The sequence below is a fragment of the Shewanella sp. 10N.286.51.B7 genome (assembly GCF_002873615.1).
In the GTDB taxonomy this organism is placed as follows: Bacteria; Pseudomonadota; Gammaproteobacteria; order Enterobacterales; family Shewanellaceae; genus Shewanella; species Shewanella electrodiphila.
On sequence record NZ_MCUF01000048.1, the window covers coordinates 1 to 57,271 of the forward strand.

Consider the following 57,271-nt stretch of genomic DNA (forward strand, 5'->3'; position numbering starts at 1 on the left):
AGCAGGTAAGCAGGTAAGCAATAAAATTAAGAGTCATTAAAAAAGCACTACAAATTTACGCTATAACTCTTCATATATTTGTAACGCTTTCTGTAAATCATCATAAAAGGTTAATTTCCCATCATGTAAGATAATTGCACTGTCACAAAACTCTTTTATTTCTTTCATATCGTGGCTAACCATTATGACATTGGCAGCCTTACTTCTTGCAAGCAATGACGCTTTGGCTTTTTTTCTAAATTTTTGATCACCAACTGATGTCGCTTCATCAATAAGATAAATATCAAAATCAATTGATATGCAACAACCAAAAGCTAACCTTGAGCGCATCCCACTAGAATAACTTTTTACTGGTAAATCATATTTTACACCTAAAGCTGCGAATTTCTTTACCTTCTCTTCATACTCAGATAAATCGGACACACCATTAACACGGCCAATAAAACGCGTATTCTCACGGCCAGTCATTTCTTTATGAATACCTGTCGCCAAAGCAACTGGCCAAGATAACTTTTGGTCCGTAATGACTGAGCCGGAATTGGGATATTCGCTTCCGGCTAACATTCTAAATAAAGTTGATTTACCTGCACCGTTAGAGCCTAATAAAGCAATGTTATGGCCACTAGGAATCGTAAAATCAATATTTTTAAAAATGTATTGATTGCCCAACTCTGACGGATAGTATTTAGTCAAATTATGTAATTTTATCATTTCTATTTAATATCTTAACTGCAGTGTTGTTTAACGTTAAATTGTATTAATCAAATCTAGGTAATGCCTGGACACTTTTAAATGACAAAATTGTTCCTCAGCTTTAGCTCTACCTAACCTGCCCATTTCAAGTCTATTATGATGACCCATGTCAATGATTTCTATCATTGCATTTGCCAGCTCTTCAATGCCTTTTGGTGGCACCAAATATCCATTAACACCATCATCTACAGTATCTCTACAACCTACATTATTTGTGGTAATAATTGGTTTCCCCATTGAGCAAGCTTCAATTAAGCATTGAGGTAAACCTTCACGATAAAAAGATGGTAAAACAACACAATCTTGCTCTTTTACAATCGAATAAACATCATCTGTTTCACCAAGATAATCAACAACAGAGTTTTTATCTATTTCTGACAATGCTTCATGAGATATTCTTTGAGGATTTTGTTCATCAACAAACCCAAGTAAAGAAAACTGTAATTTAACCTTATCAATCGCGTTTGTATCACGTTTAATTAAAAACGTTGCAACTTGCTCAGCAGCTTCTACAAACTGTAACACACCTTTTGTTTTAAGCATTCTAGCAACGAGAATGAACCTGACACATTGATCATCTTTGGATTGATGCAACGGAAATGATTTCAAATCTAAACCGATTCCGTAAACACGTGAACTATTCAATTTATTTACTAAGCCATTTGAGAGATAGATATCCCAATCTTCCATGTTTTGAAATACGACATGATGTGCTAGCGGTTGAGTTAATTTGAGTAACATTTTGCCAAGTGAAGACTTGATCCCTTTCTCGGTAAAAATTGATCCCAAACCAGCGACACTGTTAATGACCTTAACACCTTGGAGTCTTGATACTAATGTTGAGTATATGTTCATCTTAGGTGTGAAATTTAGCACTACATCCGGGTTTATTTTTTTAATGCAACTGTATAGTCCTGTAAATGTTTTGAGCTCAGAAACGACATTGGCACCGGCACGGTCAATTTCAATTTCATGATATATGCAGCCTAATTTTTCTATTTTTATTGAAAATTTGTCTAACGGTGCGATCACATAAACTTTGTGTCCAGCTTTCAAGAACTCTATAATACTGGCTTTAAAGAAATTATAAACAAACCATGAGGTATTAGAGGTTATTATGATTTTTTTCATTATTATTCTGTAACTTATATGGGTGAGGCACACTTTGTCTTTTTTTAAAAATAGTAAAATTAGATTAATTTTTCAGATATTTAGATACCTAATTTTACTACCAATAAATCTACTTTGTTCTATTATCCCTGTATCGCGCAATGTATGGGTATTTGGGCATATACATGGTTATACAGACAATTCAAAATATGTTTTTAAGTACGTTCAGCAGCATTATTCTGAAATTAATGCTATTTGGATCGTTCAAAATAAAACAATAAATGTGGATACTTTGTATAAGGACAAATTTTACTATAAATATAGTTTGAAAGGTATATTTTACACCCTGGTAGCCAAAAAGTTTGTTTACGCAACCGGTTCATCAGACATTTCTCCGTTAGTGCCTTCATTTGGCAGAGATAAATATCAACTTTGGCATGGTTGGCCAATTAAAAAGCTTGGATTACTCTCACCTGAAACATTTCCTTCCTCTATGCCTATTATAAAAAGTGTTATAGCCAAGTTATTAATCACCCGATTTGACCAATATAAGTATGTGTTCAGTCACGATAAAGCAACTGAATTAATTCTTTCTCAATCATTTTCGCTCCCTTCTCACAAAGTAGTTAACACTGGCTGGCCTAGATTCGACAAAGCTAGACCAGGACATAGTATTAGAAATAAACCAGCGTCAATCGTTACAATACTATATGCACCTACTTGGCATACTGATAACAGTACAGTTATTAACCTAAAAAAACTCAGTAGTGAAGCATTTCAAGAGTTTCTTTCAAAGAATAACTACCAATTACTCGTGAAACTGCATCCCCTAGAAAAAAATATAAATATCATTGAAACTGATAATTTTATGTTGGTGGCAAAGGAAGATACTGTAGAACAACATTTGTTATCATCAGATATTTTTATAAGTGACTTTTCCAGCCTACTTGTTGACGCTTCAATTGATAAAGAAGTATATCTTTTTGGACATAACTTAAAGAGCTATATTGATAGTAGAGGAATTAATAAGCAGTACTTAAACACATATCATGATTTTTTTAACGATGAAGTGAATGATCTCATCCAATCTATCACAGACAAACAAACTGTTGATTTTTTTGTCAGCTTGAAAAAAAACACTTGCAAATCAATCATTGAAAAAATAAAAACAGATTAAACGTAAAAGGTTTAATAATTCGTCATAATTCTGTGTTCAATTTCTGCAACAGCAAGATTTGCATCGTTATTAAAATGATATCTGTTATATAGTTTATTATATTGTTTAGAATCATTTAATTCAGTATAGCTCGACAAATAGCTTAATGTTTCAATGAAATTATTGTGCACTTTAGATGGAATAGAAATTTCAAAATCATTAATAAATCCATGATTTTCTTTGTAATCATCTAGATCAGGGCAATAAAAAACAATTGGTTTTCTCTTTAATAAATAATCGACCCAAATACTTGAATAGTCGGTGATTAATGAATCAGTATATCTCAATAAAATATTCTGATTTTTTATGCTACTAACATCGACTATATGAGGGTGTTTAAAAAATGAATCATCACTACATGATGAGAACTTATGATACCTCACTAGTAGCAAAATGTTTTGACTTATCAAGTATTGATGTAAATAACTGATTTCTTCTTTGGTTAAATTTAATGGATCATTAAATTGATGGCTATCGCCTCTATATGTAGGAGCCCACAACAAAGTTTTTTCAAATCCCTGAATAATGTTCCTTATTTGAGTATTGTCATCGTATAGGTCGATCTTTTTTAATTCAGTTTCGTTACAAGTCGTATAAATATTACGTGGCAAACCTGAAGCTAATAGCTTGTCATCACTAACATTAAAACACTTCTGCATTTGAACTGAATCAAAATCTGAGTTCGATAATATTAGATCTGTAACGTTTGATTGATAATCAAGAAAGTCTTTTGAAAATCGTTCTTTAAGTAAACATCGAATATTTTTAATCGGGCTACCATGCCAGACATTTATACAGTAATGATTACCCTTGGTTAGGCCCATTGGCAAACTATGATCAAAAATTATAACTTTAGAACGATAAATGTTATAAAAGCACTTTAAACTTCTTAAAGGCTTAGAGCTGGATACATGATTTCCATCAACCACAATTACTTCAAATCTATCTTTATACTTTGTATAAAGTATTTGTTGATTGGGATCCCAACAAGTCCTTGCAGTGATAAAAAAACAAACTCGAGACTTTTTAGGAAGGCAAACGTCAAATAAATTTAATACCTTCCTCAAAAATGATTTATACATTAACTAAACTTACTAATTATTTCATTTTTTCTTTCTGTCGTCGAGACACCTTCAGTTCTTGGCAGATATACGACTTCACAATACTCTTTCAAGAAGTCAAACTTACCTTCCCAATCGTCTCCTATTACAAAAACATCAATGTTATTCTCAACAACATCTTTTATTTTTTGATCCCAATTTGTTTCTGCAATAACTTCGTCGACATATTTAATGCTGCCAACAATTTCTGCTCTTTCATAATATGGTTGTGCACAGACTTTACTTTTTGATTCAAGGTTGAACTCATCTGTAGAGATTGCAACAGTTAAGTGGTTACCCAAGGCTTTAGAGCGACGTAATAGGTTTAAATGACCAATGTGAAATAGATCAAAAGTGCCATATGTTAAAATTTTCATTTAAAATCCTAGAGTTTGGTAAGTTATTTTAGTTTATTTTTTGTTGTTTTTAATGAATTTATTTCTTTCTTCAACTCTAACAGCTGAACATAATCTATTACCCATTCAATTTGGTTATCTAATATCAACCTATAAAGTTTTATATATTCAGAACTACATTGTTTATTGATTAGCTCAATATTAACTTTTACATAATCTTTGATTAAATCAAATGCATTTATTGAAGTTTCATCATTTAACACTATTTCTCTTATATGTCTAACGAGTCTGTGTTGAAAGTTTAATCTTACCTCATTTCGAGTAAATAAGTATTTACCTCTTTCAGTTTGAGAGATTCTGTATGTCTCATCCATTTGTATAAATCGGCTTTTCAAATTATATTCACTCAGCCTTTCTTGAGTGATTGATTTGCTGACACCACTTCGCCTACGGTAATAGTAAACTTCATTTTTTATAAAAGTGGAAATTTTGTCAGTTAACAAAGCAACTTGGTAAGAGAAAATAAAGTCTTCTGAACTTATTCCTTCTTTAAAAGTGAGTTCATTATCAATTAAGAATTGGGTTCGATACAGTTTAGAATGTACAGCAATAACATTTAACAACACTGGGTATTCATAAACATTACAATTTGTAATTTCATGACTGAATACTTTTGAATCTAACTCAAGGTTTGGTTCGTACACATCATCTATAATCCAGCCTCTTCTACCAATGACAAGATCACTATCAGACTCTTTAATTCGCAGATATAGATCACTCAAAGCTGTTGGTGTCAGTACATCATCGGAATCTACAAAGCAGATGAATTCACCTTTCGCTAGTTTTAGGCCTACATTTCTGGCAGCACTTGCACCAGAGTTAGCTTGATGTATAAGTTTTAAATCAAACTCGCTACAATGCATTTCCACGATTTCGACAGAGTTATCAGTAGAACCGTCATTTACAATTATCAACTCAAAATCTTTTTCTGTTTGTGATTTAATCGAGTCAATACAATTCAGAATATATTCTGAAGCATTGTACATAGGCATAATTATACTGATTTTCATAACTGCTCCAAGATAATAAATCTTTACTCATTACTCAGCTGTTAACTGACCATTCAGCTCAATTAGTTTTGTTGTCATTTCTTCTGTAGCCGTACCAATATTACTAAGGTAATAATTTTTGATAATTTGACGAGTACCACTTAATAGATCGCCATTAACTTGATCTAAAATTAGCTGTTCGATATTTTGATAGTCTTCATCTTTCAACAAGTAACCACCTTCAACAAATTTTGGTATACCTGAATTAAAAAAATCAGTCGCTAAGAATGGTTTATCAAAAGAAAGATAATCAATAGCAACAGAAGTATTATCAAATATAGCAATATCGACTAAATTAAAGAAAGATTCAGTGCTCTCTTGTGTATCATAAAGCGCATTTTCATCTTCGTTTATCATTTGAATAATTTTTAGATGAGCTTGCTTCTCCATTTCACATGTTGTTCCAACAGCAGGGTGAGGCTTGTAAATTAGTTGATAACGTTCATCATTCAAAAGACGTTCAGCTATTGTCTCACCATACTTAGCAATTGAGGAATAGTTCATAGATTCATGAGTAGCAGCCCAGGTTGGTGCGTACATGACTTTTATGCGTTCCTCTTCAAGTATAGTAGTTGAATCTTCAATGTATTCAATCTGAGGTCTTCCAATTTCTACGAAGTTATCCTCTGGACAACGAATTAAATTATTCTTATACCTATCTGTTCCAGCTTTACCTGCTGTAAACACAAAATCATAAGCTTTAGCTTGATTTGAGTACATGCACGACTTCTCACTTTCACCGTGGTTAATGTGAATATGATAAGCTTTATTATAAATTAGCGATTGAAAGTTTTTGTAGCCATTGTTCACGTACAAAACTGATTTAATGTTTTTCTTTTCATAAAAAGCGATTAAATCATCTATTGTGTGTATGTACCTGATATCTAGTGGTGTTTTTTCAGACAGTAAAAGTTCATACACTTTGTAACTTCTTACTAATATAGTAAAATTGATACTCTCATTAATCACTTTAACAGTCGGTAACCATTGTTTTAATTGATAAATTTTTTCAACACCATCTGAAAAATAAATAACTGAATCAATGTTTTCTTTTGAAAACATATTCATTGAAATTCTTGTAATCAAACTGTATTGAGGCGCATAACTTACTTTTTTTCTTGAAACCTTCCTTGAAGAGTTCCTTCTAGCTACAGTTTTTACTTTACCGCGATTAAAAACCTTATAATAAACTTTTTTAGTTATCTCAAATAAACCAACAGCTCTCAGAATTCTTTTAAACATTTACTTTACTCTTTACTCTTTACTTTAACTCGTTAAAGGTAGACAACACTATTCTACCAATGCCATATAATAAAAATAATATTACACTTAGCAGAGCAATATTATACATCACCTTAGGGTATTGATTATCTTCAGGTTCAGTTGGACTCTCAATTTGTATCAGGTATTTTAGTTGTCTATATGCTTCTACTCTAGATTTTTCCATTGAGATTGTAGATGAAGCAAAGCCTTTTATTGCTAGCTCAAGTTCAATTTTTAAATCAGAAAACTTTGCTAAAACTTGGCTAACCGATAAGTCCCCAGCATCTGTATTATTTTGCTGAGTAAGTCGATCTTTTTCAAATCGAAGCTGTTCTTGGTAAGCCTTGATTTGATTTTCAATATTAATGATTTGAGGAGCTACGTCGCTCATAACCCCTTTTAAAGTAGTTAACTCAGTATTTTTAGATGCTATTTGAGCTTCAATCCCATACACTATCTGAGCTAATGCTTTACCTTCTTCTTCAGGGTTCAAGAGGTTATATTTTTGCTGAAATGATAACAATTCTGTTTGCGCTGTGATCAACCTTGTTTCAACTGAAAGATGTTCCTGTTTGATGAAGGCCAGTTGAGCATCTGCCAATTGGTGTCCAATATCATTGATATACCACTCAGCTTTATTACCAATCTCTGTAGCTAATAACGTTGCAAACTCAGAATTAAACCCTTGTGCCTTTACAGTAATAATTGCGGATTTTTCGTCTATAGAAACTTCAACCATTGATTTATAGTATTGAGAAAAATCTTCTTTAGATTGCCAACTAAACAATCTACTAAATACATCCGCCTCATTACTTTCAAAGTGCTCTCTTAATGATATCTTTTCATCTAGATAACTAAGCATGTCATTAGAATTGATGAATGACTGCACTATTTGAGTATCACTATTGGTAGAAGTTGCCCCTAAGCCTGTTAGTAATGCCATACTTGGATCTAAAGTTGACATGCCATCTGGCTGTTGAACTATCAATTGCATTTGACTTTCAAATCTTGGACTGGCCCAAGTAATTTGATAAAAAGAATAAACTAATATTGGAAGTAGAACGAATAGTCCGAGTGGAGTAATTATATGTTTTAAATAGCTATTACTGGCCATCTTCATTTTTATACTTGACACTTTGTCATTAAAAACTGAAAAAGATGACTTAACCGAAACCTTTTTTGATTCAGATGTATCTATTTTATTTTCTTCAGCATTATTCACTTTGAATATGTCTCTTCATTATTATGATAATTCATGGTTTCTACTTAACGACTAATTGCTTGCTTCCAGCTTAAGGTGTAGCAGCATAAGGAAAAAAACGTCAATGTAATCGTTACTAGAAATAAATAAAGCTCACTGACACCTAATGCATTGTAACCTGGATATGCTGCAAATCTCGATAACTCAATTGCATGTAAAATAGGATTCCATTGAAAAAAAATCCATATTTTTTCAGGTAAATCTTGAAGACTAAAAAATACGCCTGAAATAAAAAATAACGGACGCTGCAATAACGTTCTGATTTTATCTGTTTCAGGAATAAAAGCCCTAACTAAGGCAAAAAGCATCCCTATACTAGTCGCTAACAGCCAGATACATATCAAATAAGCTAAAATTCTGAGAGGATCATAAATTAGAATCTCAATTTTAAAAAGGTACATGATAATTGCTAAGACACCGATAACAGCAACTTTATTAATCAATTCAAATAATGCAACTGCAATAACTGATGCTATAGGCTGAACCTGCCTAAAAGTAAAAAGCTGTTTATTTTTCTTTATACTGCCTGAGGTTGAAGTCAATGTAGTTAAAAATAACTGAATGCATATCATCCCATATAGCATGAATACGAAGGTTGGAAGTGTATGAGTATCTCCACCGTCGATACTTCCACGGATATAGGATAATACAAAAATAAACGAAACTGGCTGAGCAACAGCCCAGCTGACCCCTAATTTATCGCTAAACTTACTTTTTATTTCACGTAAAAAAATCGCAAATATAACATCAGTCCATACGTTTAATAATGTTCGCTGTTTAACAAATGCCATAATTACTCAACAAATTCTAAATGTAGATTATTCAAAACCGTAAATGCTAATTTATCGCGTTTGCAGCTACAGCAATTTGATATATTATTTGCGTAACATCTTTCACTGATTGCATAATTTTGGCATCAACCTTAGGTAATACCAAGATTTGATCACCCGCCTGAAGATTTGTACTAGCATTCATTTCAATCATGCCATTTTGTCTGATAACCATAATTTGTTCATAGTCAGCTCTTTCAGAAAAACCACCGGCCCAGGCTATGTAATCAGTTAAAACGGCTTCATCATTAAACACTACAGCTTGTGGCATAATAACTTCACCACCAATATGAATTAAATCGGTTTTTGATGGGATGAATACAATATCCCCCGTCTCCAGTAAAACATTTGCTACTTTGTTTGAATCAGAAACAATAACCTTACCTAAAGGTTGAACAAGTCTTGCTCGCTTAGTGAATTCAAGTACCATTCGTGCTTCTTCTGCACGAATTCGAGCTTCTCCATCTGATGATGCAGGAGCAGTAAAAACACTTCTCTCTAACCGGTTTAGTGAGTCATCAATCATTTGTTTTTGTTTTAATGCAACACTTTGTCGTTGTATGTATACATTATGAAAATTAGTTTGATCCTCTTCTACTGGGATATTCGCTAATAAATCGTGTAATCTCGTATTTTTTTTCACAGCAAAATATGAAGGGCCTAAATAGCTTCCAGACACTTGTATATCGATAACCTGTGCTCTCAGGTCATCATTAAAGAACAACTTATCACCATCACTTAGCGTAAAGTTTTCAAATTCTTTAAAAGACATATAACGGGAAAATGGGCCAGTGCTACGATCGCCAATGACACCTACGTGACTTACTTTGGCTAATGGCCTTGCGTAACCAATTACTTCATTTCCAGAAGCTAATTCTTCTTTCAATTCAAATTTAAATGGATACCTTACGCTTCCTGCAACAACGACAGAGGCTCTTTGCTTTGAAACTAAGATGACATCTCTATCTTTAAAATTAAACGATGGCAAGAAACCTTTCACCATGAATTCATATAAATCAATTTCATGTATTAACTTATTGTTCCTGAGTACTTTTACATCTCTATAACTGCCTCGTTGCGAATCAATTCCACCTGCACGCTTTAAAAAGTACAGAAGGCTATCTGATGCTAAACCTGCATACTGTCCAGGCCTGACGACATTACCGGTAATAAAAATACTTACTGGTGTTGATGTTAATAAGTTAACGTATATTTGAACTGAATCTTTATAGGTAGTCCTGATTCTATTGGTAACAACCTCATTTAAGTTACTAGCCTTGACGTCTTTTACCGTCACGGGACCAATGTTTGATATAAAAATATTACCTTGAGAATCAACAGTTAAAACTTCTGAAATAGAAACTGCACCCCAAAGTTTAATCGATATTTTATCTCCTGGTGCGACTAAATAGTCTTCATTCAATCCATCTAAGCGTTCAGTTTCATAACCGCCAGCAAATAAATTTGCGCCAAAAGGAGGCGGCAAATCAACCTCTCCTACAGGAAGTAATGTTGAAACATCACTTTCTCCAGGCAACAGAAGACCCTGTCTTGATTGTTGTTGGTAGCTACCAAGATTATTGGTGTTATTATTAACTGACTGAGATTGAAGAGATTCAAATGTGTTCGCCGTCTGTCCAGTTAGAGTTTCATTATTTGTCAATGTAGACTCAGCAGCGAAACTAGCTGAAACATTAAACAATAATATCAAAATAACTAATCTCGCACATGACAAATTATTCATTTTTTCAATTACCTAGATTAATTTCATTCTTGTTATCGATTACATTAGACATTAAATACCATGCTTCAGAGGAGTTAGATTTACAAATAATTCGTTCAAATTTATCATCATTAGTATTCGTTACCTCTGAAGTAAAAACTTTTCTGCACTCAAGTCCTAATGCTGAAAAATATTTATTTCCAAATGTAATTTTAATATCATTGAATTCGTACAGCTCATTGTTTTTTCGATTTGAAAGTTGTTCCCAAAGAGCTTCTGGTACCAAGTCTGATGATTCTAGTACTTGATCATTCTTAATCATACTTCGGGATGCTTCGACTCTAGGTGGTGGTGAAGAGCACGCTGTGAGCATTGCAATTAATAAAAATATAACTGGTAAAGATTTCATATATTATTCTTAATATTTTCAGTAGTTTATATAGTGTTGGTAATCACAGGGTAACTCAAGTTAAATACTGGTAGTATTCAATCATTTTCTAAAAAACTTAATAATAGTCCAGACATTTTGTAGTGCGAAACTATAACAAAGGAAAACAACAACAAATCCCAGAAACATGACCCATTCCGGTGTATTATATACTTCAGCCAAACAACCAACTACTGCAAAAGTTGCAGCAATAGAAGAAACAAGTATTAAAGTTTGCTCTCTTGAAAAACCTGCTCTCTCAAAAATGTGATGTAGATGTTCTCTATCAGCTTTAAATGGAGACATTCCTTTATTTACTCTTCTGTACATTATTGCAGCCATATCCATCAATGGAATTGCAAAAATATATAAAGCTGTCACTGGCCTAAAAGCAGGGTCCGAAGCATCAGTACCTATAACCATTAGCCATACTATGGTCAAACCGATGAACATGTTTCCTGCGTCACCCATGAAAACTTTCGTAAAAGAAGTATGTGAGCTTAAATTGAAAATTAAATATGCAATTAAAGCAGGAATAAACAGAACAGGTAATAACACCCATTCACTGTCAGCCCTATGAAGTAAAAATGCAATACTACTAAAAGCAATCAGGCTAACCGAGCCAGCAAGCCCATCAATACCGTCCATCATGTTGACAGCATTAATTCCTGCTATAATTGCCACAATTGTAAAAGAAGCGCCTAAAAAGCCTAACTCTATATTTGTTAATCCGACGATACTTCCTAAATATGTAAAATGCTGTTCTGTCCCAAAAATCATTAAAGAAGCAATAATCACCTGAGCAATCAAACGTACTTTCACACTTAAATCATATCGATCATCTAAACTGCCAACAAAAAGAACCATCGCAGCCGCTACCAAGTAAATATTTAATTCCTGACTATGACTAAAGAAAATCATTGAAGCTGTAAGAATTGAAATATATATCCCAATTCCACCCACGAGTGGAATTTCTCCCACGTGCAGTTTTCTACCACCGTTAGGTAAGTCCACTAATCCCGCTCTAATAGCAATTGGTCTAGTAAGAAAAATAGTAATTAATGAAAGAACAAAACTAATTAACAGCGGGAGTAAATAATCCATTATTTATTCTCCATAATTCAAAGTTGTAATCATTTGGCAACATACTCATGTTAAATTTTGGTAAAGAGTTAGCTATAATTTTGCTACCGCCCTTAGATTCGGTCCCTAAAGTATCTAACGTGCTTAATGTTTAGTTAGTAGTTTGAGCTAAATCTCTTTTTATTATAACTAGTTTGGTATAATGAAAAATTTAGACTGTGTAAAAAGAACAGTAAAAATTTAAATCATATTCAAATGTCGAATTCAAGAAGCACAAATGTGTTTTTACTAATTAAAATACAATAACTTAAGCTTCAATAATATGAAATGGCGAATACTAACTCTCGAATTACTATAGCTAATATCTCACATACTGAGTGGACTAAATCCTTCAGTGGACATTAGGATTCAAATCATAAAACGAGTGATACTCTTCACATCTGTCTCAACTCTCTTTTGCTGCCCCATAATGTTAAACAATACAAAACAGCGTTTTTCTGCATTTTTTTCTTCGAAAATAGCTTCTAAATCAACGAAAGGACCTTCGGTAAATTTAACTTTATCTCCGCTTTGCAATCCTTTAACAATTTCAGGCTTATGCTGCTGAACTCGATTTTTTATTCCTTGTATGATCCTGTCATCAATTGGAGTCATATCTTCACGACAACCAATTATTCTTGAAGCACCGCGAGTTGAATGAATGCGGCTAACACTCACTTCTGTAGGGTCAAAATAAATGAATAAATAACAAGGGAATAGCGGAACTTCAACTAGCTTTGTTTTTCCTTGAGATGTTTTCTCTTCTTGAATGATAGGTAAGTAGCTTTCAATCTGTTGCATGGCTAAATTTTGTTGTGCTCGTAATTCGTTACGAGGCTTACAATATAACAGATACCATGATTTCATCTTTAGCTACTCTTTTATAATCCAATGGTGACTTCCTTTATCACCAGACTCGTGATTTTAGCAAAGGTGAAAGTGTAAAGAAATGGCTTTTAGCGTTTATGCTTATCAATTGATGAGATTTAATACACAAAATATCTCTAATGCTCTTTGCATCATAAAAATTGATGTAATACTCACAAATTAGAAAAAATTTTCCAACAAAAAAGCCAACTCTTTTCGAGTTGGCTAACTACAGCACCATTTACGAAACATTTTTAACAAGTTTCAAGTCTACTTAAACTACAAACATTTCCAAAATGAGATGCATCAAAATAAATTTATTTAACTTCAGGCTTCGGTGGGAAGTTCATCATCACTTCACCAATCGCATGATTGATGATTTCTACGCGCTCTTCTGGTGTGTTTTGATCACGAATAGTGTCAGCTACACTGCCACGCCATACAAGATTGCCGGTTTTCTTATCAACTAAATCTACAATCAATGTACCTACTTCGTACTCACGAACCGTAGTTTGAGTGTTCATACCTGCACCACCCCAGCCACGACGGCCATAGTATGGGTAATAACCGTAACTGGTATTAAACGTATCTACATTAATCTTTTTATTGACCTTGGTCAGGTAGTTAACCAGTAAATCAGCTTGATCTACTTCTACTTTTGACAAACCTTTTTGGGTGAGCTGTGAGTTAACTGCTTCTCTCACTCGTTGGTCCATTAAACCATCTAGATGGTAGGTGCTATCTTCATTTTTCTTTTCTACCCAAGCAAAGCTTTTGTATTGATCAAATGAAACGGCTGGATCATAGTCACTACTGGTCTTCAGTGTACTACAAGCACTTAATGCTAAAACGGCGGCAGCAACGAAAAGCTTTTTCATATTAACTCCAAATGGCAACAAGCAAACAAGTTGTTTTCATTTACTATTTAATGATTATATTCTGATTAATAATTAGCTTACCTAGGTAAACCTTAATCATCAACTGATTATATAAACAAAATGTGTCTAGTTCTGGTTATTTACAGAAAGCTTAATACGAGTACCTCAGAAAATAAACATAACTCATTGAGTTTTATATATCTTATCCTAAATCATTTCAAAGTTACTGAACCGTTCTCTTTAGCAGCATCATTTAGTTTGCTAAACTATTACTAACACTTTCTTACTTTTGTTACTTTATGAGAATTGATCCAAATATTTCCTTAGTTTACAGCACTGATGGCGGTAAAATTGAACAACCCAAAGTTGAGGCTTCTCCCCCTGAAGGTGATGGTATTGTCAGGATCCATAAAGACAGTAAAGGCCGTAAAGGAAAAGGCGTTAGTGTTATAAAAGGTTTGGGGTTGGCACCAAAAGAACTTAAGGCTTTAGCCCAAAAGCTCAAAAAACAGTGTGGTTGTGGCGGCACTGTCAAAGATTTTGATATTGAAGTTCAAACAGATGACCGTGACAAAATTAAAGCATTATTAGAAAAGCAAAACTACACCGTCAAGCTGGCTGGCGGTTAATAATTACGCTCAATTGATTTATCGGACGTATACCTTGCTTAGAACAGCATCCAACTTACGTATAAGCACAAGGATTTTTTATGGATAGCTTACAAGGTCATCTATTAATTGCTATGCCCTCATTAGAAGATACTTTCTTCGAGCGCTCTGTTATCTATATTTGCGAGCATAATGATAAAGGCGCAATGGGTGTGATGATCAACCGCCCTACCAATATTGTTATTGATGAATTACTGGATCAAATTGGCTTAACTAATGAGTCTGAACTGAGTTTGGATCTCGAAGGTCCCGTTTTACTAGGTGGACCTGTTGATACAGATAGAGGCTTTGTACTGCATACACCACAAGAGCAATGGGTTAATAGTGAGTCTATCAGTGATTTTTGTATGTTAACCACTTCTCGTGATGTGCTGAACTCACTTGGAACCAAAGCGTCACCAAAACAATTTGTCGTAGCCCTTGGTTACTCAGGCTGGAGTAAAGATCAACTTGAACAAGAACTAGCTGATAATACATGGTTAACTATACCTGCCACTTCTGAGTTACTCTTCGGTCAGGATGTTGAGCAACTATGGACTGAGGCGACGAAAAAGTTAGGGTTTGATATTTGGCAAATATCTTCTCAAGTTGGCCACTCATAACGTTTAAAACGTGTTGTTTAACCTTTAGTAATTTACTTATTTACTCATTTTAGTTACTTATTTTAGTTACTTATTTTAGTTACTTGCTCATTTTATTTTTTAGCGACTTGCAATGCATTCGCATCCCACATTTCTCTATGCCAGTCATTTAGGTTTTAATCAGCTGGTTTTTTTAAAGGCAAAAATATGCAATCAAAAACCGTTTTAGGGTTTGATTTTGGAACTAAAAGTATTGGAGTGGCTGTAGGTCAAGAAGTAACAGCCAGCGCAGCGCCAGTTTCTGCAATTAAAGCCAATGATGGCATTCCAAACTGGGATGACATTGAAGCAATCATTAAGGAATGGCAACCTGATCTAGTCGTCGTTGGCCTTCCACTTAATATGGATGGCACTGAGCAAGAGATGACTCAGCGCGCGAGAAAGTTTGCTAACCGCGTTAGTGGTCGCTTTGGAGTAAAGGTCGCGACACAGGATGAAAGGCTCACTACTACTGATGCTAAAGCGCGTCTTTTTGAGCTCGGCGGATACAAAAAGCTTACAAAAGGTCAAGTGGATGCAGTATCTGCTGTACTGATTATTGAGAGCTACTTTGAAAATCAATTTGCCGATTAAAAAATTTAGCTAGAAATTTCAATACAAAAAAGGAGCCATTTAGGCTCCTTTTTTAATTTAAGATACTAGAATTAAGATACAAACCTTTAGATACAATCTTTTAGATATAAAGCTTTAAATACAAGCCTTTAAATTCAAGTGCTAAGATGTTTAGCTTCAGAAACTTAAAGGTAAGGCTTAACCAAGTTTGCCATCATATTGATGTGGGCATCATTATCATTTAAACATTCGATATAACGGAATTTCTCACCACCCGCTTGTTCAAACACTTCTCGGTTTTCACCTTTAATCTCTTCAAGTGTTTCTAGGCAGTCAGCGCTAAATGCTGGACATACGACAGCAATGTCATTCACACCTTCTTTTGGTAATGCTTCCATTGTCGCATCGGTATATGGCTGCAACCATTTAGCTTTGCCAAAGCGCGACTGGAAAGTCATCACATATTCTTTTTCATCTAAACCTAATTTTTCAACCACTAAACGAGTTGTTTTTACACAAAAACAATAATATGGGTCGCCTAAATGTAAATTACGTTCTGGCATGCCGTGGTAAGACAACACCAGTTTTTCAGGTTTACCATTCTGGTCAAAATCCGCTTGTATTGATTCAGCTAGTGCATCAATAAAGGTTGGGTCGTCATGATAGGTATTGATAAAGTGCAGTGCCGGAATATAGCGCCACTTACATAGCTCTTTTGCAATCGCGTCAAATGCTGACGCTGTTGTAGGAGCGGCATATTGAGGATAAAGCGGTAAGACAACGATTCTATCAATGCCATCTTTATGCATTTTTTGAAGTACAGAAGGCGTTGAAGGATTACCATAACGCATTGATAAGTGCACCGATGCATCAACATCATTATCAGCAAATAGCTTTGCTAATTTACCTTGTTGTTTAAGGCTGATATCCATCAAAGGGGAACCATCTTCAGTCCACACTTCTTTGTATAAAGCTGCAGATTTTGCTGGACGAACACGTAAAATAATACCGTGTAGAATACACATCCAAACTAGCTTGGGTATTTCTACAACACGAGGATCAGCTAAAAACTCAGCTAAATACCTTCTAACCGCTGATGGTGTAGGTTCATCAGGTGTGCCTAAGTTCATTAATAACACGCCAGTTTTACCGCGTGACTTGTGGCCGTCTTCTTTACTTAAACCAGAAAATTTATACAAAACTGTCTCCGAAAAATTCCATCACAGGGTGAGCGATTAAACTCACTCAGATGCTAAAGTCTGTCGCATGCTCAAAACTTAATATTAGTCACTATAGCTAGTTACTATTGCTAGTTACTATTGCTAGTTACTAATATTAGTGAGTATTACTAGTTACTATTATTATAACTCGCTCTCATCATTACTGATTTAAAGAGCAAGGCTTGTAATGCTCACAAAGTAGCTAGATTGTAAGTAATTAGTTTTATTCACGATGCAAAATTTATAGCACAGACTCTATCGCTTTTTTCAGTTCTTCGCTATCCGGTTTTACTCGAGAGTTGAATTGCTGCACACTTTCACCATCTGCACTGACTAAGTATTTGTAAAAGTTCCATTTAGGTGCTGCTGTCTTGTCACCCAAATAAGCGAATACAGAGTTAACATCACTTCCTCTAACCGCTGATGTTGACACCATAGTAAAGGTCACGCCGTAATTGACGAAACAAACATCAGCAGTTTTTGCTTCATCATCTTCTTCTTGAAAGAAATCATCAGATGGAAAACCAATCACGACTAGGTCATCTTCATATTCTTTATGCAGTGTTTCTAACGCTTCAAACTGAGGCGTAAAGCCGCAATTACTCGCTGTGTTAACAATCAATACCGGTTTACCGTTAGTCACCTCACACAAGTCAACGACTTCATCAGAATGTAATTTTCTGGCTTCTACATTTAGATAATCAGGACAGCTATTTGCAAATACGCTAGGTGCTAAAAAAGAGCTCGTTAAAGCAAGTAAGCTAGAGGTTAATAGAAGCTTTTTCATAATGTTCCCTTTGATTGTTATCCAATAATTTGGGTATCGGCTTAAGTTCATATGTGCAAAGCAATCACTTTGCGAATCATAATCATATAATCGATTATACGTTGTTCTTATAAAAGCAGATCATCGATAGTGTAAATAATCACTTCAATATTTCCAGCCATATCTTCTAGTCACAGCTTCTAGTACAGCTTCTAGTACAGCTTCTAGGCACAGCTTCTAGACAGTAATGTTAAAGCTATATAAGTTACAGCCATAAAAAAACCAAAGTGAAGCCACTTTGGTCTTTAAATACTGCTATTCACTATCTGGTCTTAATCTCACTAAGGCTAATTCTAGTCTTAATATGACTAATTTTAGTCAAGACTCAATTTAACCTAAATCTAAAGTCACGCCATCCATCAAGCCTGAACCACTTGTTTCATTAGTTTGCAGTTTAATCATCAAGCGTAAATCATTTGGAGAATCAGCATGGTGTAATGCATCTGCATAGCTGATTTCTTTTTCTAAATATAAATCCAGCAAGGCTTGGTCAAAGGTTTGCATTCCTTGCTCACGAGATTTACTCATGGTTTCTTTAAGTAAATGCAGCTCATTTTTCGCAATCAAACTTGCAATACGAGGGGTGTTAATCAAAACTTCAATTGCTGCACGACGCCCTGAACCATCAGACTTAGCCACAAGCTGCTGAGCTACAATGCCACGTAAATTAAGCGATAAGTCAAACAGTAATTGATTATGCTTGCTTTCTGGTACCAAATGCATAATACGATCTAACGCTTGGTTAGCATTGTTGGCGTGCAAGGTTGCCATACATAAGTGACCTGTCTCAGCAAACGCCAGCGCAAACTCCATGGTTTCTTGAGTTCGGATCTCACCAATCAAAATAACATCTGGCGCCTGACGCAGTGAGCTTTTAAGTGCAGCGTCAAAAGAATCAGTATCAATACCAACTTCACGTTGAGTAATAATACTTTTTCTATGGTCGTGAACAAATTCTACAGGGTCTTCAATGGTCAAAATGTGGCCGCGAGCATGAGCATTTCGATAACCCACTAATGATGCCAATGAAGTTGACTTACCAGTACCTGTACCACCAACCATAATAATCAAGCCACGTTTACTCATGACTAAGTCTTTTAAGATTGGTGGCAGCTTTAAATCATCAACTTCAGGTATTTTTGTCTCAATGCGGCGCATAACACAGCCAGGAGACTCACGTTGCCAAAAAGCACTGACACGAAATCGACCTAAATCTTTTGCTGCAAATGCAAAGTTACATTCACGCGAGTCATGAAACTCTTGTTTTTGCACATCAGTCATTAAAGACTCAACAAAATCCAAAGACTGCTCTGGGTTAAAACTGGTTTCAGAAAGCGGTCTTAGCTCACCATCAATTTTTGCACTTGGCGGGAATCCCGCTGTCACAAATAAATCAGAGGCTTTTCGGTCAACCATGACCTTTAAAAAAGGACGTACATCCATTCAATTAACCCTTAAAAGTTAGCTTGTTTATTCGAGCTTTTAGACATTGCATCATCACGGGTAATTAAACCGCGATTCACTAAATTTTGTAAACACTGCTCAAGGGTTTGCATGCCATGTGACATACCCGTTTGAATTGCTGAGTACATTTGTGCGACTTTATCTTCACGGATCAAGTTACGAATCGCAGGTGTGCCCATCATAATTTCATGTGCAGCGACTCGACCGCCGCCCACTTTCTTAATCAGAGTTTGTGAAATTACTGCCTGAAGTGATTCAGATAACATGGTTCGTACCATATCTTTTTCACCGGCTGGGAATACATCGACGATACGGTCAACGGTTTTTGCCGCCGAAGTGGTATGCAAAGTACCAAATACTAAGTGACCGGTTTCTGCTGCGGTCATTGCAAGTCGAATAGTTTCAAGGTCACGCATCTCACCTACAAGAATAACATCGGGATCTTCACGAAGTGCTGAACGCAGAGCGGCATCAAAACCATGAGTGTGTTTATGGACTTCACGCTGGTTAACCAAACACTGCTTGTTTTGATGTACGAATTCTATTGGGTCTTCGATGGTCAAAATGTGATCATGGCGTTCATTGTTAATATAATCAACCATTGCCGCTAGCGTGGTCGACTTACCTGAACCTGTAGGGCCTGTTACCAATACAAGGCCACGGGGGAAACTTGATATTTTCTTAAAGATTTCTGGAGCACCGAGTTGCTCTAATGATAAAATTTCACTTGGAATGGTACGGAACACTGCACCAGCACCACGAGACTGGTTAAATGCATTCACACGAAAACGCGCAAGGTTAGGAACTTCAAACGAGAAATCGATTTCTAAATGTTCTTCAAAGTCCTTACGTTGTTTATCATTCATGATGTCATACACTAAACCGTGCACGGCTTGATGATCTAATGCAGGTAAATTAATTTTTCTGACTTCACCATCTACACGGATCATTGGCGATACGCCTGCTGAAAGGTGTAGATCCGAGGCATTGTGCTTTACACTAAAGGCAAGTAACTCAGTTATTTCCATGGTCAATGACATCCATTTAAACAAATAAAAACAATATGACAACAATAGCAGACCGAATATCAATCGCCCAGAGCCAAATCGCTCAAGCGGCGCAAAATTGTTCACGTAACAGTGAAGAAGTCACTCTTCTTGCGGTAAGTAAAACTAAACCCATTGAAGATATCATTGCGGCATACGAGGCTGGTCAGCGATGCTTTGGCGAAAACTACGTCCAAGAAGGCGAAGAAAAAGTCATCGCCTTAAGTCAAAGCCACCCAGATATTGAATGGCATTTTATTGGCCCGCTGCAATCCAATAAGTCACGCATTATTGCTGAGCACTTTGATTGGATGCATACCTTAAGTCGCGAGAAAATTGCTACACGGCTTAATGAGCAACGACCTGATGACAAGTTACCACTGCAAGTGTGTATCCAAGTTAATGTCAGTAATGAAGCCAGTAAATCTGGCGTTAGCTCTGAAGAGGTTAAACATCTTGCACAAATAATTGATAAGTTACCTCATCTTACTTTGCGCGGCTTAATGGCAATTCCAACAGCAACTGAAGATGTAAACTTGCAAAGGCAAGAATTTGCTCAACTTGAAAACTTATATCTTGAACTTAAACAACAATACCTTAGTGTAGACACACTTTCGATGGGCATGAGCAGCGACTTAGCTATCGCTATTGAACACGGTTCAACCATGGTAAGAATTGGTACCGGAATTTTTGGTTCACGAGCTTAAGCTTTGAAACGACTAATAGATTTGAAACGACTAATAGATTTGAAACGTTTAATTAAAAAGTCAGCTTTAAATGTAAGAACACACTTTTATCAAGTGATGGCTATGTTTTTAAGCTGTTATTCATGAAGGATAATTTATAATGACAGCCTTGTAATGAGCCATGAAAGCCCAAATATAAGACTCCTACACGTACTCAACGAGTACATAAAATTAAAAGTGATTTAACCTTATGACTCAAGCAAAAGTATGTTTTATCGGTGCGGGCAACATGCCGCGAGCTATCATTAGCGGTTTAGTGACCAACGGATACCCTGCTGATAGAGTTCACGCAACGAACCCAAGTGTCGGCAAGTTAGATGCGCTAAAAGCAGATTTTGGTATTCAAGTTTCTCACGACAATGTTGCAGCTGCGGATGATGCAGATGTGATAGTACTCAGCGTAAAACCGCAGTTAATGCAAATGGTGTGTGAGCAACTAAGTCATTTAGATTTATCCAATAAGTTATTAGTTACTATCGCTGCAGGCATTCCTGCAGCGCGTTATCAAGATTACTTTAAGCAACCAATTAAACTTATTCGCACTATGCCAAATACACCAACTCAAATTGGTGTTGGCATGACTGGATTATTTGCTGACGACTCAATCTCAGCTGAGCATAAACAAATTTGCGAAACCCTAATGAAAACCGGTGGCGAAGTTGTTTGGGTAAAAACTGAAGATGAGCTTAATCAAGTTATCGCGTTAGCTGGCAGCTCACCTGCATATTTTTTCTTGTTTATTGAGTCGATGATCCAACACGGCATTAAAACAGGGCTTGATGAGCAGACAGCTCGAGCTTTAGCTCAACAAGCTGCATTAGGTGCTGCGCAAATGGTCGTGCAAAACCCTCAGCTGTCATTAGAGAAGTTACGCACCAATGTTATGTCTAAAGGTGGCACGACTGCTCGCGCAGTTGAGACGCTTGAAGAAGGCGATTTACGTGGGTTAGTTGACCAAGCAATGACGAACTGCATAGAACGAGCAGAAGAAATGGCAAAAACATTTTAAAATTATACGGATTCAGCGACACTGTCACTATTAATGACATGTTATACGCACCAACCAAACAAGGCACTTAATAATGAATGCAATGCAATTTCTCGTTACCACGGTTTTTGACCTTTACCTTATGGTGGTAATTTTACGTTTTTGGCTTCAACTTGCTAGAGCGGACTTTTATAATCCATTTAGTCAATTTATCGTAAAAGCGACTCAACCTATTATTGCACCTATGCGCCGTGTATTACCTTCTATTGGTGTCATTGATACAGCATCAATTGTACTTGCGCTTATTGTGGTCTTGGTGAAGTTTTTGACCTTATCTTTACTGGTTGATTTAAAAATCGATGCGGTATCATTACTGATTTTATCTTTAGTTTCGGTGATCAAAGAAGCAGGTATTTTACTGTTCTGGGTATTAATTATCCGCGCTTTACTAAGCTGGTTTAATCAAGGACATAATCCGATTGTGATGGTGATGGATCAATTAACAGAGCCGTTTTTACGCCCTGTTCGTAAAATCCTTCCTCCAATGGGCGGACTTGATTTATCAGTCATGCTGTTATTAATTGCGATGAACTTTATCAATATTTTATTCGCGCAATATATTCCGTTTTGGAATGCGGTTTAACCCTTCAAACTGGGATTAACCATAATGAGTGCAATCATTCAGCAACAGAGCGATTTGTTGCTGAATCTTTATATTCAGCCTAGGGCCTGTTTATCTTTGCAGATTAGATTTTGTTAGAAACAAAAGCGATTTAATCGAGGCGAGTGAATTGCAGCCTAGTCACCTAAGCACCTTTTATTCACAAAGATGCATTCAACAAAGAGTAAAACACTTTTGGCCTAACCCTCCGGACAGAGTTTGTTGGCCATTTTATACTGCGTTATCGGCTATTTATGTAGAATAACTACATTACAAAGCCTCTGCCTTGATAAACAGGCCAACAATTCACTGCAAAAACAACCTTAAAAGATCAACAGGCCCTAACCAGCCGAGATAAGATCATCGGTCTGCATGGCGATGAGTTAAAAATTGCTATTACTGCACCTCCCATTGACGGTAAAGCCAATAGCCATTTGATTAAATATTTAGCTAAAGCCTTCAAAGTTCCTAAAGCGGATGTCGTAATCTTAAAAGGCCTTCAAGGTCGGCATAAACAAGTCCAAATATCCATGCCTAAACAAATTCCTATTGAATTATCTCACTTACTGTAAAGCAATAAATTCAAAGTTAACTCATTAAACTTACTTAGTTTTGTATGAAATTAAGGTGAGTTTGATTAAAATTCTCTATACTTAGGTCTACACTCCATTAGTGAATCACCTCTTGCAAGAGTCGATCAAGGATCACGATTATGTTTCGCACTATCATTTTAAGTTTATTGGTTGTTTTAGGACTGTCACTCGGACTATCAAATACCGCCCAAGCAGAACAAAAACAGCAAGTAGGTAACTTTGATATCCATTACATGGCATTAAGCAGCACGTTTATCACCCCAAGTATTGCTAAAACCTACGGTATTGAACGAAGCAATTATAATGGCATCGTAAATATTGCAGTATTAGATACCAGTAAAGAGGGTAACCCGCCTGTAGCAATTGAAATATCAGGTGTGGCGAACAACTTACTGGATGCAAGAATTACGTTAGATTTTAAAGAAATCCGTGAGGGCAAAGCCATTTATTATATCGCCCAAGTGCCATACCGTGACGACCAAGAAATCAATTTCAACATTGCCATTAAGCATGGGAATAAACTCAATACAGCACTAAAATTTAAGCAAAAATTTTACGTTGAATAATCAGAAACGTGCAGCAAAAACATTCTACAAAGCCAATTCTAGTATGATTGGCTTTATTTTTATCAGTCCATAAACCATCACCTATTATCATCTTTTGAGCTATCTATCAGCTAAACGCTTAGGTATCATTAGCCAAATTTTCAAGTACCATTTTCCATCCACTAAGGTATTCCCATGCAGCAAATTGTTTTAGCCAGCGGTAACAAAGGTAAACTTAAAGAATTTGACCAAATGTTGTCACAATTTAATATCCAAGTATTGCCACAAAACCAATTCAATGTACCTGAAGTGGCTGAAACAGGAACAACCTTTATTGAAAATGCCATCATCAAAGCAAGACACGCAGCAGAAATAACCGGAAAAGCAGCCATTGCGGATGATTCAGGTTTAGAAGTTGATGCGCTTCAAGGAGCTCCAGGAATATACTCTGCTCGATATGGCGGAGAAGATGCGACAGAAAAAGACAGATACCTAAAATTACTCAATGCACTCGAAGGCCAAACCGAGCGTAATGCACGTTTTCAATGTGTATTGGTTTATATGCGTCATGCTAAAGATCCAACCCCGATTGTTTGCCAAGCAGCTTGGGAAGGAAAAATCGGCACTGTACCTCAAGGCGAGCAAGGTCATGGCTATGATCCTGTTTTCATTCCTGAAGGTTTTGATTGCTCAGCGGCAGAACTGAGTAGTGAACAAAAAAATCAACTAAGCCACCGTGGTTTAGCATTGAATTTATTGGCTGATGCACTCAAAGCTAAAGGGATCATCTAAGCATTATGTTAACCCTACCACCACTTAGCCTTTATATTCATATACCTTGGTGTGTGCAAAAGTGCCCTTATTGCGATTTTAACTCCCATGGTCAGCAAGGTGAATTGCCTCAAGCTCAATATGTCGAAGCCTTACTGCAAGATTTACACAATGACTTAGGTTATGTTCAAAACCGTAAGCTGCACAGCATTTTTATTGGTGGTGGTACGCCTTCATTGTTTGATGCCAAACAAATAAAGGTCATTCTTGACGGCGCTAGAAAAGCTATTGGTTTTGAAGATGATATTGAAATCACCATGGAGGCCAACCCTGGCACTTTAGAGCATGATGATTTTGCCGCCTATCAAGCAGCTGGCGTAACGCGTTTATCTATTGGCGTACAAAGTTTTTCTAAAGATAAGCTCAATTTACTTGGCCGCATCCATGATGAAAACGAAGCTGTCACTGCTGCTAATACCGCATCAAAATCAGGCTATAACAGTTTTAACCTTGATCTCATGCATGGTCTACCAAATCAAAGCTTTGATGAGGCAATGGCGGATATTGATACTGCAGCAGAGTTAATGCCACCTCACCTTTCTTGGTATCAATTAACCATTGAGCCCAATACGCTTTTTCACTCGAAGCCGCCACAACTCCCTGACGATGAAAACCTTTGGCACATCTATGAACAAGGCCAAAAGAAGCTTGCGGCATTAGGTTACCAACAATATGAAATCTCGGCTTATGCCAAACCAGGGTTTCAATGCCGTCATAATTTAAATTACTGGCAATTTGGTGACTACCTTGGCATTGGCTGCGGCGCTCACGGTAAAATCACCCAACCTGAAAAAGATGTGATCACCCGTACTGTAAAAATCAAACACCCTAAGGGCTACTTAAATACTGAAGACTACACTTTTGAAACATCAGAAGTACTCCCAGAAGATAGAGCACTTGAATACTTGATGAACAGGTTACGACTGATGACGCCGATCCCTAAAATTGAGTTTGAGCAACGCACCGGTTTATCAGCTGATGTGCTTACTGATGGAATAAATAAATCTATCTCAAGAGGCTTATTAAGTGAATCAGAGAACCATTGGCAGTTAACATCTAAAGGCCACATGTTCGTCAATGACCTATTATCGCAATTTATAGATTAATTCAGTCATTAACCCATTGGGTCATTCATTTAAAAACTCATTACTGTATAGGCTCAGCAAATAGTGCTTAATAGCCACCACTTGAACTAAGTCGGTGGCTTTTTAATGCTCGCAGCAATACTTAATCTAATAAACCGCAAGCTTTAAGCAACATTTAATACACAATTGCTAACATTTCACTTTACCCTTTTTCGCTTTGCTCTATTAGGATATCAATCAATATTAATAAACGCTTACTTCTATCCCTCGTTTACGGAAACTCACTATGCTACTAAAAACTAAAACGACAATAATAGCCGTTGCATTATCTAGCTTATTATCTACCTCTGCTTTGGCCCATGGATCGGACAACCACGAAGTTAAAAGCGCAACTGAAACAACTAAAAAAGCCACAACGGAATCAGAAAAAGCCAATGAATTATTTGAAAACATTTTCATGGAAAATGTTATGGCTAGCCCTATCTCACAAACCTACATGCGTATTAAAACTGATTACGATAAATGGGGTGATTTCAGTGATAAAGCTGATGATGAAGCATTAGAGCGTACTAAAAAGCACCTTAAACAACTCGAATCAATTGATGTCAGTAAACTTGATGTTCAAACTGCATTAAGTTTTAACTTAATGAAACAAGGGTTAGAACAAGACATTGCTGATGATAAATGGCGTTACCATACCTATCCAGTTAACCAAATGTACGGCAGCCATACTTTTATCGCGACATTCTTGATTAATCAACACCAAGTATCAAGCGTTAGCGATGCTGAAGCTTATATCAGTCGTTTAAATGGCGTTAAGCATGCTAGTAAGCAGTTAGTTGATGCTTTAAAGCTTCGTGCTGATAAAGGCGTAATCGCACCTAAGTTTGTTTTCCCATATGTCATTTCAGACAGTGAAAATATTATTACTGGCGCTCCTTTTAGTGACACTGAAGAAAAGAGCACTCTGTGGGCTGACATCAACAAAAAGGTTACTGCCTTAGATGCGCCTCAAGCTAAAAAAGATGAATTACTTGCTGCAGCTAAAAAAGCCCTCGTTGACAGTGTTCAACCAGCCTATACCGATCTTATCGCTTATCTTAATGAAATTGAGAAAAAAGCCGATACTCGTGATGGTGTTTGGAAACTGCCTGAAGGTGATGACTTTTTCAATTTACGTTTAAGCCGTGTCACTACAACAGACATGAGCTCAGAAACAATTCATCAGTTAGGTTTATCTGAAGTTGCCCGTATTCATGACGAAATGCGCGAAATCATGAAGACAGTTAAATTTGATGGTGACTTACAAGAATTCATGGCATTTATGCGTGATGACGACCAGTTCTACTACCCAGCAACTGATGAAGGCAAGAGCCGTTACATGTCAGAAGCCAAAGCATTAATTGATAACATGGAGTCTCGTTTAGACGAAGTATTCAATATCAAACCAAAAGCTAAATTAGTAGTAAAACAAGTCGAAGCCTTCCGTGAAAAATCAGCGGGTAAAGCGTTTTACAATCAACCTGCACCAGATGGATCACAACCTGGTACCTACTACGCTAATCTATATGATATGAAGGCGATGCCGACTTACCAAATGGAAGCATTAGCTTACCATGAAGGTATTCCAGGACATCATATGCAAATTGCTATTGCACAAGAACTAGAAGGTATTCCTAAATTCAGAAAGTACGGCGGTTATACTGCCTATATTGAAGGTTGGGGCTTATACACTGAATACTTCCCTAAAGAGATGGGCCTATATGCCGACCCATACTCTGACTTCGGCCGCTTAGCAATGGAACTTTGGCGCGCATGTCGTCTAGTGGTAGACACTGGTATCCATTCAGAAAAATGGACCCGTGAGCAAGGTATTCAATATTATGTTGATAATACGCCAAACGCAGAGTCTGATGCAGTGAAAATGGTTGAACGTCATATCGTCATGCCAGGTCAAGCAACTGCTTACAAAGTGGGAATGATTAAGATTCTAGAGCTACGTGAGAATGCGAAGAAGCAGTTAGGTAACAAATTCGATATTCGTCAATTCCACACTCTCATTCTTGAGAATGGTCCTTTGCCGCTAGATATTCTAGAAACGAAGGTCAATGACTGGGTTAAAGCAACTAACGCTGCATAACCCCTCTTATAAAAACAAAAAACCACTGAGCTCAGTGGTTTTTTTATGCCTGAATTTTATTTTGACTAATACGCTGTGAATAAGAAATGACAATAAGCAATGACAATAAGAAACGACTGAAGCGAATAAGCAAGCAGGAACAAAAAAAGCGGTTGAGTGAATTTCAGGCAAAAATAACCCCAGCACTATGTCTGGGGTAAACCAATATAAACTAGGATGATGGTTTCAAAGCCGGCATTGTTCTAGTTTTAAAACCGTTGCCAGCAGTGATTCAAAATTTGCGAAGTTGCTGATTTGCACAAAAAGTCGAAAAGGGGTCATTTCTCAACAAGATGCGTGACTCAAACCATTCCGAATCAACTGAAATCTATTGTATTGATTTCAGAACATAGTTCAAGATGCGAGAATGAAATTGTTTTAATTTAAAGACAAAACCTTGCTGGACAATTTTTAATCACAAACAATTAAACCATTGTTTAAATTGAACAAATAAAAAAACCGCACTTAAAGGTGCGGTTTTGTTTTAAATTTTGAACAATGTTTCCATATATTCTTACGTCATTGACGACTTAAACTGGTAATTATTTACGCAATTTGTATAAATGGTCATATTTAGTGTCCCAGTATGGAGTACTACCAATATGGCCTTTAATGAAGTCGATGAATGAGCTCACCTTAGGTGCAAGATGCTTACGGCGTGGATAAACGGCTTGTAAAGGCAAGTTATTCGTTAACTGCCAATCTGGTAACAAGGGTACTAAAGTGCCTTGTTCAATCTCATCTTCCAATAAGTAACTTGCTAAATATGCAATACCTAACCCGCTAACCGCTGCTGATTTAAGTGCTGGTGCATTGTCGACACGGAAGTTACCTGACACACCGATTTCGCAGTAATCATCACCTTTCTTGAACTGCCACATGCTGTGTTCATGCCACTCACCTTGATATACAAGACAGTTATGATCAACCAGCTGTTCAGGACGAGAAATGGTGCCATTTTGAGCGATGTACTCTGGCGATGCTGCGAGTAAGAACTGACACTTCATCAATGGACGAGCAACCATACCTAAAGGTAATTGCTCTGACATAGTTAATAATAAATCTAAGCCTTCGCTGACTACATCAACCTTGTGATCAAGTAAGCTGACTTGTAACTCAAGCTCAGGGTGTTTAGCCATAAACTCAGGTAAAGCCGGAATGATGTGCATGGTACCGAAAGATTGGGAAATACCCACTTTCAATACACCACGGGTCGCATCATTTAAATTATGTACACTTGCGACAGCTTGTTCAGCATCACGAAGCAACTCTTCACCTTGAATATAAAGCAAGTTACCTGCTTCTGTCAGACTCAGACTACGTGTAGTACGTTGAATCAGTTGAACCCCAAGTTTATGTTCAAGATCAGCAACCTGAGTACTTACTTTCGACTTAGATATACTCAATCTTCTGGCTGCGGCACTGAAACTACCAGCGCGGGCAACATGAGTAAAAATAGCAATAGGTTCTAACAGTTCTAACATGGGAGTCGCCTTAAGCTGTTTACGACATTAAAAATAGTTTTTGGAATGCCAATCACTGTAACTTATCCGAAACAATACTGAACAAGATTTAACCGATATAGCAGTGCAAAAATGTATGCACGATTAACCAAAAAAGAAATTAAATTGTGATAGTCCGTTATCCTGTATAGCCAATCAAAACTAAAACAATAAGTTAATAGGATTAGCGATACAGTCTTTTAATTTATGGAGTATACCAAAAAAATTACATATGGCTCTATATTTATAATATACAATTTTTTTATCAGAACAAATCATATCTTCAACAGAAGTGTAGTTGAATTAACATTTTAAAGGCTTTTTAAACGAAAAAGCCCCTGCATATGAATGCAGGGGAAGGTCAGGTGCATTTTGACAATGCTAGAAATTGAACAATCAAGATAATCAAATAAGTCACATCAAATTGCGCTAGCGGTGAACAACCTAATCAATTACCTATTAGTTAAATCAAATACTGATACTTATATATAAAATTCAATTCAACCAATTAACACTCAAGTAAACTTATTCGTATTGGGTATTATCCAATGTTGCAAGTTGGTATGAAGCAAGTTCAGGAATCGATTGACGAACTTCAGATTCAAGCGCCATAAGCTCTTCAAAGTCAGCACAAATCTTTTCAGCTTTCGCTTCAATAGCCTCAGACTGATCTGCTATTTGCAATTCAATGTCTTCACCTACTCTTTCCATTTTGGTAGAAAATGCTTCCATTTTCTCTTCAAAACTTCCACCTTCAGATGACATCATTTCGGCGCCTAAAGCCATCATAAAGCTACCCATTGAATTCTTAATCATGGCTTCCATTTCTTGTTCAAAATCTTCATTAAATGCTTCTTCAATTGAAGATTCCGTAGCGCCTAAATAAAACTTGTCACCTTGTTGATAGGCCGCTTCATCAATACGAGTTTGAATGCCTGCTAACAGCTCATCTAATTTGGCGCCTGTTGCATCACCAAAAATTGGCGTAAGTGCTAGGCTCACAGCATCCGTTGCTAGTACTACAACTTCATTCACTAAATCGATAATTTCAGGAACTTGTTGAGATAACTCTTCTGAGTAATTGGTTAATAAGTTGCGTTGCTTATTATCTAAATCTATCTTGCTACCTTCGACATAAAGCTCACCCATTTCAACTCGATATAGCTCTTCGCCCTTTTCACTGATTAACAGCTTCTTAGGTTCGACAGTCACATCATAGTTAAGAGTGACATTACATTGCTCGTCATCTAGTGACAGCTTTGCCATAGCAGGCGTGATTGCTCCGGCAGTAAAAATAAGACCTGATAAAGCAAGACCTTTAATTAATCCGTTGGTGAAATTAGTTTGAGTTTTCATTAGCTCTTCCCTTGCTGTAAATAAAACACAGTCATTAAGTTGTAGACTGAATTTTCAAATTTGATAATTAAACCGTTTATTACGATTAAACTTAAATTAGATAAAGCACAGCCCATGCCAATATTAAAAAAATCTTTATTTTCAAAGGTTAAAGTAAAATAGGCGACGTTATAGACAAAGAAAGGAATTATGAAGTTAACCGACAATGAGTGAAATAACCAACAAAGTGGTGTTTTTCACTCTTTGCTAATTTTCACTAAAAATAAACAGAAGGAGCGGAGCAATAGCAGTAAAATGAAATCAAAGCACTAAAAGATTGAACGCCCCAAAGCCTGTGATAAGTGCTCCAGCATACGCGTACCCGCCAATGAATTTCCGTTTTGGTCTAACTCTGGAGACCAAACACAAATAGACATATCACCAGGAATAACAGCAATAATTCCGCCACCAACACCACTTTTACCCGGCATACCAACGCGATAAGCAAATTCACCCGCGCCATCATACAAACCAGATGTTGCTAACAACGCATTCAGCTGCCTTGTTTGTACAGGGGTAACCAGTTGTTCATTTTGAAGTGTCTTGCCGCGATTAGCCAAATAGAACATGGCTTTAGACAAATCAGCACAATTCATTTTGAGTGAGCAATAATGAAAATAGTTTTTTAATACCGTATCGACATTACCATCAAAATTACCAAATGATTTCATCAAGTAGGCAATAGAGGCATTTCTAGCACTAAATTTAAATTCTGAGTTGGCGACATTTTTATCAAAACAAATGTGCGAATTGCCACTGAGCTTTCTGACTTCTTCAAGCATACGGTGCTTGGGTGCGCTTTGTCTGGCTTGAATTAAGTCTGCAATCACTAATGCGCCTGCATTGATAAAGGGATTACGAGGGATCCCGCGCTCTAACTCAACTTGGACCAGTGAATTAAAAGATTGACCAGATGGCTCTTTGCCTACTCTGCTCCAAATTTCATCTTCGGTGTATAAGCTAAGTGCCAGCGTCAAACTAAAGACTTTAGAAATACTTTGAATTGAAAACGGCTCAAGGTAATCGCCTGCTCCGATGGTTTGTCCATCAGCAGTCGTTACAGCAATCGCAATTTTATTAGGATCAACACTCCCCAAAGCAGGAATGTAATTTGCTACCTTTCCAGAACCAATAAGTGGCCGAACTTTGTCGACCACTTGTTCAAGCAAAATTTGCTCAGGCATTGGCTTAATTAGCCCCACCAGATGTCGTATAACGCACTGACTTCAAGTTGAGGTACTTTCTTCGCTTCCCAAAAGGCTTTTACAGCTGCAACATCTTCTTCGGTACATTTGCCGATTTGCTGAGTGGCAATAATACCTTCCCACATTTTGTGTCCGCCACCGTGGAAGCCTAGCTCACGCGGTAAAATAACCTCATCGATAAACTCATCAACGGCTTTATCAATATCCGCTTCTGAAATAGCGTCATCGAATGTCCAATTGATATCAAAACCAAGTTCTTGGAACTCATCAACGCGAAGCTTTTTACGTAGACGGCGATTACGATTCTTAGCCATGTTTTTATCCTAGTTAGTGTTGTACGATTATAAATTATTATATTAATTCAGAAGCTAAGCTTATGTTTTAATAAATTTAGCTGACTTTTTCAAACATTAAATCCCAAACGCCATGACCTAAGCGATGACCACGGGCTTCAAATTTTGTCAGTGGACGGTGATCAGGACGTTCAACGACTGTATTAGTCTCAGATTGATTTTTATAACCTTCAGCTGCTGACATCACTTCTAGCATATGCTCACTGTAGTTTTCCCAGTCTGTTGCCATATGGAAAACACCGCCAATTTTAAGTTTACGGCGAATAAGCGCAGCAAATTCAGCTTGAACAATACGACGTTTGTGGTGACGTTTTTTATGCCATGGATCAGGAAAGAATAACTGAACTCGGCTCAATGACCCGTCAGCAATACTGTTTTCAAGCACTTCCATCGCATCATGATGATAAACACGAAGGTTAGTCACTTCAGCTTTACCCGCATCAACAAGACAAGCACCAACGCCAGGTTTGTGAACTTCTATACCAATATAATTCAGTTCAGGAGCAGCTTGCGCCATTTCAACTAAAGAAGCACCCATGCCAAAACCAATTTCTAAAACGGTATCAGCTTCACGGTTAAATACTTCAGTAAGATTAATTGGCTCTGGAGTGTAATCTAACCCCATTGCTGGCCAGTGTGATTCAATTGCTTGAGCTTGGCCTTTGGTTAGTCGCCCTTCTCTCAAAACAAAACTTCTAATCTTACGAAGATATTTACCATCTTCGTTATATTCAGCGGTAGTAACGTCGCTCATTTCTGCCTCATCAATTAGGTACTTTATTAAGTGACCCAATGTTTAACTTCAAATTCATAAAATAGTCAGTAAGTATATCGCAAAATCGTCATGACTAAAGTAGTTAATCCCCTTTGAGGCGGAGATTATTTTGCTTATATTGCGTTTTTTACAGAAGTTTAGCTGCATGAGTCAAGATACCTCAGGGACTAGGCACATTTAAACCTTCACAGACCATTTAACAGCCACTTATCGTTTTTAGCTTTTCCATTATCAAAACCGTATCTAACTTGTTTATCAAAACGTCGCCATATACACTGCGCCAATGAATAAAGTTAACTCCTTTTCTGAGCGAATTGTTGCTTGGTACGATGTTCACGGGCGTAAAACGCTTCCTTGGCAAATCAATAAAACCCCATATAGAGTATGGATTTCAGAGATCATGCTGCAACAAACTCAAGTTGCGACTGTGATTCCATACTATGAAAAGTTCATGGACAGTTTCCCGTCAATTAGTGATTTAGCCAAAGCTAGCGAAGATGATGTTTTGCATCATTGGACAGGTCTTGGGTACTACGCGCGTGCGAGAAACCTACATAAGGCTGCGAAAGCGATATGCGAACAGCATAATGGTCAGTTCCCTGAATCTTTAGATGAAGTGATTGCCTTATCAGGTATAGGACGCTCAACTGCAGGGGCAATTCTGTCACTTTCCCTTGGACAACATCACTCAATTTTAGATGGCAATGTTAAGCGAGTGCTTGCAAGACATGGCGCGATTGAAGGCTGGCCAGGGCAAAAAGCTGTTGAGCAAAAGTTATGGACCTTAACCGATTCCTTAACGCCAAAAGCTGATGTGCGTAAGTTTAATCAGGCCATGATGGATATCGGCTCTGCCGTTTGCACCCGCAGCAAACCTCGCTGTGATGCATGCCCTGTTGCCATTGATTGTAAAGCGCAATTAGCTGGCAGGCAGAGTGAGTTTCCTGGTAAAAAGCCTAAAAAGACAATTCCCGCTAAATCAGCCTGGATGCTAGTGATAAAAAAAGATGGCCAAGTCATTTTAAACAAACGTCCACCAGCGGGCATTTGGGGCGGGCTATGGTGCTTCCCTCAATTTGAAACAGAAGCTGAATTACATGAGCACGTATCAATCAAGTTTACGGGCAAAAACATCACCCATACTAATTCAGAATGGCTTGCAGGCTTTAGGCATACATTTAGCCATTTCCATTTAGATATTCAACCCATTGTGATTGAACTTGAATCAACACAAGATTTAACAGAATTTGAATCCAGTGTAATGGAACAAAACCAGAGTCTCTGGTATAACATACATCATCCAGCTAAAGTCGGATTAGCCGCAGCAACCGAGCGGATCTTATCTAACTTAGTCGCACTTTCAGCAGCAGATCCTATCTAAGGGATCCCGTTAAGGAAACATCATGGCTCGTAATGTTAATTGCGCATATTTAAATAAAGAAGCTCCAGGTTTAGATTTTCAATTGTACCCAGGAGAAGTTGGCAAGCGAATCTTTGACTCTATCAGTAAAGAAGCATGGGGACTTTGGCAGAAAAAACAAACCATGTTAATCAATGAAAACAAACTCAACATGATGAATGTTGATGACCGTAAATTTCTTGAAGAGCAAATGGTAAACTTTTTATTTGAAGGTAAAGACGTCGAAATTGAAGGTTATGTTCCACCTGCTGAAGACGAATAATCTAGCTTTAAAAATCATCAAGAATAGCGCTAGAATTTATCTACAATAGCGCTAAAGACTATTTACAATTGCGCTAAAGGCTTTCTAAAATAGCTCGATTCATCTATCAAACCTGTCGCTCACTAGACGATGATATGATGACGAGCTATTTTCGTATCCAGCAAGATACATTCGTTAACTGTTCCCACCTAAAGAAGACCGATGATTACTTTCGTTTAATAGTCAAAAGTTCCCGATTCAAAACAGAAATTTCATATTCGTGACCTTTCTTGAAAATAGTAAATATTGTCAGTCCTTTGTTAGCGATAAGACATTAATAAAAAACATTAATCAGTATACTCAAGCACAATTGTTTCAAATGAGATTATTGATAATGAAGCCACTTATTTATTCGCTACTTGCCATCAGCCTGAGCTTTTCAATCACAAATGTGACTGCTGATCCACTTGGAATGAAGCCAATACCCGTTCCTGATGCGCCTTTAGGTTATCTCGTGCATAACCCATATGAAAATGCACCGCTAACTGCTTTAGTTACCTTAAATGGTCACACGATTTCAGATGTAGAAGTGACAGTTCATGCAAAAGATGACACGGGTGTAAGTATTCACTACCAAGTTGATGACATGCGTGTGATGAATGAAGGTGGCGTACCCATATTTGGCTTGTACCCTGCCCTGATGAACCACTTTACAGTTAACTGGACTCAAAACGGTAAACAGCATAGCCATGACTATCAGATGCTCACACCAGATATTGATATGGGTTTTTCAGAAAGCCAATGGGCTAAAGCCCCTCTGGTTGAAGTTGAGCATGTCGATGCAGACTTTAAAGACCGACTATATTTCGTCAACTGGACTAACCCTGATGGCAAAACAGGCCAATTAGCTCATAACAATCCAGATGCTCCTGGCGCCTTTTCTTGGGATGGCAAGCCTGGCTTCTTTATTATCGATACTGCTGGCGATATCCGCTGGTATTTAAACCCATACACAACTCACGATTCAAAAAGCTTTGAAAATGCCGGTTACGCTATGGGAATGAATGTTACCGAAGATGGCAACATGGTTTGGGTTCAAGGCCAAGGTTGGAAAAAGATGTCTTTGATGGGCAGAATGATTTCTGAACATAGCTTACCAGGTAACTTTATTGATGCATCGCACGAAGGAATTGAAGGTGCTAACGGAAATATCTTTATTCGCGCTGCAGCCAAAGACTACCGCCGTCCTGACGGTAAGTTAGTAAACACTATTCGCGATCAAATTATTGAAGTTGATAGCACAGGTAAACTCGTCGATTACTGGGACTTGAACAGTATTCTTGATCCAATGCGAGACGATGCATTGTTATCTCTTGATGCTGGCGCTGTGTGTTTAAATATTAATGCCTCACAAGCTGGGCATCAGACTACACTTGAAGGTTTACAAAATGCGCCCTATGGCGATATTCATGGTGTCGAAACCGGCCGTAATTGGATCCACGTAAACTCCGTGGATTACGATCCCACTGACGACAGTATTATTATCAGTTCACGTCATCAATCAGCCGTTATTAAAATAGGTCGTGACAAGCAAATCAAATGGATATTAAGCCCATCAAAAGGCTGGTCTGAAAAGTTTGCTGATAAACTACTGACCCCTGTAGACAGTAAAGGCAAAGCATTAAACTGTAATGAAAAAGGCCAATGTAGAGGCACTAACTTTGATTTTTCTTACACCTCACACACAGCCTATAGAGTACCGCAAAAAGGAACTCTAACCGTATTTGATAACGGTGACGGTCGCCACCTTGGTCAACCGATGTTTGCCAATGAAAAATATTCTCGCTCAGTAGAATACAAAATCGATGAGCAAAAACTCACCGTTGAACAAGTATGGGAATATGGCAAAACTGAGCTAGGTTATAGTGGGTACTCACCTGTGACTTCAATCGTTAAGTATCAAGAAGATAAAGACAGTATGATGAGCTATTTTGCCTCGGCCGGCCTGTTTGGATTAGGGGGCGGATATGGCAACTTAAAAATGGACGACACCACAGGTAAAGTACAATCTATTTTAGTTGAACATAGATATGGTGAAACTGAACCCGCTGTACGAATAAACATTAACAGCCACGATATGTTTGCAACAGGTTATCGCGCTCAGGTCATTCGAGTGCAAGAAATGCTGAAATAACAAAATACTGCTTTTCTATTAGTCACAACTTAATGCCCGATAAAACAATTTGTCGGGCATTTTAAAACTCAGAGGTTTATTACGCCAAGCTGTTATTTATACAAGCTACTATCTTATATAAGCCATTACTTATACCAAGCTATTATTTTTACAAGCTACTATCTTATACAAGCCCTTACTTATACCAAGCTATTATTTATACGAGCTACAGTTTATACGAGCTACAGTTTATATGACCTAGTGTTTATACCAAGCTAGTGTTTACTTTTCCAAGCTAACTGCCCCTTCCTTGCAACATTCTTAATATTGAATTTGCAGCTTTTCTATCCTCTTTATTAGCGACTCCTTTTGTGTCATCGCTCAGCAAGAATTGATTTTTAATGCCCAATAAAGCTACTTCAAATTCAATCTTGAATAAATTAATACTGGTCAAAAAATGATTAATCATTTACATTCTAACAACAATGTAAGCGCTTACACTAATTGTTAAATATAAAAAGCATTAAAAATCAGTTAGCTGTAAAGTTGCCATAAATACCAAATTTGGATGGAATCAACCAAGGTAATAATAACAATGGCTCAAGAACCTAAAATATCACCTGTGACACCTCAATCTGAAAAGTTATCACTCAAAGAAAAAGTCGGTTATGCCCTCGGGGATGTGGCATCTAACTTTTATTGGCGTGTTTTCGATGTCTTTCTATTTATTTTTTATACCGACGTTTTCGGTATTTCTGCTGCTGCCGTCGGTACCATGATGTTAGTGACTCGCATAATAGATGCTGTTTCAGATCCATTAATGGGCGCATTAGCTGATAGAACGTCCACACGTTTCGGCAAGTTCAGGCCTTATCTTTTGCTCGGCATATTACCCATAGCTGCAGCAGGTGTACTTACCTTCACCGTCCCTGATTTAGGCGATGATGGAAAACTCATTTGGGCGTACGGCACATATATATTTATGATGCTTGCCTATACCTTTATTAATGTGCCTTATGGTGCTTTGCTTGGTGTAGTAACATCCGATAGTCAAGAGCGCACAACCTTAACCAGTTTTAGATTTATTGGCGCATTTTCTGGTGGCACCTTAGTGGCTTATATGACACCAGAACTGGTTAATCTACTTGGAAATGGCAACGAAGCTTTAGGCTGGCAAATGACCATGGGCTGCTATGGCATTATCTCAGCAGTGTTATTTACGCTGACTTTTTTTGCCACCAAAGAACGCATTGCGCCGCCAAAAAATCAGCGAACCAGTATCAAACAAGACATCATGGATTTAACGAACAACAAACCCTGGCTTATCTTGTTCTCACTCGCCTTAATCATCATGTTCACCATCACACTGCGGGCGAGTACGGGTACGTTCTACTTTAAGTATTATGTTGGCCGAGAGGACTTAATTGGTACTTTCACTGCGGTATATATGATTTCGCTGGCAATAGGTGCAGCTTCAACCCCATTACTGAGCCGCTACTTTGATAAACGCAGTTTACTGATTGGCTTAATGAGCCTAGTGGCTGTTTTGTCTGCAGGTTTTTACTTAATCCCACCGCAAAATTTAACCTTGATGTTTATCATGCAGGCCTTGATTGGTTTTTGCTTAGGCCCTAAGTCTCCTTTGGTATTTTCAATGTACGCTGACACCGCAGATTATTCGCAATACAAAAATGGCCGCCGCGCCACTGCAATGATTTTCTCTGCTGCGGCATTCTCACAAAAACTAGGCGGCGCTTTTGCAGGCGCCATGATTGGCTGGCTTTTATCTTCAATGGGGTATGTGGCCAATCAGCAACAATCGCCAGATTCGCTTATGGGCATATTATTGCTTAATACCCTGATCCCTGCGGTATTTGCAGTATTAGCGGTTTGGGTAGTAAAGCATTACAGCTTAGATGAACAAACAATGCATGACATTAACCAAAGCTTATATTCACCTGACTCGAAACAAGTCGACACTACAAACACTAACAACACTAACAACACAGCAGTGCAGGACTAAGATAGTGATCACTTACAACCAACAAAATGGCGCTGTCAGTCTACATAGCCCAACCAGCATGCCAAATGCATGTGGGTTTCTGTGGAATGAAAACATGATGATTCAAATGAATTGTCGAGGTTATGCCGTTGCTCAATTTATGCAACCAGAACCGGCTAAATACGCTCATGGCCCCGCCCTTGAAGCCAAGACATTTATGCAGCCTGAGCACGCCTATTTTAGCCACCATCCGGGGCGCTTTTTCTACATAAAGGATAATCAAACGGGTGAGATATTTTCAGTCCCTTATGCCCCAGTAAAACAAGCGCACAGTAAGTTTGAGTTTATCGTCGATAAACATAAAATTAGTTGGAAAGTGGAGCATTTAAATCTAACTTGCCACCTGAGCTTATCGTTAACTGCAGAAGATACAGCCGAACTTTGGCAACTTAGCGTCACCAATCATGCTGATAGTATTCGAGATTTAAGCATCTACAGTTATTTCCCTGTCGGCTACATGTCTTGGATGAATCAATCTGCAAGATTTGATGACACGCTTACTAGCATTTTGTGTGAATCAGTCACGCCTTATCAAAAAGTTGAACAATACCCTGTTCAAAAAGACTTTAAGGACACCACGGTTTTTATCAGTGATAAAAAACCAACCAGCTACGAGACTCGACAAGTTATTTTTGAAGGTGAAGGCGGATTGAATAATCCTGATGCTATAAAAAATGAACATTTAGCCTCTAAACCTGCCCATTATCAAACTCCTGCTGCCATAATGCAGTTTACGCAAAGCTTAAGCTCTGAAGAGTCATCGCAATTTAACTTTATCTTTGCCCCAGTTAAAGATGCTAAGGAAGCTAAGCAGCTCAAACAAAAGTATCTCAGTTCAGAACAAAAACTGAATAAGGCAAAACAAAAATATCAGCAGTATATTGCCACTTCTGATAATAAACTTGAAATTAGCAGCCCAAATAATGCACTTGATAATTTCATTAATCATTGGCTGCCAAGGCAAGTTTTTTATCATGGTGATGTCAACCGCCTTAGCACCGATCCGCAAACTAGGAATTACTTACAAGATGCGATGGGGATGATGTATATCAGCCCTGATAAAACCAAAAGTGCCTTTATAAAAGCCCTGTCACAACAACATAAAAATGGTGAAATGCCCGATGGTGTTTTGTTAAATGCAGATTCAGAGCTTAAGTATATTAATCAAATCCCACATACAGATCATTGCGTTTGGCTGGTGATTTGTATTGAAGCCTATTTAAATGAAACTGGTGATTACGACTTTCTTAACCAAGACATCCCCTTTTCAGATAATCAATATAGCGTGAGCGTGCTGGAACACATAAACCTCGCCCTAGATTATTTATGGTCACAAAGAGATAGCAGAGGCCTGAATTATATTAACCAAGGTGATTGGTGCGATCCGATGAATATGGTTGGCTATAAAGGCATCGGTGTTTCTAGCTGGTTAAGCCTTGCAAGCGCCTACAGTATGAAGTTATGGGCCGATGTCAGTGTGGCTATTGGGGAAAATGCGCAAGCAGATAAATGGCAACAACAAGCCAATACTTTAAATCAGGATGTAAACCAACATTGCTGGGATGGTGAATGGTTTGCGCGAGGCATTACCGATGCAGGCAACTGTTTCGGTGTCAGCGCAAATACTGAAGGGCGAATCTATTTAAACCCGCAAAGTTTTTCCATGCTTTCTGGCGCCATCACAGAGCAACAATGGCCATTAATGCAGGCTCAAATCAAGCAACAATTGCAAACCCCCTTTGGAATGATGATGCTGGCGCCAAGTTATACCCATATGCATGAAGAAGTCGGTAGGCTTACGCAAAAATTCCCTGGTACCGGCGAAAATGGCTCAGTTTATAATCATGCTGGCGCATTTTATATTTTTGCTTTGTTTGAGAGAGGTGAAACCGACACAGCTTTTGAGCTATTAAATACCATGATTAATCCTAGCTCAGATAGCGATACCCTCGCCCGAGGTCAACTGCCTGTATTTATCCCTAATTATTATCGCGGCGCTTACTTTCAATACCCTGAAGATGCAGGTAAATCCAGCCAATTATTTAATACTGGCACCGTTGCATGGATTTACCGAATCGTCATCGAGCAATTAATTGGCTTAAAAGGGATTAAAGACGGTCTTAAAATTCAACCTCAGTTACCGAGCGCTTGGGACAAGTTAGAGGTCACTCGTCTGTTTAGACAATCAACAATTAAACTCAATGTAAAACGTGAAGAACATATCTCAGAGCAGCAAGTGTTAGTTGATGGGATTCCACTTCATATCAATCAACAGGGCGAATTTATATTAGCGATAAAGCCAAAGCAAAATTATTGCATTGAGGTTGCTCTCCCATTGGCACCCTCTGTTAATTAACTGAGCATAGATATTATTTAACGATTTAAAAACAATAGATTAGATAACACTTTTGGAATTTGTTATCTTTTAGCATTATCTAATCTATTTATTCGAATACCATATAGAATAGACTGCCTGTGACGTTATTTTTAAACACAAGTACACTTATCACAAAGTATAAGATGCAGATTCGGAGCAAGAAAACTATGGAATGGTTTAGTAATCGTTATCGTATCCCCAATAAACAAAATCATGACCTGACAACAGCTAGCTTAGGCATGTTCAACCGAGTTAAATTCAACCATAGCGCTGTTAACCATACCGCTGTAGCCCTAGCATTAATTATAAGCCCTTTTTTTAGCACACTATCCGTTGCTGCAGCCGAGTTATCAACTGAAACATTGCATCAAGAACACAGCCATCAAATCATTGAGGTTAATAAAGCCAATAGTGACATCACTCTTGATGGCATCCCTAGCGAATCAGACTGGCAGCAAGCTAAATGGCACCCCATTGATCAAATGATTATCGGCCCTGCTATTTCAGCAGATGATTTCAGTGGCCAATACAAATTACTCTGGCGTGAAGATAAGTTGTTTTTACTCGCAGAAATTATTGATGACGTACTGTTCGATCAAACTGCTGATCCAACGGTTCTATATTGGGATGATGATACTGTTGAGGTATTTTTAGATGAAGATGCATCAGGTGGAGAGCATCAATTTAACCACAATGCGTTTGCATATCACGTGGCGTTAGACCGACAAGTTGCTGACTTCTCCACTCTTAAACAAGCCATGACCTTTAATGAACATATCGAAACAGTTTGGACTCGTGATCCTATTAATCCTAAAAAGATATACTGGGAGGTGGCTATTCACATCTTTCCTGACAGCTATGATGATAGTTTAGATGCTTTTGCACATAACCAAGTGTCACCTATTACGCTTTCTGCCGGTAAAGTTATGGGGTTCATGCTCGCTTATTGTGACAATGATGGTTCAAAGCAAAGAGAGAATTTTATCGGTTCGCATCCTATAAAAGCGGTTGATGGCGATATGAATCGAGGTTATAAAAGTGCAGATGTATTCGGTAAAATCAAACTGATTAAATAGCTATTATATGGTGATTTAAATACCTATAAAGACACAAAAATGCCGCTATTGCTTTACTGTTTTGGATAAAGTTAAGCGGCATGATTATATAACCAGTTAGCATTCGACTTCTGGCAACAACATCAAATTTATTGCTTAATACCTTCAACAATAAGATCTAAAGTCACATTGGCAGACGCTGGCCCTAAGTCCATTTTGATCCCAAAGTCTTTCATCGCAAATTCAGTTGTACCTGCAAAACCTGCACGGTATCCACCCCATGGATCTTTGCCTTCGCCAATAAATGCTGCATCAATGGCAATCGGTTTAGTCACACCATTTAAGGTTAAATTACCATTCAGCACAAGTTGACCATTACCTTTATCTTCGACACTGGTAGATGCGAATTCAGCCTGTGGAAATTTACCTGTATTTAGAAAATCACTGCCACGTAAATGCTTATCTCTTTCTGCATGGTTAGAGTCAACACTGGTCGTATTAATAGTCACGTTAATAGCTGAACCAGCTATGTTCGCTGCGTCATAGCTAAAATAACCACCAAAATCATTAAAACGGCCAGCTACAAAGCTATAACCCAGATGATTGACTTTAAATTGGATAGAAGCGTGAGCTCCCTGAGTATCAATAACATAGTCTGCAGCATTCGCTGTCAGTGGCATTAAAAGTGCTGAACCGATTAGTGTGCCAATAAGTTGCTTTTTCATTTTGCTATTCCCTTATATAAATCTTTAGTAGATAAAATGTATTGATAAAATCTGTTGATAAAAGTCTGTTGTCTGTCTAAATAAAATCAAACTCAGTTAATCGTGTATCAAATATTGAGTCGCTATGACTGCCAATACTTTATTTACTGAGCTTTATTTACCGAGCTCTATATACCGAACTGAATATACCAAGCTGAATATACCGAGCTGACTGATTATCCTGAGCTAACAAGCCGAGCTAAATTATTTTCGAATCGGTTTAATCATTTTGCTTAACGTACCGTCTTTATCCTTAAGCTGGTGTTTAATCGCGCCAGCTGCATGGATGATAACGAGTGCAATTAAGCTATAAGCCAAATACTGATGAACTAGCCCAGCAATATCTTCTTGGTTAGAAATAAAGCTGCCTAATGAAGGCACTTCAAACCAATCAAACACCAAAATACCTCTGCCATCTGCAGTTGAAATTAAAAAGCCGCTTACCATTATTAACAGCATTAAAGCGTACAACACTCGATGAGCCCACTTAGCTGCAACCTGTTCCCAAGCCTTATGAGATTGTTCAGGTTGAGGTTTAACAGAAAAGAAGCGCCATAAAACCCTTAGCAAGGTTAACCCCAGTAGCAGAATACCGACACTTTTGTGAATATCGGGAGCTGTTTTATACCAACTACTGTAATAAGTCAGATCCACCATCCAAAAACCTAGGCCAAATAAACCTATGATGGCTAAGGCGCTTAACCAATGGATAATGATTGTCACTAAACCATAGCCATTTTTAGTATTTGCTAACATCGAGCATGTCCCTCTGTATTTCGATGATGTTTATCTTATAGCTTTAACCCTAAAATAAAATCGCAAAATAGAACCTAAAACATCCTATTTTTTCGAAAGGTTGTGCTTGTGGAAACCAAATGCTTTTGTCATAACATCTAAACTGTCATTCCTTCCGCAAACTGAAGAGTGAAATAGAGTTGAAAGAAATGATTCAACCTCTATGTAAAAACCATCAAAAAAGCACCATTTTGGATACTAACTAAGCGAACAATTAAAAAGTTTTAAAAAACCACTTGCGTGTTTAAATCCATCCCTATAATATGTGCGCACTCCAAACGACACAGCCACTAACAAGTGAGTTAGCAGCTAGTTTGAAGTAGTTAACTAACACTTAGTTTAGTTGCCCGAATAGCTCAGTCGGTAGAGCAGAGGATTGAAAATCCTCGTGTCCCTGGTTCGATTCCGGGTTCGGGCACCATCATTTAATTAATAGTGTTATCACTGTTAAAAAAATAAGCCGGCATAGCTCAGTTGGTAGAGCAACTGACTTGTAATCAGTAGGTCCCGAGTTCGACTCTTGGTGCCGGCACCATATACAGAACAGCCACTCAATAGAGTGGCTTTTTTGTATCTGTTTTTAGATAAAAACTCTAAAGCACTTATCTCATTTTCTTTATTCAACACTCAAGTCAAGTTAGCTAATTAATGCATACTCATATACTGGCTCTGAATAAGCACTTCAAAAAAAACCGCTTCAATATTAGTTAACATATGGTATTGCCTCTAGGTCATCATTAGCCGAGTAACAAACTACCTGTTCTCTGTAGCCTTCATGCTTCTATTTTTACCACGTAAGCTCCCCAAAGAGACATTTCATCGCTAGCTTGCATATTATATCGCCGCTTAAGCGCTGATTGGTTCAAAAGTGCTAAAAAGCACTTGCACGATGAGAACCATGACTATAGTATGTGCGCACTCCAAACGAGACAGGTGTTAACCACCAAGTATATTGTCAGTTTGAAGTAGATAACTAACGCTTTAGTTTAGTTGCCCGAATAGCTCAGTCGGTAGAGCAGAGGATTGAAAATCCTCGTGTCCCTGGTTCGATTCCGGGTTCGGGCACCACAATTTATTTAATAGTGTTGTCACTGTTAAAAAGATAAGCCGGCATAGCTCAGTTGGTAGAGCAACTGACTTGTAATCAGTAGGTCCCGAGTTCGACTCTTGGTGCCGGCACCATATACAAAACAGCCACTCAATAGAGTGGCTTTTTTGTGTCTAAAATTTGTCTCACAACTCACTCATACATAATTCAAATCAACACCTAAGCAATTAAGTAAGCACCTTGGCAAACAACTCACCTTCCCTCATTCTGTTTTAATAGTGATCTAAATCTGTCATCAACCTGTATTGGTGACTAACTAGTCTTGCTTTAGTCACACTATCGCATCAGTGAAATATTTATTCATATTTACACTATATTTATGTAAACAACACTTATTACTACTTGTTGAATATCTAATTTAGCTGTTACGTTAATACTTAGTGTTGTTTATGTACTACTTCAATCTTCAAGTCATATAGGGAAATTAACATGGTTAGAATCAAGAAGTTCCTAGGAGTAACTACTGCAGTTACTATAGGTATGCTTTCAGCAAGCGCTGCTGCAGCCAGTAAGCCAAATATATTAGTTATATGGGGTGATGATATTGGCCAAGCCAATGTCAGTGCTTATACGTTTGGTTTGATGGGCTATAAAACACCTAACATTGATAGTATTGCTAAAGAAGGACTGATGTTTACCGATTACTACGGTGAGCAATCATGTACTGCAGGGCGCTCAACCTTTATCACTGGCCAAAGTGTTTTTAGAACAGGTTTAAGTAAAGTTGGACTTCCAGGTGCTGATATCGGCCTACAAGCTGAAGACGCGACTATCGCTGAAGTATTGAAACCTCTTGGTTATGCCACTGGTCAATTTGGTAAAAACCACCTTGGAGATAAGGATGAGTTTTTACCTACAGCGCATGGCTTTGATGAATTTTTAGGTAACTTGTACCATCTAAATGCTGAAGAAGAACCTGAGAATGTCGATTACCCAAAAGATCCTGAGTTTTTGAAAAAGTTCGGTCCACGTGGCGTTATCAGATCTACAGCTGACGGTAAAATTGAAGATACTGGCCCACTAAGTAAAAAAAGAATGGAAACCATTGATGACGAAACCGTCTCAGCAGCCCTTGATTTTATGGAAAAAAGCGTAAAATCTAAGAAGCCTTTCTTTGTCTGGTGGAATGCAACTCGTATGCATTTCCGCACTCACATCAAACCTGAGTTACAAGGCTCTAGTAGCTTAAGCAACTATGCTGACGGTATGGTTGAACATGATAACCATGTTGGTGAGCTGCTGAAAAAAGTAGATGACTTAGGCATTAAAGATAACACTATTGTGTTTTACTCAACTGATAATGGCCCGCATATGAACACTTGGCCAGATGCAGGTTTAACGCCATTTAGAAGTGAGAAAAATACCAGTTGGGAAGGCGCTTTCCGTGTTCCTGCTATGGTGAGATGGCCAGGGAATATTGAACCAGGTAGTGTATCCAACGAAATCATGCATCACATGGATTGGCTGCCAACATTCGCAGCTGCGGCTGGTGATACTAAAATTAAAGATAAACTCCTGAAAGGTTACAGCGCAAATGGTAAAAAGTTTAAAAACCATCTTGATGGTTATAACTTCCTACCTTACCTAACAGGTAAAGAGAAAGCGGGCCCACGTGAAGAAATTTTCTACTTTACTGATGATGGCGACTTGGCTGCACTACGTTATAAGAACTGGAAAGCAGTATTCTTAGAGCAGCGAGTAACAGGTACGCTTCAAATCTGGGCAGAACCTTTTGTTGAGTTACGTCTTCCTAAAATATTTAACCTGCGTATGGACCCATACGAAACAGCTGACCGTACCTCTAACACTTATTATGATTGGTTGATTGACCGTGCATATTTGTTAGTACCAGCGCAGGCTTATGTTGCTACTTTCCTTGAAACATTTAAGGAATACCCTCCAAGACAAAAAGCGGCAAGCTTCAGCTTGAAGCAAGTGATGGAGAAGTTAGAGCAACCTGCTAATCACTAATGTCGATTAATCACATCATCAATAAATGATGATTAATAATCAACAAAGCCACTCAATCGAGTGGCTTTTTATTGGATAAAATAAACTTGATTTAGATGACCTGACTTATCACTTCAGGACTAGAACTGTCACGTTTATCACTATCAAATGTCTTATTTCCAGCTCGTCATCTTATGACCTTTGACGGCATAGAATAAAATGAATAAGTAACATGGGATCATCACTAAGTAGCCGCCTTGCATACCAAGAGAAGTAGCAGAGCTTGTTAGCCCCCAAAACACAGGTCCAAAAGCGCCACCAGCAATACCCATAATCAGTAGCGCAGAACCGGTACTGGTTAACTTACCCATACCTGAGAGTGCTAAAGGCCATACTGCTGGCCACACGATAGCATTCGCTAGACCTAAAAATGCAATAAGCAGTAATGTATCTGGTAGTTCAGCTCCACCAAACGGCACTAATATTATATTAGCAATAGTAAAAGATTCACTGTCACCAAACACAATACCTAATGATAATATTACGCCTAGTATTGCGCTAATCAGTAACGCATTAGGCTGTGATATAAATCGAGGAATACAGATAATACCCAGCGTGTAACCTATCACCATACACACCATAGTGTATGAGGTCATTACCCCGTAATTTTCAACGCCTAAGGTTAACGCGTAGGTGCCAATGGTATCACCAGCAATCACTTCGACAGCAACGTATACAAATAATGCAACCACACCTAAAGCCAAGTTAGGACGAGCTAAGGCCTCTTTAATTTGCCCTTTCTCTGAACCTTCCTCTGCTTCTTGCTCCAATTCTGGCAAAGGTGATTTTTTCACTGCAAACGCTAATACACCAATGAATATCGCCATCCCTAAGTAAGGAAGGATTAAACTATTGGCCATTTCATCAATCTGTATTTGAGTTAAGGTCGTGCCAACACGGTCTTTAAAGCTATCTAGAATCAAAGCTGTAAATACCATTGGCGCAATAACACCAGCACCTTTATTTAAAATCCCCATCACACTCACACGCGCTGCAGCTGACTCTTCTGGGCCTAAGCGAACTACATAAGGATTAACCGCAGTTTGTAATAAAGTCTGCCCAGTCCCCATGACTAATTGCGCTAATAAGAACAATGGAAATATCTGAGTTTTAGCGGCTGGAATAAACAATAAGCCAGCGATCATCATGATCCCCATGCCTAAGGCCATGCCAGATTTATAGCCCACTTTACGTATAACCCATGCAGATGGCAGTGCAGTAAAGGTCACGGCAATATAGAAGGAAAATAAGATCAGTGAAGCTTGAAATGGGGTGAGTTGTAAAATCTGTTTAAGGTACGGCATCAATGAGCCGTTTAGCCAAGTGGCAAACCCGAGTACGAAAAAGAGAATGGCGACAATCGCCATCGGCAGTACACTGCTTTTTTGCTGGCTGTTATTCATTGTAGTTTCCATAAACCTGCTTCTTATTGTCATTAATATCTGGCAATAACCGCTCGTTACCGCCCCATATGTGTCTTATTGTTATTGAGGTTTTAGCATTGCTATGATGCCGAATTGTTAACTCATTTCATAGCAAATATGCAATTCATGTTAAAACATAAACACCACAAAGACAACGCTGTCATTCCTTTAACTGGTAGAACCATAACAAGTGAAAATCAGGCTTGAGAAATTACTAAACAAGCCAAGCACTTAAATCGCCACTAAAGCAGATAACTTCAGTCGCTCTTAAATTCTAATAAATATCTTACGTTGATATAGCCATAACAAGGCTAACCATTGCACAGCGAGTAAACTCAACACTGAGAGTAATTGTTGCCAACTAGCTGGTGCGGCATTGACTACACCACCAAATAGACTTTGAGCAAAATACTGCCAGTTCATTAAACTAGATGCGAGATAGATGATAATGGCATTCGTGCCAATCACTACAAATACCAACGACCATTTTTGCCACTTTAAGACATCCACGATGCCGTAGAAAATCGCTAAAAATACCATGCTCCAGCCAGACGTCACCAAAACAAAGCTGCTAGTCCATAAGTCTTTATTAACTGGAATGATCATATCAACTAACCAACCTAAACCAATTAATAATGCACCAACGAGCAATAGGGTTATGACTTTTACCCATTCGCCAGACAATTTGTTCAATGCTTGCTGCTGTTTTACGAGATACTGTCCGACAAAGACGCCAATTAAACCATTAACCACAGCAGGGAGTGTCGAAAGAATACCTTCAGGATCTAATGCTCGATTTTGATAGGAAATACCTGGAAGGAATAAGGTATCAATATATGCGTTGATACTCCCCGATTGAGTAAACTGGCCAGCTTGACCGTTAGGAAACGGCATGAATAATTGCAATAAGCCATAACCAATTAAAATGGCGAATGCGCTAATGATTTGAGTTCGTAAACTTGTGTGCCACACAAGCATTGCACCAATAAACCAAGCGAAACCAATACGTGCTAACACGCTTGCGTATCGGACCTGCTCAGGATCTACAGGCGCGCCAGTGCCCCAACCATGGTTATAAAGAACGCCTAATAAAATCAATAAACCAAGGCGTTTAAACGCATGGCGATATATGGGGGTACGTTGTGAAAGTGGTAACTTGTCTAACCTTTTAGGAGATAAGCCTAAAGCGACACCAGATAAGAAGATAAATAAAGGGAATATAACATCATAAAAAGTAAAACCATGCCATTGGCTGTGGTGCATTTGGCCATCAAACCATTGCCATCCACTCCAGCCCGTTAACACGAGTAATGCAGCAAATAAGCCTTCACCACCTAAAATCCAAAACATGTCAAAACCACGAAGAGCATCAAGTGACATAAGACGCGGTTTAGACGGCTTACTGGCTTTTGTGTTTGCGCTTACGTATTGGCCTTCTTGAACATTACTTAAAGGTTGCGATGTGAGTGGGCTAGGCATCTTAAACACCTTGAGCGTTAGATTCTGTGTAAGCAACGTCGCTATAAATCAGCTCACCCTTGATGTAAGTTTGACTCACTGTCTGTTGCGAATTAAGCAGAACAAAGTCGGCTTGCTGACCAACAGCAATTTTGCCTAGTTCTGTTTTATTAAGGTATTGAGCAGGATAAAGTGATGCCATTCTAAGTGCTTCTTCATGAGATAAACCTAGCATACTGACACTGTTATTAACTGCTCCCACCATATCTAACACACAACCAGCCAGTTCACCTGACTTTGCATTAAGCCTATCGCCTTGTCTAATGACCTCAGTGCCAAATAGTTCAAAACTGGCATTATCATCCATGCCGACCGGCGGCATAGCGTCTGTGACCAGCATGACTTTTCCTTGCGGTTTAGCGTTAATTGCTACTTTCGCTGTCGCGCTGTGGACATGGTGACCATCGACAATTAAACCACACCACGCATGTTCGCTTTCTAACGCCGCGCCCACCATGCCAGGTTCTCTTGAACCGAAACCAGACATTGCATTAAATAAATGAGTAAAGCCGTCAGCTCCAGCTTCTAGTGCCGCTACAACCGTATCGTAATCGGCATTTGAATGACCTAAACACACTTTAACATCATGTGAGACTAAGGTTTTTATCACCTCAGCAGACACATTTTCAGGGGCTAAAGTCACCACTTTAATACCTAAATCTTTGCGAGCAAAAATCGCTAACTCTTCATCAGAAATGGTTCGAATGAACGATTGAGGATGAACCCCCTTTTTCGGCACACTTAAATGCGGTCCTTCAAAGTGAATCCCTAATACGCCGACAGTTTTTGATGCAATCGCTTCAGCAACTGCATCCGCCGCTTTTGCCATGACTTCAACTTTATCTGTAATAAGTGTCGGTAAAAAGCCTGTGGTGCCGAACTTGGAATGGGCCGCACCGATCGTTTTAATGCAATCTAGCGTAGGCTGAGCATTAAACAGTGCCCCGCCGCCGCCATTTACTTGCACATCAACAAATCCTGGTACCAATTTACCCTGTAAATGAGTCACATTCTCTAAAGCGTATTCATCCACTAACTGTAAATCTAGACCGGTATCTGCAATGTGATTAATTGCTGAAATGACACCGTTTTCAACGGTTATCGCAGCTCTTGGCTGAAACAGTTCGCCATCAAAATATTTATCTACAATCAGAGTTTGCTTCATAGTGTGTCTCTTTAGGGCACTTATTAACTTTGTTAAACCTAACGTTGCTAAACCTAACGTTCTTATACTTAAGTTTGGTTCAGCTCAGTACAGGACAGTCCAGTACAGTACAGTACAGTGAAAATTTAATTTACAGGGTTTGAGTGACTTTTTTAAGCCCTTCAGGCTGATCTGGGTCAATACCTCGTGCAACTGCTACAGCAGCAACATCAATGTAAAAGCGTTGCAATAATGCCAATGGAGCAACACGTGGATGAATATCTTTTGAGGTTTGATTTAAATGCACTAAGTCTGCGCCGCGCTGAGACACATTTTCAATCTGCTCAATATGGCTTTCGTAAGATTCATCGTTGATGCAAGCATCGACAATCGCAAGCTTCTTCTCAACCAGTGTCACAGGTCCATGTAAAAACTCAGCACTACTGAAAGATTCGGCATGAATAGAGCAAACCTCTTTCATTTTAAGTGCAATTTCTTTTGTCACGGCATAACCTAATCCACGGCCGAGTACCACTAAATTATTCACACCCTCTAATGATTCTGGTGTTAACTGAGGCGCTGAATCAACAGCCGTTTGAAGTGCAGATGGCATTGAATCAACTGCAGCAGCTAATGACTCGCTTTGAGTCCATTCAGCTGTTAATTGAACAATGGCAGATAACGTCGCTAAATAGCTTTTAGTTGCTGCTACCGCTTTTTCTTCACCTGCACGCAGTGGCAGTACAACATCGACAATATCTTTAATCGGTGCTGTTTCATCATTCACAAGAGCCACGCAAAATGCGCCTGCATTTTTAGCCATTCTTGCTTGGGCTAAAATGTCAGGGCTACGGCCTGACTGAGAGATAACAATGACGAGTCCGCCTTCAAGTTGTAATGACTTGCCATATACACTGGCAACTGACGGCGCCGCGGCAAAAGTAGGAATACCCACTTCAATTTCAAACAAATACTTAGCAAATACACCTGCATGATCTGATGAACCACGACCCACTATCATCACAAATTTAGGTTTGAAAGCACGTAGTTTTTCACCAAGTTCTTTCGTTAAGCCAGCATTAGCAGCAAGTTGATCAGCAATTTTTTGTGGTGCAGAGCGAGCTTCTAGCTCCATAATTGTATCTGTCATCGGTTTAACCCTATTAATGATTGTGAGTAAGATGCAATGGTGCAGCCTACAGATGTTTAAATATGATGATTAAGTTTGTCGCTTAAGTTTGTCGTATAAGTTTTTGCTTAAGTCTGGCGCATAAGTTTTTCGCAAAGTTTTAGTGATTCACCGCTATTGGTTAGCGGTCTGCACTTGGTATTAAGACACTTCGCGGTTATGTTGTTGAGCTGCAAATTCTTGACGCGCAAAAAGTATTGCGCCGATTTCTGGCGGTGAAATAGCAAGCTCAACCCTGGCGACAACATCTTTATCAAGCCAGACAGCTAAAGGTTCAGCTAGGCCACCTATCATTGAAAAGCGTGTTGGTTGCAATACAAAAAGCTTGCGAGCCATGTTGCTAATGTATTTTGCGCCTTGTTTAACAATTGAAATGGCAACGGCATCACCTTGCTCTGCCTGTTGTAATACAATGCGAGCTAATTGGGCATAGGTACTTGAAGACTGGCCTGCAAGATTCTCAACCAGTCCCATTGCATCCGTTACATTAAAGTGAGCTAAAAGAGGCTGAGTTAATTGAGTGTCTTCAGCAAAGCCATCAAGGTTTAATAGCACGTGCTCGGCAGCTTGTTGGCCTAACCACGCTCCGCTCCCCTTGTCTCCTAAAGCAAAACCATGGCCGCCAATTAATAAGTTTTGGTTACCAACATGTGCATAACCGCAAGAGCCAGTGCCAGTGATAATTACCGCACCATCGTTGCCTTCATGGGCACCGATACAAGCAGTATGTAAATCTGTTGTCAGATACATTTTGGCAAAAGGATGCTGCCATTGGTTAACAAGGTCATATAAACGCGGCACGTTAACCCCTGCTAAGCCAAGACCAGCAACTAGCCTGCTAACAGCATCAGGGTTAAGTTTGGCATCAGAAATAGCCAGTTGAGTAGATGCGAGAATAGATTCGAAGGTTTGCTCTAAGCCATGTAATGGATTAGCTCTACCGGCGACACCAGTTCCTATCACACCTCTTTGAGGACAAAATATTGTTGCGCGGCATTTACTACCACCACCATCGATGCCAATAAAAAGCTGTGATTCAGTTTGCAAGTTAACGCCCATGACATCCCTCTTATCTCTTCTATTTAAGCCGTGTTAAGCAGCGTTATTCAAACGCTAAATAAACAACAGTATTCGAAAATACCCACGATACGGCTGGCTTCCTGAATAAGTTAACTTAATGTTACACCACAAATGACAGCGTTGTCATTTGTTTTTTAACAATGAAACTACAATGATGCTATATAACAAGCTAAGCGACTGTTTACAAATAACAATCTCATTATAATAAAAATATAAAAATGAGTGATTTACTCATATTAAAGACATAAAAAAGGCGTTAACAATCTGTTTAACGCCTTATGTAATCGGTATGCAAGTGTAGCTTGGTATTTATCTAGCGATTAGATAAACTCAAACTTCTACCTTTTCTGTTGCCATCTGGTGATATTGTGCGAACCTCAACCTCACCAGTCACTTCAACGGGTTGCTTGAACAGAGTCCAGATGCCTCTTTGGTCTCGATATTCAATCTGTAAGCCTGGAAAAGCAATATTGGTGTGCAGCTTTCCATTAATCACTTTAGCGCCCACTGTCGGTAGTCGATAAGCAATGTTGGCTTTGTCGAGTTTAGCGAATTCTTTTTGCCCTAACGTATTTGCTAGTTCATTCCATTGCTGTTGTTGTTTTTCCCGTAGTTCTGCAGTAAAGAAGCCTGAATTAGCATCATATACAGCACCTGAATATTGATAAGGCACTTCCCAATCAGCTTGGTGCCAAGCTTTCTCAGCAAGCATTAAGACTCTTGGATAGATCATGTATTCTGCAACATCATCACTTCGAACAGTTTCACTCCACAGTTGACCTTGAATACCGCTAAAACCTTTTCCTTGCTGTAGTGGACCCGATATCACTTTACCTGTCTCATCTTTCTTAACGGTGTCGTCTGCAGTAAATGGGTTACCTTCAATGTCTTGCCACTGTTCAGCATTTGCGGGCAAGTTGTCTGGCATAAAGTTGAAAATCTTTTGACTATTTTGAGCTCGGCCTGCCCAGTAATAACCGTGTTCTTTAGGATCCGCTTCATAAGGGAAATCAAAGTACAGTACTTCTGGGGTTGAAAGGACGGCATCCCAACCTAGATTTGCCTGTTTGTGCGCCAGTCTGTAGCCATCATGGGAAATAACATCCCAGATATTACTTTGGCTTTTAGCTGGCATGTTCGCTGGATTAGTATGGCTCATGCCATCACTCCAGCCCGCTGGTTCGATTCCTTTAGCTGCTAATGAATTAGATAAGCGTTCGATAAAGTAGGCTCCTAAGTCATCAACTGACGTCACACCTTTATCGTTATTGGCAACAAACGTAAGGCACTGGGGAGATTGCTTCCAAGCACCAGCGGTTTCATCTGCGCCAATATGATAACGATGTAAAGGATGATTGGCTTGTTGGTGCAATTTAGCGATCTCGCTGATCACTTTATCAACAAAGTGGAACGTTGACTCCATGCAAACATTTAAAGTGTTGTCACTGTAATATTGCACTGATGAATACACCGTTTTATCGTTAGCGTCTGAGAGTAAATATTCGTTTGCCGCAGCTTCGTTCCCTGCCGCCATCAATTTACGATAGCGTGCTTCCATTGATTTTATCGCAGCGCGAGAATGCCCAGGCATATCCATTGATGGGATCACTTCTACCTGACGAGCCGTAGCATATTGGAGTATTTCGATATAGTCAGCTTTAGAATAAAAGCCGTTAACTTTACTATCTGCAAACGGTCCACTGCCTAACTGTGGGATCAAACATGTTGTTTCAGTTAAATCGTGGCAGCGCTTACTGCCTATATCTGTTAGTTCTGGTAGTCCGTCAATCTCTAATCTCCAGCCTTCATCATCAGCCATATGCAAATGCAGCTTATTGAGTTTATAGGCTGCCATTTGATCGATTAAATCTAAGATCATTTGTTTGCTATGGAAGTTTCGTGCGACATCTACGTGCATGCCACGAAAATCATAACGAGGACTATCTTTAATTTCTAAGGTGTTAAGACTTAAGTCATCAGGTGTGATTAACGCAGAGATTGATGCGATGCCGTATGAGAATCCAGCTTCATCTGATGCGCTAATCACAATCTCATCTTTTGCGACAGCTAACTGATAGCTCTCAGGTACATTGATATCATTGACCGTATTTAAGGATAACTTAATACCTGAGTCACTCGCATTAACACCTAAGCGCGATAGTCGATTTAATGCCGCAGCAACAGAGCTTGGCTTAACCTGATTATATAAAACGTTAATGCCTTGGGCTAAATCCACAGGTTTATCTGTCGAGGTTACATTTACAGATGCTGGTGTTGGTATAATACGGTTGTCAATCACTTGATTGTTCAGAGAAACCTGCTGGTTTGTTTCAAATAACACTTCAGCTTTTGCCCACACTAATTGATCTTTATCAGTGCGGCGATACTGCCTCTTAGCATCTGTAAAAGCTTCAACGTAAGGTCTTTGCTCCATGCCTGTTTCAGCATCAATTGAAACTTGCGTACTCGTTATGATTGCTGGCGTTAACCCCTCAACCACAATGTAATAGTTTGGCATTGGATCCGTTTCAGATAATTGCCATAACTCGCCTCTAAAACCAAGGGTTTTAGTCTCCCCAGCTTTGAAGCCAGTAAACTGATCTGTAGGGGATATTTGATGTAGATCCCCCTGCACCCGAGTAATTGCAAACTCTGGGGTTAACACATCCTGAACGGGACGCATTTGGCTATAAAATATTAACCAATTGGTATCGTTAATATTGTCAGTGCTAGTAAAGTCGATTTCAGCGATAAAGCAGCGTTGATCTTTTTGCGCTTCTGAACAAGCTTCATCTGGCACATTACTCACCATGCGATAAGTAACATCAAGCTTTTGTGCAAACTCATTAAGTGCTGCTTGAGTCCAACTATGATTAACAGCACTTGCTATTGATGCTGTTTGCACATCAGGCTTAACTTGTGAGGATTTATCTGAAGATGAATGCTGACAACCAACCACCCCTAATGACAATAATAAAGCTGATGCAATGATAGTCTTATTCATAAATTCCTCAGTTATCCCTGGTTATGTCTAAAGCCAACAGCTCGGTGAGCCTTAAGCATAATGGCTTTAATACTAAAGCTTTAAGCGTAAATCTAATAGCATTAAGCCTAGTGGCTTTAAGCGTAATAATTTTAAGCGCAATTGAATTAGGTCTCTTTTAATCAACATCTAGTTTTATCAAATAACAGGCTGATATAAAGACTGTTTGTTTTAAAAAAGATAAAAAAATAGCTGGGAACCATAGGATGAACCCAGCTTATACTCGTTTCTGGGGAGAGACTAAAAGTATAAAAATAATTGTACCTCGCCCGACCGAAATACAATTAAAACATGGACAAAAGACCTCTTCCTTACCCATGTGGACCTTAAAACAACGAATCACACAAGCGATGACAACGCTGTCATTAGTAATCTACAGAAATAAATTTTAGATTTCTACACTTTTTTAATAAATAGCTACAGTTATTTAACAATAAGTATTTTATACAAATTAAAACAGAGACTTAAGGGGGGTTAATTTATTAAAATAAACTGAAATGTATGAAACTTTACGAGTGCTAAGGTTGTTTAATATTGCAGATGAAAAGTCAGCCAATAAAAAAGGCATTGCTAACTAC

Annotated in this window: 50 protein-coding genes and 4 tRNA genes; 23 read left to right on the forward strand and 31 right to left on the reverse strand. The window is 38.3% G+C overall.

From position 1 onward, the window contains the following. Positions 1-60: 60 nt before the first annotated feature. On the reverse strand, positions 61-711 hold the full coding sequence (locus tag BCU84_RS13675) for an ABC transporter ATP-binding protein (RefSeq protein ID WP_102528638.1): 651 nt from the start codon (positions 709-711) through the stop codon (positions 61-63). Positions 712-747: 36 nt separating this feature from the next. Then, on the reverse strand, positions 748-1,884 hold the full coding sequence (locus tag BCU84_RS13680) for a glycosyltransferase family 4 protein (protein ID WP_102528639.1): 1,137 nt from the start codon (positions 1,882-1,884) through the stop codon (positions 748-750). Positions 1,885-1,918: 34 nt separating this feature from the next. Here BCU84_RS13680 and BCU84_RS13685 point away from each other — a divergent pair, with 34 nt between their 5' ends. Then, on the forward strand, positions 1,919-3,040 hold the full coding sequence (locus BCU84_RS13685) for a CDP-glycerol glycerophosphotransferase family protein (RefSeq protein ID WP_157936225.1): 1,122 nt from the start codon (positions 1,919-1,921) through the stop codon (positions 3,038-3,040). An 11-nt stretch (positions 3,041-3,051) separates the two neighbouring features. Here BCU84_RS13685 and BCU84_RS13690 read toward each other — a convergent pair whose 3' ends face one another. The 11 genes from BCU84_RS13690 to BCU84_RS13740 all read right to left on the reverse strand — a co-directional run bounded on the left by BCU84_RS13690 (position 3,052) and on the right by BCU84_RS13740 (position 14,015). Next, positions 3,052-4,161 (reverse strand): CDP-glycerol glycerophosphotransferase family protein, encoded by a 1,110-nt coding sequence (locus tag BCU84_RS13690; RefSeq protein WP_102528641.1) that lies wholly within the window; start codon positions 4,159-4,161, stop codon positions 3,052-3,054. Continuing rightward, complete coding sequence (gene tagD, locus BCU84_RS13695; protein WP_102528642.1) at positions 4,161-4,556, reverse strand: glycerol-3-phosphate cytidylyltransferase; 396 nt, start codon at positions 4,554-4,556, stop codon at positions 4,161-4,163. The genes BCU84_RS13690 and tagD overlap by 1 nt, the downstream gene beginning before the upstream one ends. Positions 4,557-4,579: 23 nt before the next feature. Beyond that, complete coding sequence (locus BCU84_RS13700; protein ID WP_102528643.1) at positions 4,580-5,605, reverse strand: glycosyltransferase; 1,026 nt, start codon at positions 5,603-5,605, stop codon at positions 4,580-4,582. 30 nt (positions 5,606-5,635) lie between these two features. Continuing rightward, positions 5,636-6,886 carry a CDP-glycerol glycerophosphotransferase family protein gene (locus BCU84_RS13705; RefSeq protein WP_102528644.1) on the reverse strand — a complete coding sequence of 417 codons (1,251 nt, stop codon included), beginning with the start codon at positions 6,884-6,886 and terminating at the stop codon, positions 5,636-5,638. 19 nt (positions 6,887-6,905) lie between these two features. Beyond that, positions 6,906-8,129, reverse strand: a complete 1,224-nt coding sequence (locus BCU84_RS13710) for a lipopolysaccharide biosynthesis protein (RefSeq protein ID WP_241906437.1) — start codon at positions 8,127-8,129, stop codon at positions 6,906-6,908. Between the two features lie 44 nt (positions 8,130-8,173). After that, a complete protein-coding gene (locus BCU84_RS13715; protein ID WP_102528645.1) occupies positions 8,174-8,959 on the reverse strand; it encodes an ABC transporter permease in 786 nt (261 codons plus the stop codon). A gap of 46 nt (positions 8,960-9,005) precedes the next feature. Then, on the reverse strand, positions 9,006-10,742 hold the full coding sequence (locus BCU84_RS13720; protein ID WP_102528646.1) for a polysaccharide biosynthesis/export family protein: 1,737 nt from the start codon (positions 10,740-10,742) through the stop codon (positions 9,006-9,008). A gap of 4 nt (positions 10,743-10,746) precedes the next feature. Beyond that, entirely contained in the window at positions 10,747-11,130 is a 384-nt protein-coding gene (locus tag BCU84_RS13725) for a hypothetical protein (RefSeq protein ID WP_102528647.1), read from the reverse strand. An 81-nt stretch (positions 11,131-11,211) separates the two neighbouring features. Next, entirely contained in the window at positions 11,212-12,252 is a 1,041-nt protein-coding gene (wecA, locus tag BCU84_RS13730; protein WP_102528648.1) for a UDP-N-acetylglucosamine--undecaprenyl-phosphate N-acetylglucosaminephosphotransferase, read from the reverse strand. A gap of 387 nt (positions 12,253-12,639) precedes the next feature. Then, entirely contained in the window at positions 12,640-13,137 is a 498-nt protein-coding gene (rfaH, locus tag BCU84_RS13735; protein ID WP_102528649.1) for a transcription/translation regulatory transformer protein RfaH, read from the reverse strand. Positions 13,138-13,454: 317 nt separating this feature from the next. Next, positions 13,455-14,015 (reverse strand): DUF4136 domain-containing protein, encoded by a 561-nt coding sequence (locus BCU84_RS13740; protein ID WP_102528650.1) that lies wholly within the window; start codon positions 14,013-14,015, stop codon positions 13,455-13,457. Between the two features lie 299 nt (positions 14,016-14,314). On the opposite strand from BCU84_RS13740, the gene yciH reads away from it, so the two are divergent. The 3 genes from yciH (at position 14,315) to ruvX (ending at position 15,897) form a co-directional block, all read left to right on the forward strand. Then, the gene (yciH, locus tag BCU84_RS13745; RefSeq protein ID WP_102528651.1) at positions 14,315-14,644 is read left to right on the forward strand and encodes a stress response translation initiation inhibitor YciH; all 330 of its coding nucleotides are present in this window, start codon (positions 14,315-14,317) and stop codon (positions 14,642-14,644) included. 80 nt (positions 14,645-14,724) lie between these two features. Next, positions 14,725-15,285, forward strand: a complete 561-nt coding sequence (locus BCU84_RS13750; RefSeq protein WP_102528652.1) for a YqgE/AlgH family protein — start codon at positions 14,725-14,727, stop codon at positions 15,283-15,285. A gap of 186 nt (positions 15,286-15,471) precedes the next feature. Then, positions 15,472-15,897 (forward strand): Holliday junction resolvase RuvX, encoded by a 426-nt coding sequence (gene ruvX, locus BCU84_RS13755; RefSeq protein WP_102528653.1) that lies wholly within the window; start codon positions 15,472-15,474, stop codon positions 15,895-15,897. Between the two features lie 164 nt (positions 15,898-16,061). Here the strand turns inward: ruvX and hemH are convergent, their stop codons facing one another. The 4 genes from hemH to BCU84_RS13775 all read right to left on the reverse strand — a co-directional run bounded on the left by hemH (position 16,062) and on the right by BCU84_RS13775 (position 20,414). Continuing rightward, a complete protein-coding gene (gene hemH / locus BCU84_RS13760) occupies positions 16,062-17,075 on the reverse strand; it encodes a ferrochelatase (RefSeq protein WP_102528654.1) in 1,014 nt (337 codons plus the stop codon). Between the two features lie 262 nt (positions 17,076-17,337). Beyond that, complete coding sequence (locus tag BCU84_RS13765; RefSeq protein WP_102528655.1) at positions 17,338-17,883, reverse strand: glutathione peroxidase; 546 nt, start codon at positions 17,881-17,883, stop codon at positions 17,338-17,340. A 369-nt stretch (positions 17,884-18,252) separates the two neighbouring features. Next, complete coding sequence (locus BCU84_RS13770) at positions 18,253-19,365, reverse strand: PilT/PilU family type 4a pilus ATPase (RefSeq protein WP_102528656.1); 1,113 nt, start codon at positions 19,363-19,365, stop codon at positions 18,253-18,255. 11 nt (positions 19,366-19,376) lie between these two features. Beyond that, the gene (locus BCU84_RS13775; protein WP_102528657.1) at positions 19,377-20,414 is read right to left on the reverse strand and encodes a type IV pilus twitching motility protein PilT; all 1,038 of its coding nucleotides are present in this window, start codon (positions 20,412-20,414) and stop codon (positions 19,377-19,379) included. Between the two features lie 35 nt (positions 20,415-20,449). Between BCU84_RS13775 and BCU84_RS13780 the strand changes: the two genes are divergently transcribed. From BCU84_RS13780 to BCU84_RS13820, 8 genes are all read left to right on the forward strand, one after another. Next, positions 20,450-21,139 carry a YggS family pyridoxal phosphate-dependent enzyme gene (locus BCU84_RS13780; protein ID WP_102528658.1) on the forward strand — a complete coding sequence of 230 codons (690 nt, stop codon included), beginning with the start codon at positions 20,450-20,452 and terminating at the stop codon, positions 21,137-21,139. 229 nt (positions 21,140-21,368) lie between these two features. Further along, positions 21,369-22,187 carry a pyrroline-5-carboxylate reductase gene (gene proC / locus BCU84_RS13785; protein ID WP_102528659.1) on the forward strand — a complete coding sequence of 273 codons (819 nt, stop codon included), beginning with the start codon at positions 21,369-21,371 and terminating at the stop codon, positions 22,185-22,187. 73 nt (positions 22,188-22,260) lie between these two features. After that, positions 22,261-22,809, forward strand: coding sequence for a YggT family protein (locus tag BCU84_RS13790; RefSeq protein ID WP_102528660.1), 549 nt, complete (start codon positions 22,261-22,263; stop codon positions 22,807-22,809). A 377-nt stretch (positions 22,810-23,186) separates the two neighbouring features. Beyond that, the gene (locus BCU84_RS13800; protein WP_102528661.1) at positions 23,187-23,399 is read left to right on the forward strand and encodes a DUF167 family protein; all 213 of its coding nucleotides are present in this window, start codon (positions 23,187-23,189) and stop codon (positions 23,397-23,399) included. A gap of 140 nt (positions 23,400-23,539) precedes the next feature. Next, positions 23,540-23,986, forward strand: a complete 447-nt coding sequence (locus BCU84_RS13805; protein WP_102528662.1) for a DUF4426 domain-containing protein — start codon at positions 23,540-23,542, stop codon at positions 23,984-23,986. A 174-nt stretch (positions 23,987-24,160) separates the two neighbouring features. Further along, positions 24,161-24,757 carry an RdgB/HAM1 family non-canonical purine NTP pyrophosphatase gene (gene rdgB / locus BCU84_RS13810; protein ID WP_102528663.1) on the forward strand — a complete coding sequence of 199 codons (597 nt, stop codon included), beginning with the start codon at positions 24,161-24,163 and terminating at the stop codon, positions 24,755-24,757. A 5-nt stretch (positions 24,758-24,762) separates the two neighbouring features. Beyond that, positions 24,763-25,902 (forward strand): radical SAM family heme chaperone HemW, encoded by a 1,140-nt coding sequence (hemW, locus tag BCU84_RS13815; RefSeq protein WP_102528664.1) that lies wholly within the window; start codon positions 24,763-24,765, stop codon positions 25,900-25,902. 265 nt (positions 25,903-26,167) lie between these two features. Continuing rightward, the gene (locus BCU84_RS13820) at positions 26,168-28,021 is read left to right on the forward strand and encodes a DUF885 domain-containing protein (protein WP_102528665.1); all 1,854 of its coding nucleotides are present in this window, start codon (positions 26,168-26,170) and stop codon (positions 28,019-28,021) included. Positions 28,022-28,602: 581 nt separating this feature from the next. On the opposite strand, the gene BCU84_RS13825 is transcribed toward BCU84_RS13820, so the two are convergent. The 5 genes from BCU84_RS13825 to trmB form a co-directional block, all read right to left on the reverse strand. Beyond that, positions 28,603-29,544: a LysR family transcriptional regulator gene (locus tag BCU84_RS13825; protein ID WP_102528666.1), complete on the reverse strand. Its 942-nt coding sequence runs from the start codon at positions 29,542-29,544 to the stop codon at positions 28,603-28,605. Positions 29,545-30,087: 543 nt separating this feature from the next. Continuing rightward, on the reverse strand, positions 30,088-30,918 hold the full coding sequence (locus BCU84_RS13830; protein WP_102528667.1) for a YggN family protein: 831 nt from the start codon (positions 30,916-30,918) through the stop codon (positions 30,088-30,090). 308 nt (positions 30,919-31,226) lie between these two features. Further along, entirely contained in the window at positions 31,227-32,141 is a 915-nt protein-coding gene (gene glsB, locus BCU84_RS13840) for a glutaminase B (protein WP_102528669.1), read from the reverse strand. A gap of 8 nt (positions 32,142-32,149) precedes the next feature. Then, complete coding sequence (locus BCU84_RS13845) at positions 32,150-32,476, reverse strand: 50S ribosome-binding protein YggL (RefSeq protein WP_102528670.1); 327 nt, start codon at positions 32,474-32,476, stop codon at positions 32,150-32,152. Between the two features lie 76 nt (positions 32,477-32,552). Then, positions 32,553-33,269, reverse strand: a complete 717-nt coding sequence (gene trmB, locus BCU84_RS13850; RefSeq protein WP_102528671.1) for a tRNA (guanosine(46)-N7)-methyltransferase TrmB — start codon at positions 33,267-33,269, stop codon at positions 32,553-32,555. Positions 33,270-33,573: 304 nt separating this feature from the next. Between trmB and mutY the strand changes: the two genes are divergently transcribed. The 3 genes from mutY (at position 33,574) to BCU84_RS13865 (ending at position 37,145) form a co-directional block, all read left to right on the forward strand. Then, the gene (mutY, locus tag BCU84_RS13855; RefSeq protein WP_102528672.1) at positions 33,574-34,671 is read left to right on the forward strand and encodes an A/G-specific adenine glycosylase; all 1,098 of its coding nucleotides are present in this window, start codon (positions 33,574-33,576) and stop codon (positions 34,669-34,671) included. Between the two features lie 22 nt (positions 34,672-34,693). After that, complete coding sequence (locus tag BCU84_RS13860) at positions 34,694-34,972, forward strand: oxidative damage protection protein (RefSeq protein WP_102528673.1); 279 nt, start codon at positions 34,694-34,696, stop codon at positions 34,970-34,972. A 373-nt stretch (positions 34,973-35,345) separates the two neighbouring features. After that, complete coding sequence (locus BCU84_RS13865) at positions 35,346-37,145, forward strand: aryl-sulfate sulfotransferase (protein ID WP_241906438.1); 1,800 nt, start codon at positions 35,346-35,348, stop codon at positions 37,143-37,145. 274 nt (positions 37,146-37,419) lie between these two features. Here the strand turns inward: BCU84_RS13865 and BCU84_RS20735 are convergent, their stop codons facing one another. Continuing rightward, positions 37,420-37,593 (reverse strand): hypothetical protein, encoded by a 174-nt coding sequence (locus BCU84_RS20735; RefSeq protein WP_157936226.1) that lies wholly within the window; start codon positions 37,591-37,593, stop codon positions 37,420-37,422. 126 nt (positions 37,594-37,719) lie between these two features. Between BCU84_RS20735 and BCU84_RS13870 the strand changes: the two genes are divergently transcribed. From BCU84_RS13870 to BCU84_RS13880, 3 genes are all read left to right on the forward strand, one after another. Continuing rightward, positions 37,720-39,147, forward strand: a complete 1,428-nt coding sequence (locus BCU84_RS13870; RefSeq protein WP_102528674.1) for an MFS transporter — start codon at positions 37,720-37,722, stop codon at positions 39,145-39,147. A 4-nt stretch (positions 39,148-39,151) separates the two neighbouring features. Continuing rightward, positions 39,152-41,542 (forward strand): NdvB protein, encoded by a 2,391-nt coding sequence (locus BCU84_RS13875; protein WP_241906439.1) that lies wholly within the window; start codon positions 39,152-39,154, stop codon positions 41,540-41,542. Positions 41,543-41,730: 188 nt separating this feature from the next. Further along, a complete protein-coding gene (locus BCU84_RS13880; RefSeq protein WP_241906440.1) occupies positions 41,731-42,639 on the forward strand; it encodes a CBM9 family sugar-binding protein in 909 nt (302 codons plus the stop codon). Positions 42,640-42,767: 128 nt separating this feature from the next. On the opposite strand, the gene BCU84_RS13885 is transcribed toward BCU84_RS13880, so the two are convergent. Further along, positions 42,768-43,343 carry a YceI family protein gene (locus BCU84_RS13885; protein WP_102528676.1) on the reverse strand — a complete coding sequence of 192 codons (576 nt, stop codon included), beginning with the start codon at positions 43,341-43,343 and terminating at the stop codon, positions 42,768-42,770. Positions 43,344-43,586: 243 nt separating this feature from the next. Further along, positions 43,587-44,138: a cytochrome b gene (locus BCU84_RS13890; protein WP_102528677.1), complete on the reverse strand. Its 552-nt coding sequence runs from the start codon at positions 44,136-44,138 to the stop codon at positions 43,587-43,589. Between the two features lie 384 nt (positions 44,139-44,522). On the opposite strand from BCU84_RS13890, the gene BCU84_RS13895 reads away from it, so the two are divergent. The 5 genes from BCU84_RS13895 (at position 44,523) to BCU84_RS13915 (ending at position 47,256) form a co-directional block, all read left to right on the forward strand. Continuing rightward, positions 44,523-44,598, forward strand: a tRNA-Phe gene (locus tag BCU84_RS13895). Positions 44,599-44,636: 38 nt separating this feature from the next. Further along, positions 44,637-44,712: transfer RNA gene (locus BCU84_RS13900), tRNA-Thr, on the forward strand. A 457-nt stretch (positions 44,713-45,169) separates the two neighbouring features. Beyond that, positions 45,170-45,245, forward strand: a tRNA-Phe gene (locus tag BCU84_RS13905). Positions 45,246-45,283: 38 nt separating this feature from the next. After that, positions 45,284-45,359 (forward strand) — tRNA-Thr (locus tag BCU84_RS13910). 355 nt (positions 45,360-45,714) lie between these two features. After that, positions 45,715-47,256: an arylsulfatase gene (locus BCU84_RS13915; RefSeq protein WP_102528678.1), complete on the forward strand. Its 1,542-nt coding sequence runs from the start codon at positions 45,715-45,717 to the stop codon at positions 47,254-47,256. Positions 47,257-47,408: 152 nt separating this feature from the next. Here the strand turns inward: BCU84_RS13915 and BCU84_RS13920 are convergent, their stop codons facing one another. The 6 genes from BCU84_RS13920 to BCU84_RS13945 form a co-directional block, all read right to left on the reverse strand. After that, positions 47,409-48,710 (reverse strand): sugar MFS transporter, encoded by a 1,302-nt coding sequence (locus BCU84_RS13920; protein ID WP_102528679.1) that lies wholly within the window; start codon positions 48,708-48,710, stop codon positions 47,409-47,411. A gap of 276 nt (positions 48,711-48,986) precedes the next feature. Next, the gene (locus tag BCU84_RS13925; RefSeq protein WP_102528687.1) at positions 48,987-50,099 is read right to left on the reverse strand and encodes a DUF5009 domain-containing protein; all 1,113 of its coding nucleotides are present in this window, start codon (positions 50,097-50,099) and stop codon (positions 48,987-48,989) included. Between the two features lie 100 nt (positions 50,100-50,199). Next, positions 50,200-51,402 (reverse strand): N-acetylglucosamine-6-phosphate deacetylase, encoded by a 1,203-nt coding sequence (gene nagA / locus BCU84_RS13930; protein ID WP_102528680.1) that lies wholly within the window; start codon positions 51,400-51,402, stop codon positions 50,200-50,202. Between the two features lie 130 nt (positions 51,403-51,532). Continuing rightward, the gene (locus BCU84_RS13935; protein WP_102528681.1) at positions 51,533-52,531 is read right to left on the reverse strand and encodes an SIS domain-containing protein; all 999 of its coding nucleotides are present in this window, start codon (positions 52,529-52,531) and stop codon (positions 51,533-51,535) included. Positions 52,532-52,711: 180 nt separating this feature from the next. Next, entirely contained in the window at positions 52,712-53,629 is a 918-nt protein-coding gene (locus BCU84_RS13940) for a BadF/BadG/BcrA/BcrD ATPase family protein (RefSeq protein ID WP_102528682.1), read from the reverse strand. A 334-nt stretch (positions 53,630-53,963) separates the two neighbouring features. Beyond that, complete coding sequence (locus BCU84_RS13945) at positions 53,964-56,654, reverse strand: family 20 glycosylhydrolase (protein WP_102528683.1); 2,691 nt, start codon at positions 56,652-56,654, stop codon at positions 53,964-53,966. Between the last annotated feature and the right edge of the window lie 617 nt (positions 56,655-57,271).

Bases quoted from the DNA above. Each gene is read 5' to 3' on its own strand.
- BCU84_RS13675 (WP_102528638.1), bottom strand. From the start codon at position 711: ATGATAAAATTACATAATTTGACTAAATACTATCCGTCAGAGTTGGGC.
- BCU84_RS13680 (WP_102528639.1), bottom strand. From the start codon at position 1,884: ATGAAAAAAATCATAATAACCTCTAATACCTCATGGTTTGTTTATAAT.
- BCU84_RS13690 (WP_102528641.1), bottom strand. From the start codon at position 4,161: ATGTATAAATCATTTTTGAGGAAGGTATTAAATTTATTTGACGTTTGC.
- tagD (WP_102528642.1), bottom strand. From the start codon at position 4,556: ATGAAAATTTTAACATATGGCACTTTTGATCTATTTCACATTGGTCAT.
- BCU84_RS13700 (WP_102528643.1), bottom strand. From the start codon at position 5,605: ATGAAAATCAGTATAATTATGCCTATGTACAATGCTTCAGAATATATT.
- BCU84_RS13705 (WP_102528644.1), bottom strand. From the start codon at position 6,886: ATGTTTAAAAGAATTCTGAGAGCTGTTGGTTTATTTGAGATAACTAAA.
- BCU84_RS13715 (WP_102528645.1), bottom strand. From the start codon at position 8,959: ATGGCATTTGTTAAACAGCGAACATTATTAAACGTATGGACTGATGTT.
- BCU84_RS13720 (WP_102528646.1), bottom strand. From the start codon at position 10,742: ATGAATAATTTGTCATGTGCGAGATTAGTTATTTTGATATTATTGTTT.
- BCU84_RS13725 (WP_102528647.1), bottom strand. From the start codon at position 11,130: ATGAAATCTTTACCAGTTATATTTTTATTAATTGCAATGCTCACAGCG.
- wecA (WP_102528648.1), bottom strand. From the start codon at position 12,252: ATGGATTATTTACTCCCGCTGTTAATTAGTTTTGTTCTTTCATTAATT.
- rfaH (WP_102528649.1), bottom strand. From the start codon at position 13,137: ATGAAATCATGGTATCTGTTATATTGTAAGCCTCGTAACGAATTACGA.
- BCU84_RS13740 (WP_102528650.1), bottom strand. From the start codon at position 14,015: ATGAAAAAGCTTTTCGTTGCTGCCGCCGTTTTAGCATTAAGTGCTTGT.
- yciH (WP_102528651.1), top strand. From the start codon at position 14,315: ATGAGAATTGATCCAAATATTTCCTTAGTTTACAGCACTGATGGCGGT.
- BCU84_RS13750 (WP_102528652.1), top strand. From the start codon at position 14,725: ATGGATAGCTTACAAGGTCATCTATTAATTGCTATGCCCTCATTAGAA.
- ruvX (WP_102528653.1), top strand. From the start codon at position 15,472: ATGCAATCAAAAACCGTTTTAGGGTTTGATTTTGGAACTAAAAGTATT.
- BCU84_RS13765 (WP_102528655.1), bottom strand. From the start codon at position 17,883: ATGAAAAAGCTTCTATTAACCTCTAGCTTACTTGCTTTAACGAGCTCT.
- BCU84_RS13770 (WP_102528656.1), bottom strand. From the start codon at position 19,365: ATGGATGTACGTCCTTTTTTAAAGGTCATGGTTGACCGAAAAGCCTCT.
- BCU84_RS13775 (WP_102528657.1), bottom strand. From the start codon at position 20,414: ATGGAAATAACTGAGTTACTTGCCTTTAGTGTAAAGCACAATGCCTCG.
- BCU84_RS13780 (WP_102528658.1), top strand. From the start codon at position 20,450: ATGACAACAATAGCAGACCGAATATCAATCGCCCAGAGCCAAATCGCT.
- proC (WP_102528659.1), top strand. From the start codon at position 21,369: ATGACTCAAGCAAAAGTATGTTTTATCGGTGCGGGCAACATGCCGCGA.
- BCU84_RS13790 (WP_102528660.1), top strand. From the start codon at position 22,261: ATGAATGCAATGCAATTTCTCGTTACCACGGTTTTTGACCTTTACCTT.
- BCU84_RS13805 (WP_102528662.1), top strand. From the start codon at position 23,540: ATGTTTCGCACTATCATTTTAAGTTTATTGGTTGTTTTAGGACTGTCA.
- rdgB (WP_102528663.1), top strand. From the start codon at position 24,161: ATGCAGCAAATTGTTTTAGCCAGCGGTAACAAAGGTAAACTTAAAGAA.
- hemW (WP_102528664.1), top strand. From the start codon at position 24,763: ATGTTAACCCTACCACCACTTAGCCTTTATATTCATATACCTTGGTGT.
- BCU84_RS13820 (WP_102528665.1), top strand. From the start codon at position 26,168: ATGCTACTAAAAACTAAAACGACAATAATAGCCGTTGCATTATCTAGC.
- BCU84_RS13825 (WP_102528666.1), bottom strand. From the start codon at position 29,544: ATGTTAGAACTGTTAGAACCTATTGCTATTTTTACTCATGTTGCCCGC.
- BCU84_RS13830 (WP_102528667.1), bottom strand. From the start codon at position 30,918: ATGAAAACTCAAACTAATTTCACCAACGGATTAATTAAAGGTCTTGCT.
- glsB (WP_102528669.1), bottom strand. From the start codon at position 32,141: ATGCCTGAGCAAATTTTGCTTGAACAAGTGGTCGACAAAGTTCGGCCA.
- BCU84_RS13845 (WP_102528670.1), bottom strand. From the start codon at position 32,476: ATGGCTAAGAATCGTAATCGCCGTCTACGTAAAAAGCTTCGCGTTGAT.
- trmB (WP_102528671.1), bottom strand. From the start codon at position 33,269: ATGAGCGACGTTACTACCGCTGAATATAACGAAGATGGTAAATATCTT.
- mutY (WP_102528672.1), top strand. From the start codon at position 33,574: ATGAATAAAGTTAACTCCTTTTCTGAGCGAATTGTTGCTTGGTACGAT.
- BCU84_RS13860 (WP_102528673.1), top strand. From the start codon at position 34,694: ATGGCTCGTAATGTTAATTGCGCATATTTAAATAAAGAAGCTCCAGGT.
- BCU84_RS13865 (WP_241906438.1), top strand. From the start codon at position 35,346: ATGAAGCCACTTATTTATTCGCTACTTGCCATCAGCCTGAGCTTTTCA.
- BCU84_RS20735 (WP_157936226.1), bottom strand. From the start codon at position 37,593: ATGATTAATCATTTTTTGACCAGTATTAATTTATTCAAGATTGAATTT.
- BCU84_RS13870 (WP_102528674.1), top strand. From the start codon at position 37,720: ATGGCTCAAGAACCTAAAATATCACCTGTGACACCTCAATCTGAAAAG.
- BCU84_RS13880 (WP_241906440.1), top strand. From the start codon at position 41,731: ATGGAATGGTTTAGTAATCGTTATCGTATCCCCAATAAACAAAATCAT.
- BCU84_RS13885 (WP_102528676.1), bottom strand. From the start codon at position 43,343: ATGAAAAAGCAACTTATTGGCACACTAATCGGTTCAGCACTTTTAATG.
- BCU84_RS13890 (WP_102528677.1), bottom strand. From the start codon at position 44,138: ATGTTAGCAAATACTAAAAATGGCTATGGTTTAGTGACAATCATTATC.
- BCU84_RS13915 (WP_102528678.1), top strand. From the start codon at position 45,715: ATGGTTAGAATCAAGAAGTTCCTAGGAGTAACTACTGCAGTTACTATA.
- BCU84_RS13920 (WP_102528679.1), bottom strand. From the start codon at position 48,710: ATGGAAACTACAATGAATAACAGCCAGCAAAAAAGCAGTGTACTGCCG.
- BCU84_RS13925 (WP_102528687.1), bottom strand. From the start codon at position 50,099: ATGTCACTTGATGCTCTTCGTGGTTTTGACATGTTTTGGATTTTAGGT.
- nagA (WP_102528680.1), bottom strand. From the start codon at position 51,402: ATGAAGCAAACTCTGATTGTAGATAAATATTTTGATGGCGAACTGTTT.
- BCU84_RS13935 (WP_102528681.1), bottom strand. From the start codon at position 52,531: ATGACAGATACAATTATGGAGCTAGAAGCTCGCTCTGCACCACAAAAA.
- BCU84_RS13940 (WP_102528682.1), bottom strand. From the start codon at position 53,629: ATGGGCGTTAACTTGCAAACTGAATCACAGCTTTTTATTGGCATCGAT.
- BCU84_RS13945 (WP_102528683.1), bottom strand. From the start codon at position 56,654: ATGAATAAGACTATCATTGCATCAGCTTTATTATTGTCATTAGGGGTG.